The 57671-nt window shown below is 40.5% G+C and carries 53 protein-coding genes (2 of these 53 cut by a window edge); 24 read left to right on the forward strand and 29 right to left on the reverse strand.

The features are described from left to right. Positions 1-1616 carry the 5' portion of a marine proteobacterial sortase target protein gene (locus tag AAEY55_RS06975; RefSeq protein WP_089367806.1) on the reverse strand. The gene continues 379 nt to the left of window position 1, outside the view, so 1616 of the gene's 1995 nt are visible here — the first part of the coding sequence; its start codon is at positions 1614-1616; its stop codon lies beyond the left edge, outside the window. A gap of 26 nt (positions 1617-1642) precedes the next feature. Then, on the reverse strand, positions 1643-2377 hold the full coding sequence (gene pdsO / locus AAEY55_RS06980) for a sortase-associated OmpA-like protein PdsO (RefSeq protein WP_350544547.1): 735 nt from the start codon (positions 2375-2377) through the stop codon (positions 1643-1645). Positions 2378-2579: 202 nt separating this feature from the next. Here pdsO and pdsR point away from each other — a divergent pair, with 202 nt between their 5' ends. The 3 genes from pdsR (at position 2580) to AAEY55_RS06995 (ending at position 5719) form a co-directional block, all read left to right on the forward strand. Next, the gene (pdsR, locus tag AAEY55_RS06985) at positions 2580-3269 is read left to right on the forward strand and encodes a proteobacterial dedicated sortase system response regulator (protein WP_011327326.1); all 690 of its coding nucleotides are present in this window, start codon (positions 2580-2582) and stop codon (positions 3267-3269) included. Continuing rightward, a complete protein-coding gene (gene pdsS, locus AAEY55_RS06990) occupies positions 3269-5404 on the forward strand; it encodes a proteobacterial dedicated sortase system histidine kinase (RefSeq protein WP_350544543.1) in 2136 nt (711 codons plus the stop codon). Before pdsR ends, pdsS begins: the two co-directional genes overlap by 1 nt. 150 nt (positions 5405-5554) lie before the next feature. Beyond that, positions 5555-5719 carry a hypothetical protein gene (locus tag AAEY55_RS06995; RefSeq protein WP_011327324.1) on the forward strand — a complete coding sequence of 55 codons (165 nt, stop codon included), beginning with the start codon at positions 5555-5557 and terminating at the stop codon, positions 5717-5719. A gap of 18 nt (positions 5720-5737) precedes the next feature. On the opposite strand, the gene AAEY55_RS07000 is transcribed toward AAEY55_RS06995, so the two are convergent. After that, positions 5738-6988: a multifunctional CCA addition/repair protein gene (locus tag AAEY55_RS07000; protein ID WP_197107917.1), complete on the reverse strand. Its 1251-nt coding sequence runs from the start codon at positions 6986-6988 to the stop codon at positions 5738-5740. A gap of 142 nt (positions 6989-7130) precedes the next feature. Between AAEY55_RS07000 and AAEY55_RS07005 the strand changes: the two genes are divergently transcribed. After that, positions 7131-7358: a hypothetical protein gene (locus AAEY55_RS07005; protein WP_011327322.1), complete on the forward strand. Its 228-nt coding sequence runs from the start codon at positions 7131-7133 to the stop codon at positions 7356-7358. Between the two features lie 15 nt (positions 7359-7373). On the opposite strand, the gene AAEY55_RS07010 is transcribed toward AAEY55_RS07005, so the two are convergent. The 4 genes from AAEY55_RS07010 to AAEY55_RS07025 are packed head-to-tail and all read right to left on the reverse strand — an operon-like array spanning position 7374 to position 11252. Beyond that, complete coding sequence (locus AAEY55_RS07010) at positions 7374-7874, reverse strand: DUF1543 domain-containing protein (RefSeq protein WP_011327321.1); 501 nt, start codon at positions 7872-7874, stop codon at positions 7374-7376. A 24-nt stretch (positions 7875-7898) separates the two neighbouring features. Continuing rightward, positions 7899-9248 carry a sigma 54-interacting transcriptional regulator gene (locus AAEY55_RS07015; RefSeq protein ID WP_011327320.1) on the reverse strand — a complete coding sequence of 450 codons (1350 nt, stop codon included), beginning with the start codon at positions 9246-9248 and terminating at the stop codon, positions 7899-7901. A gap of 2 nt (positions 9249-9250) precedes the next feature. Continuing rightward, positions 9251-9793, reverse strand: a complete 543-nt coding sequence (locus AAEY55_RS07020; protein ID WP_011327319.1) for a hypothetical protein — start codon at positions 9791-9793, stop codon at positions 9251-9253. A 1-nt stretch (position 9794) separates the two neighbouring features. After that, positions 9795-11252: a HAMP domain-containing sensor histidine kinase gene (locus tag AAEY55_RS07025; RefSeq protein WP_089368933.1), complete on the reverse strand. Its 1458-nt coding sequence runs from the start codon at positions 11250-11252 to the stop codon at positions 9795-9797. 310 nt (positions 11253-11562) lie between these two features. Here AAEY55_RS07025 and AAEY55_RS07030 point away from each other — a divergent pair, with 310 nt between their 5' ends. The 6 genes from AAEY55_RS07030 (at position 11563) to AAEY55_RS07055 (ending at position 15266) form a co-directional block, all read left to right on the forward strand. Continuing rightward, entirely contained in the window at positions 11563-11796 is a 234-nt protein-coding gene (locus AAEY55_RS07030; protein ID WP_011327316.1) for an EF-hand domain-containing protein, read from the forward strand. 27 nt (positions 11797-11823) lie between these two features. Next, entirely contained in the window at positions 11824-12051 is a 228-nt protein-coding gene (locus tag AAEY55_RS07035) for a hypothetical protein (RefSeq protein WP_058372653.1), read from the forward strand. Positions 12052-12206: 155 nt separating this feature from the next. Further along, positions 12207-12443, forward strand: coding sequence for a hypothetical protein (locus AAEY55_RS07040; protein ID WP_011327314.1), 237 nt, complete (start codon positions 12207-12209; stop codon positions 12441-12443). Positions 12444-12450: 7 nt separating this feature from the next. Further along, positions 12451-12687 (forward strand): EF-hand domain-containing protein, encoded by a 237-nt coding sequence (locus AAEY55_RS07045; protein ID WP_011327313.1) that lies wholly within the window; start codon positions 12451-12453, stop codon positions 12685-12687. A 123-nt stretch (positions 12688-12810) separates the two neighbouring features. Continuing rightward, entirely contained in the window at positions 12811-14484 is a 1674-nt protein-coding gene (locus AAEY55_RS07050; RefSeq protein WP_089367802.1) for an amidohydrolase, read from the forward strand. A 113-nt stretch (positions 14485-14597) separates the two neighbouring features. Beyond that, a complete protein-coding gene (locus tag AAEY55_RS07055) occupies positions 14598-15266 on the forward strand; it encodes a FlgO family outer membrane protein (protein ID WP_011327311.1) in 669 nt (222 codons plus the stop codon). A 23-nt stretch (positions 15267-15289) separates the two neighbouring features. Here AAEY55_RS07055 and AAEY55_RS07060 read toward each other — a convergent pair whose 3' ends face one another. Continuing rightward, entirely contained in the window at positions 15290-15526 is a 237-nt protein-coding gene (locus AAEY55_RS07060; protein WP_089367801.1) for a YgjV family protein, read from the reverse strand. Positions 15527-15803: 277 nt separating this feature from the next. Between AAEY55_RS07060 and AAEY55_RS07065 the strand changes: the two genes are divergently transcribed. Continuing rightward, on the forward strand, positions 15804-16460 hold the full coding sequence (locus AAEY55_RS07065) for a Crp/Fnr family transcriptional regulator (protein WP_011327309.1): 657 nt from the start codon (positions 15804-15806) through the stop codon (positions 16458-16460). Positions 16461-16549: 89 nt separating this feature from the next. Here the strand turns inward: AAEY55_RS07065 and AAEY55_RS07070 are convergent, their stop codons facing one another. After that, complete coding sequence (locus AAEY55_RS07070; protein WP_011327308.1) at positions 16550-17116, reverse strand: phosphoribosyltransferase; 567 nt, start codon at positions 17114-17116, stop codon at positions 16550-16552. Between the two features lie 186 nt (positions 17117-17302). Next, positions 17303-18598, reverse strand: coding sequence for an aminopeptidase PepB (gene pepB / locus AAEY55_RS07075; RefSeq protein WP_011327307.1), 1296 nt, complete (start codon positions 18596-18598; stop codon positions 17303-17305). Between the two features lie 104 nt (positions 18599-18702). On the opposite strand from pepB, the gene sfsA reads away from it, so the two are divergent. From sfsA to AAEY55_RS07115, 8 genes are all read left to right on the forward strand, one after another. Then, positions 18703-19419 carry a DNA/RNA nuclease SfsA gene (gene sfsA / locus AAEY55_RS07080; RefSeq protein WP_089367800.1) on the forward strand — a complete coding sequence of 239 codons (717 nt, stop codon included), beginning with the start codon at positions 18703-18705 and terminating at the stop codon, positions 19417-19419. 315 nt (positions 19420-19734) lie between these two features. Then, positions 19735-20178, forward strand: a complete 444-nt coding sequence (gene dksA / locus AAEY55_RS07085) for an RNA polymerase-binding protein DksA (protein ID WP_011327305.1) — start codon at positions 19735-19737, stop codon at positions 20176-20178. Between the two features lie 20 nt (positions 20179-20198). Then, a complete protein-coding gene (gene gluQRS, locus AAEY55_RS07090; RefSeq protein WP_089367799.1) occupies positions 20199-21095 on the forward strand; it encodes a tRNA glutamyl-Q(34) synthetase GluQRS in 897 nt (298 codons plus the stop codon). A 193-nt stretch (positions 21096-21288) separates the two neighbouring features. Next, positions 21289-22710, forward strand: a complete 1422-nt coding sequence (pcnB, locus tag AAEY55_RS07095) for a polynucleotide adenylyltransferase PcnB (protein WP_080516806.1) — start codon at positions 21289-21291, stop codon at positions 22708-22710. Positions 22711-22715: 5 nt separating this feature from the next. After that, entirely contained in the window at positions 22716-23201 is a 486-nt protein-coding gene (folK, locus tag AAEY55_RS07100) for a 2-amino-4-hydroxy-6-hydroxymethyldihydropteridine diphosphokinase (RefSeq protein WP_011327302.1), read from the forward strand. A 30-nt stretch (positions 23202-23231) separates the two neighbouring features. After that, positions 23232-24026, forward strand: coding sequence for a 3-methyl-2-oxobutanoate hydroxymethyltransferase (gene panB, locus AAEY55_RS07105; protein WP_011327301.1), 795 nt, complete (start codon positions 23232-23234; stop codon positions 24024-24026). Further along, positions 24026-24874: a pantoate--beta-alanine ligase gene (gene panC / locus AAEY55_RS07110; RefSeq protein WP_011327300.1), complete on the forward strand. Its 849-nt coding sequence runs from the start codon at positions 24026-24028 to the stop codon at positions 24872-24874. Before panB ends, panC begins: the two co-directional genes overlap by 1 nt. A 30-nt stretch (positions 24875-24904) precedes the next feature. Continuing rightward, a complete protein-coding gene (locus tag AAEY55_RS07115) occupies positions 24905-25141 on the forward strand; it encodes a hypothetical protein (RefSeq protein WP_011327299.1) in 237 nt (78 codons plus the stop codon). A gap of 77 nt (positions 25142-25218) precedes the next feature. Here the strand turns inward: AAEY55_RS07115 and AAEY55_RS07120 are convergent, their stop codons facing one another. The 11 genes from AAEY55_RS07120 to AAEY55_RS07170 all read right to left on the reverse strand — a co-directional run bounded on the left by AAEY55_RS07120 (position 25219) and on the right by AAEY55_RS07170 (position 38710). Then, positions 25219-26187, reverse strand: coding sequence for a PstS family phosphate ABC transporter substrate-binding protein (locus AAEY55_RS07120; RefSeq protein ID WP_011327298.1), 969 nt, complete (start codon positions 26185-26187; stop codon positions 25219-25221). A gap of 90 nt (positions 26188-26277) precedes the next feature. Next, positions 26278-27609 (reverse strand): phosphate regulon sensor histidine kinase PhoR, encoded by a 1332-nt coding sequence (gene phoR, locus AAEY55_RS07125; RefSeq protein WP_089367798.1) that lies wholly within the window; start codon positions 27607-27609, stop codon positions 26278-26280. A gap of 54 nt (positions 27610-27663) precedes the next feature. Beyond that, positions 27664-28353, reverse strand: coding sequence for a phosphate regulon transcriptional regulator PhoB (gene phoB / locus AAEY55_RS07130; RefSeq protein WP_011327296.1), 690 nt, complete (start codon positions 28351-28353; stop codon positions 27664-27666). Positions 28354-28913: 560 nt separating this feature from the next. After that, on the reverse strand, positions 28914-29978 hold the full coding sequence (fba, locus tag AAEY55_RS07135; protein WP_011327295.1) for a class II fructose-bisphosphate aldolase: 1065 nt from the start codon (positions 29976-29978) through the stop codon (positions 28914-28916). Between the two features lie 208 nt (positions 29979-30186). After that, a complete protein-coding gene (locus AAEY55_RS07140) occupies positions 30187-31362 on the reverse strand; it encodes a phosphoglycerate kinase (RefSeq protein ID WP_011327294.1) in 1176 nt (391 codons plus the stop codon). A gap of 43 nt (positions 31363-31405) precedes the next feature. Further along, the gene (gene epd / locus AAEY55_RS07145) at positions 31406-32437 is read right to left on the reverse strand and encodes an erythrose-4-phosphate dehydrogenase (RefSeq protein ID WP_089367797.1); all 1032 of its coding nucleotides are present in this window, start codon (positions 32435-32437) and stop codon (positions 31406-31408) included. A gap of 285 nt (positions 32438-32722) precedes the next feature. Then, positions 32723-33820, reverse strand: a complete 1098-nt coding sequence (locus tag AAEY55_RS07150; protein WP_115121833.1) for a transporter substrate-binding domain-containing protein — start codon at positions 33818-33820, stop codon at positions 32723-32725. A gap of 266 nt (positions 33821-34086) precedes the next feature. Further along, on the reverse strand, positions 34087-34710 hold the full coding sequence (locus AAEY55_RS07155; RefSeq protein ID WP_089367796.1) for a 3'-5' exonuclease: 624 nt from the start codon (positions 34708-34710) through the stop codon (positions 34087-34089). Positions 34711-34757: 47 nt separating this feature from the next. After that, positions 34758-36596 carry a putative nucleotidyltransferase substrate binding domain-containing protein gene (locus tag AAEY55_RS07160; protein WP_089367795.1) on the reverse strand — a complete coding sequence of 613 codons (1839 nt, stop codon included), beginning with the start codon at positions 36594-36596 and terminating at the stop codon, positions 34758-34760. Positions 36597-36711: 115 nt separating this feature from the next. Beyond that, a complete protein-coding gene (locus tag AAEY55_RS07165; RefSeq protein ID WP_089367794.1) occupies positions 36712-38436 on the reverse strand; it encodes a sodium:solute symporter family protein in 1725 nt (574 codons plus the stop codon). Between the two features lie 10 nt (positions 38437-38446). Beyond that, positions 38447-38710: a DUF4212 domain-containing protein gene (locus AAEY55_RS07170; RefSeq protein WP_011327286.1), complete on the reverse strand. Its 264-nt coding sequence runs from the start codon at positions 38708-38710 to the stop codon at positions 38447-38449. 402 nt (positions 38711-39112) lie between these two features. Here AAEY55_RS07170 and AAEY55_RS07175 point away from each other — a divergent pair, with 402 nt between their 5' ends. After that, positions 39113-42553, forward strand: coding sequence for a PAS-domain containing protein (locus tag AAEY55_RS07175; protein ID WP_089367793.1), 3441 nt, complete (start codon positions 39113-39115; stop codon positions 42551-42553). Positions 42554-42616: 63 nt separating this feature from the next. Here AAEY55_RS07175 and AAEY55_RS07180 read toward each other — a convergent pair whose 3' ends face one another. Both AAEY55_RS07180 and AAEY55_RS07185 read right to left on the reverse strand, forming a co-directional pair. Next, the gene (locus AAEY55_RS07180; protein WP_089367792.1) at positions 42617-45262 is read right to left on the reverse strand and encodes a DUF2339 domain-containing protein; all 2646 of its coding nucleotides are present in this window, start codon (positions 45260-45262) and stop codon (positions 42617-42619) included. Positions 45263-45302: 40 nt separating this feature from the next. Then, entirely contained in the window at positions 45303-45887 is a 585-nt protein-coding gene (locus AAEY55_RS07185; RefSeq protein ID WP_011327283.1) for a YqaA family protein, read from the reverse strand. 193 nt (positions 45888-46080) lie between these two features. Here AAEY55_RS07185 and AAEY55_RS07190 point away from each other — a divergent pair, with 193 nt between their 5' ends. Further along, positions 46081-47331: a TMEM143 family protein gene (locus tag AAEY55_RS07190; protein ID WP_089367791.1), complete on the forward strand. Its 1251-nt coding sequence runs from the start codon at positions 46081-46083 to the stop codon at positions 47329-47331. An 83-nt stretch (positions 47332-47414) separates the two neighbouring features. Here the strand turns inward: AAEY55_RS07190 and AAEY55_RS07195 are convergent, their stop codons facing one another. The 4 genes from AAEY55_RS07195 to AAEY55_RS07210 form a co-directional block, all read right to left on the reverse strand. Then, complete coding sequence (locus AAEY55_RS07195) at positions 47415-50561, reverse strand: CusA/CzcA family heavy metal efflux RND transporter (RefSeq protein ID WP_350544500.1); 3147 nt, start codon at positions 50559-50561, stop codon at positions 47415-47417. Positions 50562-50569: 8 nt separating this feature from the next. Continuing rightward, positions 50570-51817, reverse strand: coding sequence for an efflux RND transporter periplasmic adaptor subunit (locus AAEY55_RS07200; protein ID WP_350544497.1), 1248 nt, complete (start codon positions 51815-51817; stop codon positions 50570-50572). After that, positions 51814-53079 carry a TolC family protein gene (locus tag AAEY55_RS07205; RefSeq protein ID WP_350544494.1) on the reverse strand — a complete coding sequence of 422 codons (1266 nt, stop codon included), beginning with the start codon at positions 53077-53079 and terminating at the stop codon, positions 51814-51816. Before AAEY55_RS07205 ends, AAEY55_RS07200 begins: the two co-directional genes overlap by 4 nt. Before the next feature lie 165 nt (positions 53080-53244). Further along, positions 53245-53565: a hypothetical protein gene (locus AAEY55_RS07210; protein ID WP_011327276.1), complete on the reverse strand. Its 321-nt coding sequence runs from the start codon at positions 53563-53565 to the stop codon at positions 53245-53247. Between the two features lie 97 nt (positions 53566-53662). Here AAEY55_RS07210 and AAEY55_RS07215 point away from each other — a divergent pair, with 97 nt between their 5' ends. Beyond that, entirely contained in the window at positions 53663-54049 is a 387-nt protein-coding gene (locus tag AAEY55_RS07215; protein ID WP_011327275.1) for a Cd(II)/Pb(II)-responsive transcriptional regulator, read from the forward strand. A gap of 59 nt (positions 54050-54108) precedes the next feature. Here AAEY55_RS07215 and AAEY55_RS07220 read toward each other — a convergent pair whose 3' ends face one another. Beyond that, the gene (locus tag AAEY55_RS07220; protein ID WP_350550636.1) at positions 54109-55254 is read right to left on the reverse strand and encodes an iron-containing alcohol dehydrogenase; all 1146 of its coding nucleotides are present in this window, start codon (positions 55252-55254) and stop codon (positions 54109-54111) included. A 184-nt stretch (positions 55255-55438) separates the two neighbouring features. Here AAEY55_RS07220 and AAEY55_RS07225 point away from each other — a divergent pair, with 184 nt between their 5' ends. Further along, positions 55439-56323, forward strand: a complete 885-nt coding sequence (locus tag AAEY55_RS07225; protein ID WP_350550657.1) for an AraC family transcriptional regulator — start codon at positions 55439-55441, stop codon at positions 56321-56323. 8 nt (positions 56324-56331) lie between these two features. Here AAEY55_RS07225 and AAEY55_RS07230 read toward each other — a convergent pair whose 3' ends face one another. Further along, on the reverse strand, positions 56332-57132 hold the full coding sequence (locus AAEY55_RS07230) for a hypothetical protein (RefSeq protein ID WP_350550639.1): 801 nt from the start codon (positions 57130-57132) through the stop codon (positions 56332-56334). A 374-nt stretch (positions 57133-57506) separates the two neighbouring features. On the opposite strand from AAEY55_RS07230, the gene AAEY55_RS07235 reads away from it, so the two are divergent. Further along, a protein-coding gene (locus tag AAEY55_RS07235) for a polysaccharide lyase family 7 protein (protein ID WP_407072703.1) crosses the window boundary here: on the forward strand, positions 57507-57671 show its 5' portion. The gene runs 876 nt beyond the window's last position; the window shows 165 of its 1041 coding nt (coding positions 1-165); it begins with the start codon at positions 57507-57509; its stop codon lies off the right edge, out of view.

Below are 57671 nucleotides of genomic sequence, written 5' to 3' on the forward strand. Positions count from 1 at the left end.
ACATTACTGGCATTATTGAGCTTTATAGCCACCATTATTGGCTCATTAAAATAGAGATCTGGCAGTGGCGAAGGCCAAAAGTCTAGGCTATTACCGTTTTCATCGCTTAGCGCTAAATTAGTAATTGCAGGATGTGCGAGCTTATCAAATAACTGCTGCATTTTAGGTTGCACCTCGCTAGTGCTGCCTATAAAAGTAAACGAGCCCTTGCCTACATCTGCCGCACGGCGCATAAAAAAGCTATTGGGGGCGCTGCCAATACCAACTGTAAATAAGCGGCTATCGCCTAATTTAGCTTGAATACTTTTAAACAGTGCATCTTCGTTGCTTACGCTACCATCGGTTAAAAATATTACTTGGCGTACAAAACCATCAAACTGCGAACCATCTAAAACGGCATCAAGTGCGCCTTGTATTTCTGTACCGCCGTCGGCTTGTAACCCATATATAAAGCGCTCTGCGCGGCGTAAATTAAAGCCACTTGCAACTAAAGGTTTATCGCTCATTAGGGTTACTACATTATCAAACCCTATAATGTTAAAACTGTCGTTACTGTCTAGCAGCGATAGCGCATAAAACAATGCGTTTTTAGCTTGCTCCATAGACTGCCCATGCATAGAGCCCGAAGTATCGACTACAAATACTGTTTCGCGGGCTAATCGCTGCGTTGCTATAAAGTTATCTGCAGGCGGCATTAGCATAGCGAGCCCGTAGCGCTCGCCATTTTCAAACTGCTCGGTAAAAAATGCAGCTTGGGCTTGCTCTTTTTGCAGAGGTTTAAACTCCAGTACAAAGTCGCGGTTTAGCGCATTTTGCTCATTTAACTCTATTGAGTATTGTCCAAATGCAGTGTTTTGAATATTTACATTATGAAATTTAGAATTTATATCTACCAGCTCTAAACCTACGTCTATATCTAAGTTTAAATTAAACTGACTACTTGGCTTATCGTCATTTTTTTGCGTGCTATAAACTGGGCTTAGCCAACCATGTGGTAGCGAGTTAGTTGGTTTTTGGCTTTCTTTATTTATGTCAATTTCACCTTGGGTTACATGATAACGCGGTGTGATTGTGCCCGGAAAGCGCACTGTAAAGGTGCCGCTGCTGTAATCAATTATTTCTTGATATTCCAGCTCAATAATAACCTGCTCCCCAGGGGCTATATTAGCTACGTTTGTAATAAACATATTAGCGCGTTGCTGGCGTACTAGTGCTGCTTGCTTGCCGGCCTGTTTGGCTTCTGCGTATTTTTTTTCGGCCGCCACTTTTTTATCAATTTGGCCCTTAATTACTCGCTCGCCAATACGCATGGTCATAGCATGTACTGCGCTTTCATCGGGCAGCGGAAACACATAACGCGCATTAACAGCAAACGGGTTTTGGTTTTGATAAGTTTGTTTAACTACAACATGATTTATAAGTCCGGTTAATGTCATATTTGCATCACTTTTTAATATTATTGCAGGGCCTGCTTGTGCGCCGCTGCTATCAAAAAGTTCTAACTTGGGAGAGTGTGCGTGGCTTTTAAAGCTCGTTAACATCACCAGTATACCCAGTGTAAAAAGGCTTACCCATTTAAGGGTAAGCACTTTGCTTGGTTTACTCAAAAAAAACATAAAATCACTCCATCGAAGGCTTTAATTTAATTACTTGCTGTTTGGCTATTTACAGGATTTATTAAACGAGTAGTAAGGGTTATCCGCCGATCAAACGTGTTGTCTTCTACTGTGTTAGTTTTAGCAAGTGTTTGCTGCTCACCAAATGCTTGCGTGCTTAAGCGCGTGTGGCTTACGCCCTGTTTTATTAAATAGCTTTGCACCGCATTTACACGTGCTTTTGAAAGTAAAAGGTTGGCTTGTTCATCACCGCGTTGATCGGCAAACCCACTTAAATCGAGCGCTAACTGTGGCTGGTTTTTTAAAAGCGTAACGAGTTGGTCTAACTGCAATGCAAAATGTGGCGCAATAACACGTGAGCCGGTTTTAAACTGTACTGTCATGGCAAGTAAATTATTAATTTGCGATTGTGTTAACTGCTCATTTTGATTAGCAAGCACTTCGATTTGTTGCTCTAACTGGCTGTTATGGCTAAGCAGGTGTTGGTAGTCGTTGGTTTTTTCTGTCATTACAATTATTGCACGCTGTTGCTGGGCAATTTTGTTATCAGCAACTTTTGCATCGCCTATTAAACCACCAGCAAATGCTCCCACAAAAGCACCAATAGGGCCGCCTACTACACCACCTATAATAGCGCCCGATCCTAAGCCTATTGCGGTTTCGGTGTGCGCTTCTTTTGTAGCCGTATTATTAGAGGTTGATGCTAATGCGGGACCGCAAAAAACGGCCGCTAGGGTTAGCGCTATTAATGTCTTCTTCATGATTGATCCTTAAACTTACTTTTTAATTTATGATGTTTTGTTTTGATGGGTGTATTAAAACAAGCTCAAGTGGCAACAAAGGGGAGCAAAAATGGCAAACCACTGAGCAATTGTGGCAAAAAAAAGGCAATTGCCTTTTTAAGCGTACTTAGCTTAAAAACTTCGTTATAGTGCGTTGGTAATAAAGAGGATAAACCCAGAAATGAAAAAAATAGCCATCATTGAAGATGAACCCGCCATTCGCGAAAACTACACTGAAATGCTCAGCGCACAAGGTTATCAGGTAACTGGGTATGCAAATCGTAGTAGCGCAGAAGCGGCGTTTAAAAATGCCCTGCCCGATTTAGCCATTGTTGATATTGGCTTAGGTAATGAAATAGATGGTGGGTTTTTGCTGTGCCAAACATTGCGATCACTGTCTAAAACGCTGCCTATTATTTTTTTAACCGCTCGTGATAGCGAAATAGACACTGTATGCGGCCTACGTATGGGCGCCGACGACTACCTCACAAAAGATATTAGTTTGGCTCATTTAGCGGCGCGTATTGGTGCGCTATTTCGTCGTATGGAAGCACTTAAACAACCTGCCGACGAAAATGCACTTATAACTCGTGGGCCGCTAACGCTCGACACACAGCGCATGCAGGTGTTTTGGCAACAACTATTAGTTGATTTAACAGTAACCGAATTTTGGATGTTGCACTCCCTCGCACAGCGCCCCGGACATGTTAAAAGCCGTAATGAATTAATGAGTGATGCTAAAATTTATGTAGACGACAGCACCATAACTTCACACGTAAAACGTATTCGTAAAAAATTTATAGCACTCGATAGTAACTTTGACTGCATAGATACAGTGTATGGCATGGGCTACAGGTGGGAGCAAATTTAATGTTGCGATTTGGCCTACGTAGTAAGTTTATTTTACTTTCTTGCTTTTTATTTTTATTGCCCTGGTTGGGCTACGAATATGTGTGGGAAATGGAAAAGTTTTTACGCCAAGGCCAAGAAAAAACCTTAGTAGGCACTACCCGTGCCCTCGCCACTGCCCTGCATGAACGCCCTGCATTATTTGATCAGCAAACTAGTTTTTTAGATCAAGTTGTAAAGGGCCGCGATCTATACGCGTACAACCTTAAAAATCCTATTCAACTCGATGGTAAGCTCACAGATTGGGAGAGCTATCAGGCATTATTTTGGCAATACGACAAACGCTACTTACAAAAAACCGACAACAAGCATCAAGCCAGCGATCTGTCGTTTGAGCACATGGTAGGAAAGTTTGATAATTACCTTTATGCACTGTTTAAAGTAACTGATAACCAACTCGTTTATCGGCCAAAAAACAGTTTAAGTATTACTAATAACGACCATTTAAAAATTGGCTTAAAAACACCTGATGGGCAGTTTAACCGCTATATTATTGCGCCACGGCAAGATGGCTGGGTAAACGCTTTTAATGCAGATAGCAAAGTACCCTTTACAAAAATTCAGGGCTATTTTAGCAGTACGGCGGCTGGCTACAATATTGAGCTACGCTTTCCTATTAGTATGCTTGGCAATAAGCTTGGCTTTGCCATTGTTGATGTAGATAACAAAGAGCCCTTTTTAGAACCTAAAATAATGTCGACCTCAAACTTAAATAACCCCAGCGATTTAGGTTCAGTACTTGTGCCCTCTCCCGAAATTAATCGTATTTTAAAAGGCATGGGCCACAGTGGCAGCCGTATTTGGGTGGTTGATAAGCATCATAGAGTATTAGCACAATCGGGCTCGATTCATCATGCCGATGGCGTATGGGCTGACGGCCTTGCCAATCAAGCTCCTGAAACTTGGTGGCAACAGTTTGAGCAAAACTACTTGCATCCCCTTTATTATAAAATTTTAACACGCCCCGAAAACGAATTTTTAGATACTCTGCACGACGTAGCAGCTATGCAAGGCAGTCATTTAGCCAAAGCACTAAAAGGCCAGCCTGCATCATCGTGGCGATTAACCCCCGACAGTAAAGCCGTTATTTTATCGGCTGCTTACCCTATTTGGATCCAAGATAAAGTAATTGGCGCGGTAATAGCCGAGGAAACTACCAATGGCGTACGTACACTGCGTAATAAATCGCTCGAAAAATTATTTAACGTTATTTTAGCCGTGATGCTTATTGGCACTGTAACCTTATTCTTTTTTGCCTCTCGAATATCGAGCCGTATTAGGCGTTTGCGCGATACTGCAGAGCAAGCTATAGATGCACAAGGGCGAGTTACTGGCAGTATTAATTACAGCGATGCTAATGACGAAATTGGCGATCTATCACGCAGTTTTGCTAATATAGTCAGCCGCCTTGGTGGCTATACCAACTATTTAGAAAATATGTCGTCGCGGTTATCGCACGAGCTGCGTACACCTGTTGCGGTAGTGCGCTCATCGCTCGAAAATCTGCAAATGCAACCACAAAGCGAGCTGAGTCAAAAGTACTTAGATCGCGCCAGTGAAGGCGTTGAACGCTTAGGTAAAATTATTACCACCATGAGCGAAGCCACTCGCTTAGAGCAAAGTATTCAAAGCAATGAGCCTGAGCCATTCGACTTACAAAAAGTAATAAGTGGCTGCATGCAGGGCTACCAGCTTACTTACCCTAAGCAGCTGTTTACACTTGATATATGCCAAACTGCGCTTCCTATGCAAGGCGCACCAGAGTTTATAGCGCAACTGCTCGATAAGTTAATTAATAATGCAATTGAATTTAGCCACGCAGAAAAGCCAATTAGTGTTAGCTTAAAGCAAAACGACAGTGCAGCAATTTTAACCGTAGGGAATTATGGTCCATTATTACCTGCAGGTTTAACTGAGCATATTTTTGATTCTATGGTGTCGGTGCGTAGCCAGCAAATGCAGCAACAGCCACATTTAGGATTAGGACTCTATATTGTAAGGTTGGTGTGCGACTACCATAATGCCAGTGTAACCGCTAAAAACAATCAACAGGGCGATGGCGTAGTGTTTACTGTAAGCCTGCCATTAGTTAAGTAAAAGTGGGTTGTAATTTACTTAACTAATACTCGCCACTGGGTTGGCTTTTTTTGGGTTACAATTTAGTAAGAGTTAAAATGTAACTGTTCACTTTTAATTCAGTGGCAAGACCCTAACCTAGCGCTAATCACCCTAAGCTAAGGTTTAATCATGCACCCACTATTAGAGCAAGAAGAGCTAGATTTTATATTTGAATTATATAGGCCAACAACAAGCACTAAACCTGTAAGCGAGCAGAGCCAAAACCGCAACTATAAAAAAGTAACGCAGCGCCAGTGCAATAAAGATAACAGCACATCAAGTTACTTAATTTAATTACTTTTAATGCCCTACTCACTGTGCCTGTTTTTCTCGTGTTAAAAACGCTTTTACACAGTTTATTTCCGCTTGTTTAACTTCCTCGCCTATTTCTGGGCCTTTTTTGCCGCTGTTAAGTGCAGCTTGTACCACTTGTTTTTTATCTAGCTTTAATAGTTCTGCATGAATAGCACGCAGCTTAGCTGCTTGCGGGTAAGGTTTATCTACGAGTGTTTCGCCGCGCCCTTGTGCATCGCATTGGCATGCTTGAGTAAAAGCAATAAAACGTTGTGGATGAACCAAGGCGTTTAAATTAGTCACAATTAACTTATGAACCGTTTCGGGCCTTAATTGCTCTAATGTATGACAAAGAGTGTGATTATCGCTAGTAAGTACGCCAATATCGCGAAAGCAATTAGGTATTTTTAAACGTTCACAAAACTGTTCAACTACAGCAACCCCATCTCGTTCATGGCCACGTAAATTACCGCGTTTTTTAAAACTGATCGCTTTACCAAAGTCGTGAGTTAATGCAGCAAAACGCGTTGCTAAATCAAAATTCAAATCGGCTGCACGCCTAAGTACTAACATGGTATGCACAAACACATCACCCTCGGGGTGATGTTGTTTAGGTTGCGGCACATTAACCATTTTCTCAAGCTCGGGAAAAATCCCTAAGCCTTGCAACGCTTGAAAATAAAGTTCGGGATGCTTTTCACCCAGGGCTTTTTCGGTCTCTAACCATACTCGCTCTGGCACTAAATGATTAAGCTCGCCTTGCTGCTTAAGCTGTTGCATTAGTGCATAAGTGCTTGGATGTATACGCCACTCGCTGCCAAAACGGGCTAAAAAGCGAGCTATACGCAACACCCGCACTGGGTCTTCTACAAATGCATCTGTTGTATGGCGCAGTATTTTATCTTTAAGGTCTTGTTGGCCGTTAAATGGGTCAATTATATTATCGTTAGCATCGAGCGCCATAGAGTTTATAGTTAAATCACGTCTGGCTAAGTCTTCCTCTAGAGTCACATCTGGGCTGGCATCAACCACAAAACCGGTATAGCCTTTGCCACTTTTACGCTCAGTGCGCCCAAGTGCATATTCTTCTTTGGTTTTTGGGTGTAAGTAAACCGGAAAGTCGCTACCTATCGGCACAAAGCCTAGCGCTTCCATTGCCTGTGGCGTTTCGCCAATAACAACATAATCGTTGTCATTTGATGCTCTTTTTAGCAGTAAATCACGCACTGCACCACCAACTAGGTAAACCTGCTCCAATGCTTTATCCACGTAACCTCCAAAAACAAATACCAAAACCGCAATTAATGGTACTAATTATACCCAAAACCATATTAAAAGTCTGAGTAGTTTGACCTACCGCTAACTTGCTCATTACAATAGCGCTTTATTTTTAGCTAAAGTCATAACAACAATGAAAAAGCACTCTGCAAAAAAAGAACTCATGCTACTGCCTATATTACTGGTGGTTATTTTAATGTGTGTGGTGGGGCACTTTTTTATGCAAGCGGATTATCAAGACAGTAACATGATTGAATACATGTTAGCAGCGCTGCCATTTGCAATGTTTGGCTTAGTGGTTGTAGCCTTTAAAATGGCGGCTAAAAGCGAAAAAGAAGAACAAAACGAGCAGGATTCTTAATCCTGCCTTATGTGTTTAAAGTACATGATAACCAAACCAATCAGGTTTTATTTTTTGTGCTTGCCCACTTGGGGTCAGTTTTATACTAAGCTGGCTGTCGAGTAAATCTATTGCAAAGCAATCGTCTACGTCGTGTAAATCATCTTTATGAATATGGCTAAAGCCAGCGAGTAAATCGTTTTTAGCGCGCTGTTTGGCCTCTTGACTACTGCTTGCTACATACAGTGCAAAGTCGTGTTGCTCAGCCATTAAATCGCTTCTGTAGGCGCCTAAGTTTACAAAGTAAAGCTGTTTAGTTTGCTCAACTGGCGTGTCGCTTACTGTAACTTTATAACCATCTATGTGGTTAATTGCCATGTAGCTATCCATATGCACGCTGTTTTTGTCGCCCACCCATTGGCTTTTTAATTTAGTATAGGTTTGCTCAATGTTTTGCCCAACTACAAAACGAATGTCGTGCATTTCTATGTGACAGCCCTGAATTCGCCCACCTAAATACACCATGAATAACTGCATGTTTAGTTCCTATAAATTGGTTATTTAAGCTAAATTATCAACATCTATATTGTGCTTTTTAATCAGTTTATAAAAATCTGAACGGTTACGTTTAGCTAGTTTTGCGCCTTCGGCGACATTTCCACCAGCCATTTTAAGGGTGTTTATTACGTAGTCGCGTTCAAATTCTTTTTTAGCGTCGTTTAGCGACAATGGCTCTACATTTTTTTCGTTGCTATTTAATGCACTTAGCACTAAATGCTCTGAAATAACTTCGCTTGGGGTAAGTGCTACAACTTGCTCTACCACGTTTTGAAGTTGGCGAATATTACCTGGCCAGTCGTAACGCACGAGTGCGTGCATGGCGTCGTTGGCAAAGTGTTTTTCGCTTTGCTTCATTCGCTTTGCAATACTGGCGCTAAAGTATTGTGCAAGTAGACTTATATCTTCGCGACGCTCGCACAAAGGAGGGAGTTTTAAATTAACCACGTTTAAGCGGTAGTATAAATCCTCCCTAAACTGCTGATTTATAATCGCTTCGGGGAGGTTTTTATGAGTTGCCGATACAATGCGAACATCTATGGCTATTTCTTCTTGAAAGCCGACTGGACGTATGGTTTTTTCTTGCAATACGCGCAGTAACTTAACTTGTAAATTAAGCGGCATATCACCTATTTCATCTAAAAATAAGGTGCCTCCCTCAGCTTGTTGAAACAGTCCTTGGTGATCTTTTATTGCCCCAGTAAACGAACCTTTTTTATGACCAAATAATTCTGACTCTAGCAGTTCACCCGGTACTGCGCCGCAGTTTATCGCTACAAATGGGCCTTTACTTACATGGCTATGCTGATGAATAGCTTGAGCTAATAACTCTTTACCCGTACCACTGGCTCCCGATATTAATACGTTAACTTGCGTTGGCCCTAGCAGTTTAACTTGCTCTAGCAAATGTAGCATAGCGCCGCTACGGGTAACTATATTGCTAGTGGGTATTATTTCATCGGCATTTACGCCGTGTATTTCTATCGCTTTTGCTAAGCTGTCGAATAACTCGTCTTTATCTATTGGTTTGGTAATAAATGCAAAAATGCCTTGTTTGGTAGCCTCTACCGCATCAGGAATAGAGCCATGCGCTGTCATCATAATAACGGGCAATGCCGGATAGCGGCTTTGCAATTGGCGGTGCAGTGCCATGCCATCCATTTCGTCCATGCGCAGGTCGGTTACTACGGCATCGAACACTTGGCTTTTTAATATTTGTAACGCAATTAGGCCGCTCTCGCAGGTGGTAACCTCGTAGCCTTTTGATTCGATACGAATAGCGAGCAATTTTAATAAGCTGGCATCGTCATCCACTAATAATACTTTTGCACCTTGCGGTTTTATTGCTGGCATAACTACTGCTCCTTAGTTTCTTCGCGTAATAACAGTTGCTGCTCTATGGTTGCTAATGACGAGAGCGTTTGTTGCATTTTATTATTAAGTGCTTGCTGCTCTTTTTTAGCATTTATTTGTAGTGTTACTTGTTGTTTTTGTAGCCATAAATACTGTTTTATATCGTCTGGCCAATAGTAAGCTTGGTCAAGTTTAAGTAACTTACTCATTACCGTATTAGGATCGCTACTAGTGTTTAAACACATAAATTGAAAAAAGTTTTTTAGTTCTTTTTCGCCAACAAAATCTTTGTTATCTGGGGTTAACTTAAAACCACCACATTTATTAGCATGCCAGGCTATTACTTGCTCCGCAGGGGGATACATAGGATCGCTTTTAGGCCGAGGCTTTGGGCTTGGCTGGCTGTTTTTATCGCTCGTTACTTTAGTTTGAGTTTGCGCCACAGGGCTATCAACCACTTGCTGTTGGGGGTTATTAGTTTTGCACCCCGATAAAATGATGGCACTGCCACACACACATAAAATAGCCATTAAACGCGAGGTCATGCTAGTTAACTCCTTGATTTGTTATTATGGGAAGCGTAATTAAAAATCGACAACCTTGGGGTTCATTTTGCTCTATTAATAATTGTCCGTTTAATTGCTCTACTGACTCTTTAACAATAGTTAAGCCTAAGCCACTGCCTTGTAGCGTAACATTTTTGCTATGCTTACCTTGATAAAATGCGCTAAAAACATGTGCTTTTTCGTGCTCTTTAATTCCGCATCCCTCGTCGCTTATCGCCATTTTTAGCTTACTGTGCTCAAAGGTTAACGCTATAGATACTGCCTGCCCGTGTTGTGAAAACTTTAAGCCATTAGAAATTAATTGCACTAAAATCATTTCAATTAACTCCCCAGGTAACGCAAGCGCCTTATTAGGTAAGTTGTTATGCCAAATAAGGATTTGCTCTCGGGCTGTTAGGCGGTGCTCAAAATGACTATTAATTTTATTAATTAAATGATTAAACTCAACCTCACTTACGCTGTCTTTACTAGTACGAATCGCGTTATAACTAAGTAGGCTGTCAATCATAGTACGAAGGCGCACCATAGACTGGCTAATAAGCTCAAGTACAGCGCGTTGCTCTTTAGTTATAGGGCCAACTATTTCATCGCTGAGCAAGTCGGTGCCCTCGACCATTGAGGCTAGAGGTGTTTTAAGTTCGTGGGTAACGTGGCGTAAAAAGGTGTCTTTTTGCTGCTCAAGTATATGTAACTGAGCTTGCACCCATTGTAATTTATTACCTAATTCAACTAGCTCTGCTGAGCCTTGCACGGCTATTTTTTGTTGCCAGTCACCTTGCCCTAATTTACCAATAATTTTAGTCAAGCTTTTTAAGCGGCCACTTATACGCCACAAAAAACCGCCTCCTACTAAGAGTGTTAGCGGAATTAGCGCCACCAGCCAGTTAATAAATGAAGTTTGTAACTGCGCTATTTCTTTTTGATTATTAGTAATTTGGGTTTCGCTTTTATCGCGTAACCATAAGGTAAGTTCGGCGAGTAAATCGCTAATAGGTAAAAACAAGGCTACCTGCTGTTGTTTTTGTTCAACAAGTTGAGTGTGTGCTAGTTGCAGAGTATTCGTTAAACGCTGCCATTGTGCGGTGTGACTTTTACTGGGCGCTATACGTGTAAGATCTTCAATACTTTGTAGCGATGCTTGCCACTTATCAACTATGAGCGTATCGAGTGACTCACTTTTTAGTACCCAATTTTGCCGAGTAGCGCGCTCTAAACTATTGAGTTCTTGTTTTAAAATATTAAACGATTTAGTTACTTGGTAGTTATTACTAACAATTTGCTGAGTTACAGCTAACTGCTTATTAAGCGCATTTAAAAATACAATAACCACTAACGATAAGGGTAATAACGACAGCAGCATACTCATTACAAACTGGCTAATTAAATTAGGGCGCCAATTAAGTATTGCTTTGTATTTTTCAGCCATCGCTGCTGGCATTGCATCCATCCTTTAGTAACTTTAAACAGCCTATTATTAAGCGTTTAAGTTATACACTAGCTGAATCAATTTATATATCTGTTATTCGTACTGTAAAGCCGCCTGTTGCCAAACAGCAACAACTCAACTCTTTGATTTGTATTGCTTCTTTATTTATAAGCCAAATTTCGTTGCAAAAAACACACAGGTACCTGTAAAACTTGCTTAACCTATAACACCAAAAACCATAAGCAACTGAATTTAAAAGATAAAAATAATTGGCATCGTTTTTGTAATAGTTAATCTAAGTTTATCTTATAAGGAAATGACCATGAGTAATCGCTTTTTAATTATTATGCCAATCGTTGCGCTAGGCTTTTTGAGCGCTAACGCGCTGGCAATGGATGTACAAGCTACTTTTAATGAACTTGATAAAGACAGTAACGGTACTCTCAGCGAAGCTGAAGCTGGTGAGGACGCTGTACTTCATGAAAACTTTTCACAAATAGATACTGATCAAAATGGTCAGTTGTCGCTAGATGAGTTTAAACAGTTTATTAAGTAACTAACCTAGTAACCAAAGGAGTTTTTTATGAAACAGCTTATAGCCGCATTTTCGTTACTGTTTTTAGTTATTAGTGCTACTGCCCTGGCTTCATCGTTTAATGCTCGTTTTGCTTTTTTAGATAAAAATATGGATGGAAAAATATCTATTACCGAAGCCAAAAAAGATAAAGAAGTAATGAAACAGTTTTCTGATTTAGATGTAAATAACGATGAAATGATCTCTAAAAAAGAGTTTGAGGCGTTTAAGCCTTAAGTTTAAATTCAAGTTTAATCTTGTAAAATTAACTAAAAGTATTTGCTATAACCCCTGAGGGAGTGTGTAAATGGATTTAATGTTGGGCGTTAAATTATGGCAAGTACTTTATTTTATTACGAATGACATTAAAATGAGCTTTGCGAAGGAGCACCATGAAGATACGCGCTTGTTTAGTTAGTTGCTTATTATTACTAAGCTTTAATTCATTAGCACTTGATGTAAAGCAACGTTTTGATCACCTTGATACAGATCAAAGCGGCTATTTAATTCACCATGAGCTTGAGGCTCAACCGCACTTACTAAACAACTTTAGCAAATGGGATAAAAACCAAGATAATAAAATTTCATTGGTTGAATTTAAAAATTATCTTACGAATAACCTCTACTGAGTAATTTATGAAAAATATAAGCTATATAGCGCTCGTTGCGCTTAGTATTTGTAGCACACCAAGCTTTGCCAGCAGCAATAACATTGCCAAGCAATTTGAAAAATTTGATCGTAACCAAAACGGCTTATTAAGCCGAGCAGAAACAGCCAGTGACCCTGCCCTATGGTCTCGTTTTGCAAGTTACGATAAAGACAAAGACGGCCACCTTTCTTTAAGCGAATTTACACTTTATGCAAGTCAGTAATTAATTTACCAATAAATTAACTGGCTTACTCTGCACAAATAACAATCCAACCACCTCAAGTGGTTGGTATTATAAAAGTGAGTTTGTTATGTTAAAGCCATTAACAATAAAAATAAGCTCACTATGCCACTCAAAAAAATAATCAAACCTTTGCTACTCGCTTGCCTTTGCGCAGGCTCAAGCCTTGCGGTTGCGCAAACTAAAGTTATTTACAACGCCAACGGCTACACACCTTTGTACAAAGGTGAAGTGCAGCAGTTTTCTACTTTAGTTATAAAAAACGGTAAAGTAGTTAAACTTGGCGGCGATACGCTGAAAAATAGCTTTCCAGATGCCAAGCTTATTGACGCTCATGGCAATACGCTATTACCGGGTTTAATTGACGCACACGGTCACATTATTGGTTTAGGCAATAACCTGTCACAATTAGATTTACGCGGTGCGCTTTCTATTGATGAAGTTACTAATAAACTCAAGGTATTTGCAAATAACAAACAAGGTTGGATTATTGGCCGTGGCTGGAATCAAGAGCTGTGGCAAAAAAAGCAGTTTCCTACCGCTGCCGATTTAGATAAAGTAGTGAGCGATCGCCCTATTGTACTATCGAGAATTGATGGCCACGCTATTTGGGTAAATAGCAAAGCCCTAGAGCTTGCGGGCATTACTGCAAACACCCAATCGCCAGAAGGCGGCGAAATTATTAAAGACGAATTTGGCAATCCTACTGGTATATTTGTAGATAAAGCAGAATCGTTAATTAAACAATTTATGCCAAAACCATCAAAACAAACTCTTAGTGACTCTTTAGATGCTGCCGGTAATCATTTATTAAGTTTAGGGATTACCTCAACCCATGATGCGGGTATAGATAAAACCACTTGGGAATTATACAAAGAACGCGGTGAACTAGGCAATTTACCACTGCGTATTGTGGCAATGCTCAGTGGCGCGAGTCCTGATTTAAAAACCATGTTAAAAGCAGGTCGATACCAAGATGCCAACGACTTTATGTCTATTCGCAGCGTTAAGGTTTATGCTGATGGCGCATTAGGTTCGCGTGGCGCGGCGCTAATTGAGGATTATGCCGATAGAAAAAACCACCATGGCTTAATGCTCGAAACCCAGCAAAAACTAGAAGAGTTATTTACGCTTAGTTTTAAAAGCGGTTTTAGTGCCAACACCCATGCAATTGGCGACAAAGCTAACCACGTTGTATTAGATGCTTATAAAAATGTATTTAAAGCAACCGGCGGAATTTTACTACGTAACCGTATGGAGCATGCACAAATAGTAACGCTTGATGATATTAAGCGCTTTAAAACATTAAAAATTATTCCTTCAATGCAACCAGTGCATGCCACCTCTGATATGCACATGGCAGAGCAACGCTTAAGCGAAAAGCAATTAGCGGGTGCTTATGCATGGCAAACCTTTTTAAAACAAGGGTCAGTGATTGCAGCAGGATCTGACTACCCAATAGAATTGGCAAATCCTTTTGATGGCTTGTATGCAACAATTACTCGTATGGATCACAACCAACAACCAACCCAGGGCTGGCGCGCTAGCGAAGTATTAAGCCGTGAAGACGCACTGCGTGCTTTTACCCTAGGCGGCGCTTATGCAGCGCATCAAGAGTTTAAAGTGGGTAGTTTAGAGCAAGGAAAGTGGGCCGACTTTATTTTAATAGATAAAGATTATTTTAAAGCCCCGGTTGATGAACTATATAAAATAAACGTATTACAAACATGGATTGCAGGCAAACTTCGTTACGAAAAAGAGGCTGTGACTGCGCAATAAACTGAATACAAACTGAAAATAACAAATTAATGATAAAATTTAATTAAAGTAATCAAAAAGTGTGTCGATAAAGTGGGGTATTTAAAAATTCTCTTATGTTTCAGGAAGAAAACATGTTATCTAAAAAAATATCTCTTACTTTATCGGCACTTTTTACCCTTTCACTTTCAGCTTGTTCTAGTCACCCTGTTTACAATGGTCACGCTCCTCATAATGACTATTCTCATAACAAAAGGCACGTTCAAAATGACTCGCCTCGCGTGAGTAACTGGCAGTTTCCAGAAAAAAATTACCGCCCAATAAATAGCAGTAAATTACTTAGTAATTACACCGAACAATTAGCCATGAAGCTAATTGAAAATATGAATTACATAAATAGTAATACCCCTATTGCCATTACTTCTTTTGTAAATTTAGATGATAACCTACAAACAACTAATATTTTTGGTAACCATTTAGCTGAGAGCTTTATTACTGAACTACAAGAGTTTGGATTATCTGTTGTAGATTACAAACACACAGGAACTGTACATGTAACCCCAAATGGCGACTTTTCATTTAGTCGTAATGGTCGAGAAATTAAAGGCTACCCGCATATTGAATACACTTTGACTGGCACACTTACTTATACCAATCGCGGTGTTATTGTAAACGCACGTATTATTGGCGCTAAGTCAAAGGTAGTGGTGTCTTCGGCTAAAGGATTTGTGCCTAGTTTTGTGGTTGAGTCGTTATATCCCACTCGCCGCGTTGACGGCATAGCGCTTGACGCAATCTTATAAAAACCAAAAAGGATTAGCTTAGGCTAATCCTTTTTAGGCTCTGGCTGTTTATTACGGTATAATTTAAAAATATGATACGCGTTTACAAACGCGAGTAAGCCGTTAGTAAAGGCAACGGGTACTGCACCAATAGCTAAGCCATAAATAGTAAAGGCGATACACCCAAATAAATTATACCAACGCAGCTTTACCACGTCGGTCATTGTTAACGATGCAACCAGTAAAGCAGATGCTATATAACCTAAATATTCCCAACTCAATTGTTCTCTCCTAGGCTTTAGGTTAGCATTGCATATTAAACTTTAGTACATTGAATCTGTACAGCAACGTAACAGCTAAATAAAAGTTAACCTATAAATGGCTTAAAACTCTGTTGGTTATCAGCAGCTATACTGCTCAAATAATTAGTCCAACAGTGCCAGCCCATTATATTAGCAGCACCTGATATGTTAATTAATTTAACATAATTTCTTAGAGCTTTGATGCTATCGCCATTAAGGTGCAATAAATAGGACAATTGTCCGAAGAGTATGATTGATGTTTCAATACCATTTTTCCAGTTATCTTGTTGAACAACTACTTACCTTTGCCGGTAGTAGTTATCAGCAATCAAAAAAAGAAATATTAATACAACAAGACCAGCCTTTAACTAAGTTGGTACTTGTGCGCAGCGGAACTGTGTCGTTTAGTTACGATGTAGGTAACGGACGACGCCTGCTGCTTGGTCAACTCGATTGCAATAACACCCTCATTGGTGAAATAGAAGCGCTCAATAATAACCCCTGCATTTATACAGTAACCTGCTTTAGCGATGTAACTTATAATTTAATTGAGTTAAAGCATTGGCGTGCGTTATTACTTGAAAAACCTGAGCTGAGTTTATACACAGCACAAACTATAGCGGCTAAATTTCAAGAAAATCAAAAAATAAACCTAGATAAATTATTATTGCCACTGAGCTATAACATAGCTAAAGACTGCCTACTAAGAGCCGAGAACAACAACCCTACACTGCTGCGTGCATATCCTACGGTAAATGCCGAAGCAGAACGTTTTGCAACCACTGAGCGCGCTTACAGGCGCGTTGTAACAGAACTCGTAGAAAAAAGCTTAGTACAAAGAAGTACCCAAGGTTTATTAGCAGTAGATATACCGCGCCTAAGCCAATATGTAGATAGCTTTGCGCAATTGTAATTTATTACATCAGGTTACATAGGTTGAAACGTTAAGTTTTATCCATAAAAAAAGGCCTTAATGGCCTTTTTTTTATTTATGCAGGTTGATTATTTTTCTAGCAAAATGTCATGTATTTTTGCTAGGTCTGATTTGCCAGCAATAATTTCATCCGGTGTTAAACCCGATAACTCATGCGGAAACACTAGCCATTCTTCAGACTCATGAATATAGTAATCTGGCTTCATGTCTACTTTAGAGTTTTTAGGCTTGTAGTAAGGGCATGCAATGCGAATATCGCGCGGTAAGTTTAAACGCATTAGCTCTGAAAGCTTTTCTTTTAATGCAAAAATACTGCGGCCAGAGTCAAACACATCATCAACAATGAGTAATGAGTCACCTGCATTAGCATTTTCTACAATGTAGTGTAAACCATGTACTTTTATCTCTTTAGATTGCTTTCCAATGCCATAATAAGACGATGTACGTACCGCAATGTGATCGGTTTCAATGCCTTTGTAATCGTAAAATTCTTGCACTGCAATACCTATGGGTGCACCACCTCGCCAAATACCAATAATGAAATCTGGACGAAAGCCATCATTATACACTTGCGCTGCTACGCGAAATGAATCTTCAAGTAATTGTTGAGCCGTGATATAGCACTTATCTGACATAGTTAGGATCCCAGTGGTGAGTACAACATTTGAGCGCAGCTTAGATTAAAGCTGTAAATGAAACGTTCAAACATCTAAGGCGAGGGATTTTACCGTAATTTAAATCAAAATGCTTGTTTGCAGCACAAAAAAATAGGCACCAAACGGTGCCTATTATAATTTTTTAATAAACTAACTCTGCAAATATTACGCTTTTTCTAACAAGGTGCGAGCAACAGTACGCATGCCTTGTGTGGTAGCGCCTGCAGCCCATTGGTTAGTGCTGCTCATATTAAATGCAGCTGCCAGATCAATATGCACCCAGCCTTTGCCATCATTTGCTACAAAGCGCGATAAGAAACCAGCCGCATTTGATGCACCACCATAACCACCGCCTTTTTGCGCACGGCTGTTAGCTGTATCGGCATAAGCCGATGGGCAGTTTTGCTGATGCCACTTTTCAAGTGGTAATGGCCACGCTGCTTCCATTTCTTGAGAAGCAAAGTCTTCAACTTCACGTACTAGCTCTTTATCAAGTGCAAACAAAGCATTGTACTCTTGGCCAACAGCAACTAGCGCAGCGCCGGTTAGTGTTGCAGCATCAATAATTAATGGCGCACCACTCTCACCTGCGGCCATTAAGCCATCAGCTAATACTAAACGCCCTTCAGCATCGGTGTTTACAATTTCAACTGTAGTGCCATTTTTATACGTTAAAATGTCACCCAATTTATAAGCATGGCCAGAAATTAAGTTTTCTGCACAGCATAAAAACAGCTTAATACGTTTTTCAATACCGCGATTAATAGCCAGTGCCAAACCAGCCGTTACTGTAGCAGCACCGCCCATATCGCACTTCATGCCTAGCATACCTTCGCTTGACTTAATTGAGTAACCGCCTGAGTCAAACGTAATCCCTTTACCTACAAGCGCAGCGCTTACTGGCGCATTTGCGTCGCCTGTTGGGTTGTAATCAAGCTCAAGTAAAACTGGCGGGCGAACACTACCACGGCCAACAGCATGAATACCGATCCACTGTTGCTCTAATAATGCATCGCCTTTAATAATTTGGTAGCTCACATGCTCAGGCGCTAACGATTGAATAAATTCAGCGGCTTTTTCAGCAAGGCTTTCTGGGTAAATGTCATCGGCAGTACCGTTAACCATTTCGCGAGCCCAAATAGCTGAGGTTTTTAAGTTACCTAGCTCTTTAATATCTGACTGTGCGTTGTCAACAAAGGTAACGCCATTTAACGATTTAGGCGTTACAAACCCTTGATAAAACGCCCACTGGCTTTCGGTACACCAAGTATCGCCAGTTAGTTCAACAGCTTTTACGCCTTGAGTAGCAATAGTACGCGCTGCTTTTTGAACATTTTTTAATGTTTCTTGCTCAGATAAATGAACGGTTGCCCCGTGTTCATTAAAAGATAACGACGCGTTTTCGCCCCAATGGCTTGGTGCTGACTGCTCGCTTAGTTGAACAACAAATTTTTCACTCATGTTAGAATATCCTTGCACTTAAATGTGCCACCGAGTTTACTATAGAGCGCTTGAGTTCCCAACAGCTTGAGATAAATAACATAAATTACGCTACGGAAGTTATTATGAAGTACCAACCTGCCCTGCAATCAGCCACCTTATTAAAACGCTATAAACGTTTTTTAGCTGATTTACAGCTCAGTGATGGCTCAGAGTTTACCGCCCATTGTGCCAATACAGGTAAAATGACTGGCTGCGCTGAACCCGGTTTTAATGCTTTTTACTCCACCAGTACTAATAGCAAACGCAAATACCCGCAATCGTTAGAGCTCACCCAAAATAGCTTATCGCAACTTATTTGCGTTAATACCGCAGTGGCAAATAAAGTTGTTGCTGAAGCTATAAATGCCAATCTTATTAGTGAGCTTAGCAATTATGAGCAATTACAAAGCGAAGTTAAATATGGCAACGAAAACAGCCGTATCGACTTTTTACTAACCAGCGATGAGCGTCCTAATTGCTACGTTGAAGTTAAATCGGTAACGCTATTAAGCCAAGATAACCCCCGCAGTGGCCAAGGCTACTTTCCTGATGCACCAACTCTGCGCGGGCAAAAACATATTCGCGAATTAATAGAGATGGTAGAGCAAGGTCATCGTGCAGTATTGCTTTTTGCTGTACTGCACCAGGGAATAAACCAGGTAAGCGCTGCTGCTCATATAGACAATAAATATGCACAGTTACTAAATGAGGCAATTAACCAAGGCGTTGAGGTATTAGCATATAAAGCAGATATTTCTACCAACGAAATCATCTTAAAAGAGAAGCTCCCTTTTATATAATCATCATTTAATACAAAGTGTTGTAATTAGGTTTTGGTAAATACAAATATAAAGCAGCGGTAATGGGCTAAATATATAAAGTAAACTTTAAGTAACACCTTGTTTTTTAAATTTTAGCCCACATATATAGGCAAGTTTAGAAACCGATAGTGCGATTAAAAAAAGTACAAATATTACTTATCATACTTTTAAATCAATAAACGTGGTTACAGCTAATTCGATTAATTAAAAATAAATTTGCCTAGGGTATGAGATTCTGTTATTTATACCGCCGGCTAATGCTGAGGCATTAAATTAAGGATTTAGGAGAGAGTTATGCCAAACCAAAATAGATTAGGATTATTGGCTCAAGCCGGTTTAGAACCATACCAAGAAAAACCAGGTGAAGAGTATATGAATGAAGCACAACGTGTTCATTTTAAAACAATTTTAGAAACTTGGCGTAACGATTTACGCAACGAAGTTGATCGTACTAAATCGTATATGCAAGATGAAGCTGCTAACTTTCCTGATCCAGTTGACCGTGCTGCGCAAGAAGAAGAGTTCTCTTTAGAACTGCGTACTCGTGACCGCGAACGTAAACTGATCAAAAAAATTGAAAAAACAATCAACTTAATTAAAGAAGATGATTTTGGTTTTTGTGAGTCTTGTGGTATCGAAATTGGTATTCGCCGCTTAGAAGCGCGCCCGACTGCTGATTTATGCGTAGACTGTAAAACACTTGCAGAAATTAAAGAAAAGCAATCTGGACGTGGCTAATTAACTTATATTAATTAGTTATGTTTACTACAGCCGTTATTACGCCAACGCGTAAATACTGCGGTCGCTTTGCACCGTCTCCTTCTGGGCCATTACATTTTGGCTCATTAGTAGCGGCTGTAGGTAGCTATCTTGATGCTAAAGCTAACCAAGGAAAATGGTTAGTTCGCATCGAAGATATAGACACCACTCGCGTTGTAAAAGGCGCCGACACCGACATTCTAAATACCTTACAAGCCTATTCTCTGCACTGGGATGAAAACGTCGTTTATCAAACACAACGTTTAGATTTATACCAAGATGTTGTTAACTCTTTACACAATAAAAACCTTATTTATGCCTGTAGTTGCTCGCGCAAACAAATTAAAGCTATTGGCGGAATTTACCAAGGTCATTGTAAAAACCTGCACCAAGATATAACCCACAGTGCCCTGCGCCTTAGCCAAAGCTTTGCCACCAACCAATTTAACGATTTAATTCAAGGCGACATAAACGTTAATAACGCCTTTGCTGCTGAAGATTACATAATAAAGCGCAGCGATGGTTTATTTGCCTACCAGCTTGTGGTGGTAATTGACGATATAGACCAAGGGATCACGCGCATTGTTAGAGGGGCTGACCTAATTGAGCCTACCGTTCGCCAGATCAGTTTGTTTAAACAACTTAATAGCCCAGTCCCCCAATTTGCTCATTTACCCTTAGCGGTTGCAAAGCCAGGCTTTAAGCTCTCAAAGCAAAATTATGCGCCAGCAATTTGTAAGCAAAACCCTAAACCGGTACTTATCGATGTGTTCGCGTTTTTAGGCCTAGCGGTACATAACCAGCTTATGGACTTAAATATTGAGCAACTACTTGCATGGGGGGTAAATAACTTTAGCTTAAATCAAGTGCCAAACCTTGCTGAAATTCAAATTTAGCAGCCCACAACTCCCCGCGCGCAATAATTTAGACCTTTAAGTAAATAAAAATCGCTAAAAATGGCTTAATTTCAGTGCAGCAACTTAATTTTTAAACCTTGCTGGTATATGATAGCCGCCTAAATATATGCTATTTACATTAATCAGCCAGTAATAGGTTATAACACCTACATTTGCTGTAATTTTGATTGCAATGGCAAGTCAATCAACACCTTCTAGGAGACAGACTATTATTTCCAAGCTTTTTCAATTTTGTCGACAAATAATCGGCCCTAATGCCAGTGCCGAAAACACGGCAATAAGCAGCGAACCGCTAGTGATCTCACGAGGTGAACATGGTATTTCTCGTAAACAATTTAGCCCAAATGCAATCAAAGTTTTATACCGTTTAAAAGACGGTGGTTTTGACGCCTACCTAGTTGGTGGTTGTATTCGCGATGTATTGTTAGGTCAACAGCCAAAAGATTTTGACGTGGTAACAAATGCCACGCCAGAACAAGTTAAAAAGTTATTTAGAAACTGTCGTTTAATTGGCCGCCGCTTTCGTTTAGCTCACATTGTATTTGGTCGTGAAATAATAGAAGTAGCTACCATGCGCGGGCACCACGAAGCGCCAGAGGACAAAAACCAAATAAGCCAATCGAGTGAGCAAGGACAATTGCTACGCGACAACGTATTTGGCAGTATTGAGGAAGACGCAGAACGCCGTGACTTTTCAATCAATGCACTTTATTACTCAATTAACGATTTTTGTATTTACGATTACGCCAATGGTTTAGCCGCAATAAAAGCTAAACAAATTGAGCTAATTGGCGATCCAGAAACGCGTTACCGTGAAGATCCGGTGCGCATGCTACGTGCGGTACGCTTTGCCACTAAGCTAGATATGAAAATTGCACCAAACAGCGAAAAGCCGATGACTGCTTTAGCAAGTTTGCTAGATAACATACCACCAGCGCGTTTGTTTGAAGAAATACTCAAACTGTTTTTAAACGGCAAAGCACAAGCTAACTACTTAATGCTGCGCAAATACGGCCTATTTAACTCACTGTTTCCAGAGCTAAACCGTATTTTAGATAATAATCCTGGCGGGCTTGAAGCCACTTTTATTGAAAACATGTTTAAAAATACAGACGATCGTATTAACGCAGATAAAAAAGTAACCCCTGCGTATGTATTTGCTGCGCTACTTTGGTTTCCGCTATTAGAGCGCACCAAAACAGTACAAAATGAAGAGCAGCTCTCTGAATACGATGCATTTTCGCAAGCAATTAATAGTGTACTTAGCGATAACGCCCAGCACATAGCTGTTCCTAAACGCTTTACTTTAGGCGCACGCGACATTTGGCATATACAGCATCGTTTAGATAAACGTGCCGGCCAACGTGCATACAGATTAACGCAGCAACCTCGCTTTAAAGCCGCATACGACTTTTTATTAATGCGTGTAGAGGCAGGCGAAACACAACATAGCGAGCTTGCTCAGTGGTGGACACAATATTTGAGCCTAGATATTAATGGCCAAAAAGAAATGGTAAGAACCTTGGGTCAGCCTGCGGGGCCAAAACCACGCAGACGCGCTCGCCGCCGCACACCTAAAAAGCCAACAGAGTAACTTCTATGCACTGTGTTTATTTAGGTTTGGGTGCCAATTTAAACTCACCAAAAAAGCAGCTTGATAACGCTATTGCCGCGCTTAAAAAGCTGCCAGATTGTGAATTTATAAGTGTTTCGCATTACTATGCGAGTAAGCCCATGGGCCCACAAGACCAACCTGACTATATTAACGCCGTTGCCTGCATAAACACTACGCTTAGCCCTGAAAAGCTGCTTGATTTAACCCAAGCAATTGAGCTTGAGCATGGCCGTGTTAGAAAAGCCGAGCGTTGGGGGCCACGTACTTTAGATATAGATATGTTATTGTTTGACGCACAAACAATTAATACCGAGCGCCTTATAGTGCCTCATTATGGTTTAACTGAACGTGAGTTTGTTGTGTATCCACTGCTAGAACTTGCGCCAAAACTTATTTTACCCAGCGGCATTGCACTACACACTATTGCAAATACATTACCGCTTAACAATTTACAACAATTACCACAGTAATTAACTAAGGCTTATGCCGGTGAGAAAATTATGTCTAAAATAACAGTTTCAACTTTAAATAAAATGAAAGCAGAAAAAAATAAAATTACTGCTTTAACAGCTTATGATGCCAGTTTTGCTAAGTTATTTCATGATAACGGCGTTGAAGTTATTTTAGTTGGCGACTCTTTGGGTATGGTATTACAAGGCGGCGACGATACACTTGGCGTAACTAATCAAGATATTGCCTATCACACTCGTTGCGTACGTGCGGGTAGCCGTGAGCTGTTTGTAATTGCTGATATGCCGTTTATGACTTATTCGAGCCCCAATGACACCTGTAAAAATGCCGCTGAGCTAATGCGTGCTGGTGCAAACATGGTTAAGTTAGAAGGGGGTGAATGGCTTTTTGAGAGCATTGAAGCCCTAACTCAACAAGGTATTCCTGTGTGTGGTCATTTAGGCCTAACGCCGCAGTCGGTACATGTGTTTGGTGGTTTTAAAGTACAAGGGCGTGCAGAAGAGCAAGCACTAAAAATAATTGCCGATGCTAAAGCCCTTGAAGCGGCTGGCGCACAATTATTAGTACTGGAATGTATTCCAAGCGCACTGGCAAAACGCGTTACCGACGCATTAACTATTCCTACTATTGGCATTGGCGCGGGTAATACTACCGATGGTCAAATATTAGTAATGCACGACTTAGTAGGTATTTCTGCTGGGTTTATTCCTAAATTTTCGAAAAACTTTTTACTCGAAACAGGCAATATGCCTGAAGCCGTTAAAAAGTATTGTACCGATGTAAAAAGCGGTGCCTTTCCAAGTGCCGAACACGAGTTTAAATAATGCAGTCAATTACTGAAATTAAATCATTACGTAGCCAAATTAAAGCATGGCGCCAAGCCGGATTAAGCATTGCCCTAGTACCCACTATGGGCAACTTGCACTTAGGCCACTTTTCGTTAGTCGAAAAAGCAAAAATGATGGCCGATAAAGTCGTAGTAAGCATTTTTGTTAACCCTATGCAATTTGGCGCTAATGAAGACTTAGACAATTACCCTCGTACCCTTGATGAGGACAAGCGTGGCTTAGCCGACCTTGAAACTGATATTGTATTTACGCCAAGTGTAGAGACTATTTATCCTAATGGTTTAGCTGCACAAAGCTTTGTAGATGTACCTGATATTTCATTAGGTTATTGTGGTGGTTCACGCCCAGGGCACTTTAGAGGTGTGGCAACAGTTGTTACTAAACTCTTTAATTTAGTGCAGCCAGATTACGCTTGTTTTGGCGAAAAAGACTTTCAGCAGCTACAAGTAATTAAAACTATGGCTCGCGACTTATCGATTCCGGTTGAAGTTATTGGTGTATCAACTATGCGTGAAGTCTCTGGGCTTGCTATGAGTTCGCGTAATGGTTACTTATCGAATGAGCAAAAAGACAGTGCCACCGCACTTTTTAAAGTGCTTAATAACTGCGCTGAGCAACTTAAAAGTGGTAATACTGACTTTGCTACGCTGGAAGAAACAGCCAAACAAAGTTTACAGCAAGCTGGATTAAAACCAGACTATTTTTCGATAGCTCAACGAGATACGTTAAAAGCTGCTACACTCGATGATAACAAATTTGTTATTTTAGCCGCGGCCTATTTAGGCAGTGTTAGATTAATCGATAACCTTCAGGTTGAAGTTTAATATAACCGCGACTTTCATTTAAGGATAAGCATGCATACTTTAATAAAAATGAGCGCAGTAGCCCTTACATTTATGCTATTAGCAGGTTGTCAGAATAACGCTGGAAATCCAGAGTTAAATCAATGTGCACAACAAAACTATCAATGCGAAAGTAGTTGTGAGCAACAATCAACTGGCGAAGGTTTAAAGCAGCAAGTATGCTCAGCTAAGTGTGTTGAGAGCTATAATCAGTGTAAAGCACAAGCCGAAAACTTAGGTAACATATAAGTATTAGGCTTGTACCTGAACAGTAAATATAAAAAACCGCTCAATGAGCGGTTTTTTATTGCGTATAATTTAGTGACTTAATTTAAGCCTAACTTTTTAAGCTCAACTTCAGCCAATTTGGCTGAAAGCGGTACATAACCGTCTTTTTCTACAATTTTCTGCCCATCTTTCGACAATACCATTTTTAAAAATTCAGCTTCAATTGGTGCTAATGGTTTATTCGGGTGCTTGTTCACGTAAAGGTATAAAAAGCGCGACAGCGGATACTTACCTTGTGCTACATTTTCAAGCGTTGCATCAACAAAGTGGCTGCCTTTTTTGGCCAGTGGAACTGTGCGTACACCAGAGGTTTTATAGCCAATTCCTGAGTAGCCAATCGCGTTCAATGAAGATGAAATAGACTGCACTACAGATGCTGAACCCGGTTGCTCATTTACGTTATTACGAAAGTCGCCTTTACACAGTGCTTTCTTTTTAAAGTAACCATAAGTGCCTGATACCGAGTTACGCCCATACAATTGAATATCTTTGGCAGCCCATTCTCCAGTTAAACCTACGTCACTCCAGCGGTTAACTTGCTGCGTTGCACCGCACTTACGAGTAGATGAAAAAATAGCATCTATTTCATCAATACGTAGCCCTTCTATAGGGTTGTCTTTGTGTACAAATACCGCAAGTGCATCGATGGCAACCCGTACTTCTGTGGGTTTATAACCATGGCGTTTTTCGAATGCTTCAACTTCTTTTGATTTCATTTTACGGCTCATTGGCCCTAAATTTGCTGTGCCTTCGGTTAATGCCGGTGGCGCAGTTGATGAGCCAGCTGCTTGTATTTGAATATTTATATTTGGATAAATACGTTTATATTCTTCAGCCCAAAATGTCATCATGTTCGCTAATGTGTCTGAACCTACCGATGAAAAATTCCCTGAAACACCACTAATTTTTTGATACTCAGGTAGTGCGTTATCCAAAGCGACTGCTTGTGCAGATACAAACGTTGTAACAGCCACACCCATTGCGGCAACTAAGTTTTTAAATTTCATGTGGGGTTCTCCAATTTGTTCGTCCCATTTTTTAACTGTGTTCACTGTAAATTGTGTAGATGACAGTGATATTACCCTTAAATGACACTTTTATGACTTGCCACTTGTTTGTACTGTGCTGCTCATAGGTACTATTTTATTACTTGAAAAATCAAAAGAAAAACACGAACCTTGACCCAAAACACTACTAATATTTAACTGGCTATTGTGGCGAGTTAATACGTGTTTGGTAATTGCGAGCCCAAGGCCTGAACCACCTGTAGTGCGACTGCGCGCTTTATCTACCCGGTAAAAGCGCTCCGTTAAACGATTTATATGCTCAGGCGCAATACCATCACCATTATCGGTTACGCTAAAGCAAGCTCGATCGTTTTGACGCTGCCAACATATTGTTATTTTTCCGCCTGGTTTAGTGTAATGAATGGCGTTAAAAACTAAATTAGAGAATGCACTGCGCAGTTCATCTGCTGATCCGCTAATATCTAAGGAAGTATCAATATTAAAAATAAGCTGATGCTTTTTTTGCTGATTAATTGAGTTAGCTTCTGTTTGAATATAGTTAAGTAGTAAGGGTACATTAACCGCTTTATCGTTATTTTGCTTACGCGCACCTTCTATACGTGATAGTGATAGCAGCTGAGTAACTAAACTGTCCATGCGTTTGCATTGCTCAAGCATAGTATTTTGGGCTTTATTCCACATTGCGGGCGGTGGCATCATGTCGCTATCCATCATCTCAAGATAGCCTGTAACCACCGTGAGCGGGGTTCGCAGTTCATGCGACACATTGGCAACAAAGTCTTTGCGCATTTGTTCTAGTTGCTTTAAGCGGGTTACATCGCGTACTACTACCATTAACTGTGTGCTGGCATAGGGCATAACTCTAAACTCAAGTATTTGCTCTATGTTATGACCACTTTCAAGCTCCAGTGGCTCGGTAAATTGGCCGCGGTGCATATACTTAGCAAATTTAGGTTCACGAATTAAGTTATCCAGACGCTGCCCTTGATCTGTAGGCCACTGCAAGCCTAATACTTTTAATGCCAGTTGATTACACCAATAAATGGTTAAATCATTTTGCAGCACTATCACCGCATCAGGAATGGCTTCAGCACCATCACGAAAGCGATGAATTAATGCCGATAGTTCATTACGCTTTTTACGATTACGATGCTGCAGCTGATAAATACCTTCGAATACCTGCTCCCATGCGCCCTCTCCTTCGGGCGGGTTAAAGCTTTGTTGATTAAGCAACCAATCACTTAAACGATAAAGTTGGTAGTAGTGCCAAATAAGTAGCGAAAATGAGCCTAAAAATAACAACAAAAATGGGGCACCTACTAACAGCCCTATTAGCAGTAAAGGTATAAAATAGATAAACAGCCGTTTAACTAAGGTGCGTTTATTAATAACTCTATACATACACTGTTACCTTAAAGTCGCTATCCATTGGTACTTAGTTAAGCTGCAAGTACATTATAATTTACTTGAAAAGCGATAACCTGCTCCGCGTACCGTTTGCACTAAGCGGTCATGCCCTAAGGGTGAAATAGCTTTACGTAAGCGGCGAATATGTACATCAACCGTACGGTCTTCAACGTATACGTTAGTACCCCAAACTTGATCAAGTAATTGCTCACGGCTATATACGCGCTCGGTGTGGGTCATAAAAAAGTGTAGTAATCTAAATTCGGTAGGCCCCATATCAAGCTCACTGCCACCTGAGGTAACGCGGTGCGAAATAGGATCAAGGCGCAGGCCATGTACGTCAATTGCTTCTTCTAATGAGGTGGGCGACACACGACGTATAACCGCTTTAATGCGGGCCATGAGTTCTTTGGGCGAAAATGGCTTAGTAACATAGTCATCGGCACCTACTTCTAGGCCGCGTACTTTGTCTTCTTCTTCGCCACGAGCGGTGAGCATAATAATGGGAATAGCGCGCGTGTATTCATTTTGTTTAAACTTTTTAGCAATTTGAATTCCACTACCCCCAGGTAACATCCAATCGAGTAATACCATATCTGGGTATGGCTCTACCATTGCCGCAATAGCAGAGTCGTAATCTTCTGCTTCAATTGCCTGAAATCCATTTTGTTCTAAAACAAAAACCAACATTTCTCTGATCGGTGCTTCATCATCAACGACTAATACTTTACGTGACATTCCATTTATCTCTTAGCTATCGAATTTGTTTTCATTATTATGACTAAGTATGACACTTTTATGAAAACCTAGCGCGTAAGTTAATATAACAGTAAAAAAACACAAAATAGTGACAAAATAAATATTTACACGCAATTATAGCGATAAAGCAAAGCGTATAGCAGGATCATTATTTTACTAACATTGTGTGTTAAAGCAGCCAACTTTGCTCAGTTAAATAGCATACGCTAACCTAGTAATACAATTATGATCTGCATTGTGATGATCTTAAATTAAAAGATCAGAGTTTTATTAAGCAGATCCGTTTTGGGATCACTATTATACCCAGTGAAATAGCTAAGCTGATGATTGTTTGTACTATTCTTTTATTTAATAATGAATTTAAGCGCCAACTAGGGCTAAAATACCGGTTTACTTAGTAAAGTAATGATCTCAAACTGATCACGTTAGTAATTCAGTGATCCTAATTACCTGCTGTTAGTAAGATATTGATCCCTAAACGGCATAAAAAAAGCCAGTGACAATGCAACTGGCTTTAGTAAAAAGTCTAAAATGATCAATTATTTAATGCGTGGGTCTAACTCGCCGCTTAAATACTTAAGATGCATTTCATCTAATGAAATTGGTTTAATTTTGCTAGCTTGGCCTGCTGTACCAAACGACTCATAACGCGAAATACAAATATCGGTCATGGCTTGAGTTGCTGCCGCTAAAAATTTACGCGGATCGAAGTTTGCCGGATTAAGCGCCAAATGGCGACGCACCGCACCGGTAGATGCTAAACGTAAGTCTGTATCAATATTAACTTTACGTACGCCAAACTTAATCCCTTCAATAATTTGCTCTACTGGCACACCGTAAGTTTCTGGAATTTCGCCACCGTACTGATTAATTATTTCTAACCATTCTTGTGGAACCGATGATGAGCCATGCATTACTAAGTGAGTATTTGGAATACGTGCATGAATTGCTTTAATACGATCAATCGCTAAAATATCATCCGTTGGTGGACGAGTAAATTTATACGCACCGTGCGATGTACCACAAGCAATTGCCAGCGCATCAACATGGGTTTTATTTACAAAGTCAGCCGCTTCTTCTGGATTAGTTAGCATTTGCTCAGTGGTTAATTTACCCTCTGCGCCAATACCATCTTCTTCGCCTGCTTCACCTGTTTCAAGCGAACCTAAAACACCCAGTTCGCCTTCAACAGAAACACCACACGCATGTGCCATTTCTACAGTTTTACGGGTTACTTCTACGTTATATTCGTAGCTTGAAGGTGTTTTACCATCGCTCAATAATGAGCCGTCCATCATTACTGATGAAAACCCAAGTTGAATTGAACGCTGACATACACCCGGTGATGTACCGTGATCTTGATGCATAACCACTGGAATATGTGGCCACTCTTCAACCGCTGCTAAAATCATATGACGAATAAATGGGGCACCAGCATAAGCACGTGCGCCTGCAGAACCTTGCACAATTACAGGGCTATTGGTTTTGTCAGCCGCTTCCATTATTGCGCGCATTTGCTCTTGGTTGTTAACGTTAAAAGCAGGTACGCCATAACCATGCTCAGCGGCATGATCCAGAAGTTGTCGCATACTGATTAAAGCCATTGGGTTTTCTCCAATTTTTTGATAGCAGTTCTCTGCCATCTAGTTTGAACGGATGTGTTAGTTTGGCGCAATCACTGCGCCACGAATTAGTACTGATAAACAGTAACTAACGCGTAAAAATCAATTATTAAATTAGGGTGAGAGGTATTTAATAATTAATTATTGCGGATGAAGTAACCTCCATCCGCTTACGCCTAAATAAAATAAATTACTTAGCGCGCGATTCTAGCATTTCAACTGCTGGTAGCTTTTTGCCTTCTAAAAACTCTAAAAACGCACCACCACCAGTAGAAATATACGATATTTTATCGCTAATGCCGTACTTATCAATTGCCGCTAAGGTGTCGCCACCGCCTGCAATCGAAAACGCATTTGAATTAGCAATAGCTTGGGCAATAGCACGAGTACCGTTACCAAATTGGTCAAACTCAAACACGCCAACAGGGCCATTCCATACTACAGTACCTGCATTAGCAATTATTTTTGCCAGCTTGTTTGCTGTATCTGGGCCAATATCAAAAATCATATCGTCGCTGGTAACTTCACTTACATCTTTAAGTGTTGCTACTGCTGAGTCTGAAAACTCATTACCTACAACAACATCAGTCGGTACTGGAATTTCACCATTGTTAGCAACAGCCGCTGCGCATAAGCGATTCGCTTCATCCATTAAATCAGCTTCGTAAAGCGATTTACCAACAGGATAACCCGCCGCCGCAATAAAGGTATTAGCAATACCGCCACCGGTTACTAGCTGATCAACAATTTTTGATAGTGAATCAAGCACTGTTAATTTAGTAGACACTTTTGAACCACCCACAATCGCCACTAATGGGCGAGCTGGGTTATCAAGTGCTTTGCCAAGAGCTTCAAGCTCTGCCGATAATAATGGCCCTGCACACGCAACATCTGCAAATAATCCTACACCATGGGTAGAGGCTTGTGCGCGATGCGCCGTACCAAATGCATCCATTACGTAAACATCACATAATGCTGCAAGTTGTTTAGATAGCGCCTCGTCGTTATTTTTTTCGCCTTTGTTAAAGCGTACGTTCTCAAATACCACCACTTCGTTATCAGCAAGTTCAACACCGTTTAGGTAGTCTTTTTCTAAACGTACTGTTTGCTCTAGGGCATCGTTTAAGTAATTAACGACAGGAGCAAGAGAAAACTCTTCGTCATATTCCCCTTCCGTAGGGCGGCCAAGGTGTGACATAACCATTACTTTTGCGCCTTTTTCAAGGGCTAACTTAATTGTTGGTAGCGCCGCACGAATACGCGCATCTGACGTCACTTTACCTGCTTTAACGGGTACATTTAAATCTTCACGAATTAATACACGCTTGCCGTTTAAATCTAAATCTGCCATTTTTATGACCGACATGAACATCTCCTTAGTTAACGATACTAAACCCAATAAAAGGCGGTTATTTTATATTAGTTATTTTTTCTAACGCGACCATTGCACGCGCAGTGTCGAGCATTCGATTAGCAAAACCCCACTCGTTATCGCACCAAACTAGTAACTTTATCAGTCGTTTATGACTAACTCGTGTTTGGGTACCATCTATAATACAAGAATGTGGATCATGATTAAAATCAATCGATACTAGTGGCTCTGCGGTGTAACTTAAAATGCCTTCAAGGCGATCTTTAGCTTGTGCTTTAAGCGCGTTATTTACTGCATTTAAATCTACATCGGTATTAACCGTTACACTTAAATCCATAGCCGTTACGTTAATAGTAGGCACGCGTACAGCAATGGCTTCAAAGCGGCCTTTAAATTTAGGTAAAATACGGTCTATACCGCGGGCTAGTTTTGTATCAACTGGAATAATAGATTGGCTGGCTGCGCGTGTACGGCGTAAATCGTGGTGGTAGGCATCAATTACCGGCTGATCGTTCATCGAGGCATGTATTGTGGTAATAGCACCCGATTCAATACCAAATGCATCATCTAACACTTTAATAACCGGCACTACACAGTTAGTAGTACACGAACCATTAGAGACGATAGTGTGCTCTGGTTTTAGCTCATCGTCGTTAATACCATAAACAATAGTGGCATCAACATCGTTATCAGCTGGATGCGAAAACAACACTTTTTTAGCGCCTGCGGTTAAATGTAGCTGTGCATGTTCGCGCGAGTGATAAACCCCAGTACATTCAAGTACTACGTCTACACCTAAGGTTTTCCAAGGTAATTCCGCCGGATTTGGCTCACAGAAAAGAGCAATAGCATCGCCTGCTACGCTAATGGTGTCCTCACCAAGCTTTACAGGAAAAGAGAAACGACCATGAGAGGTGTCGTATTTTAATAAGTGAGCAATAGCTTCAGGGTCAGCAAGTTCGTTAATCGCAACAATTTTTATCTCGTTGCTCAAACCTGATTCGTATAACGCGCGGACAATATTTCGACCAATACGACCAAAACCATTAATTGCAAGTTTGATTGCCATGAAATATAAAATCCACTCTTTTGCGTGCAGATAAAGGCAATATGCCTTTTAGATGGCGGTATTGTAATCGACCTTGAGCTTTATTATAAGAGGGAGCGATTAGAAACTTTAAATAAATGATAAGTTAAAAATTAAATATTAACTTATAAGCTGCTAGAGGCTCGGCTATATAAGGTAATAACCTTAGCTATAGCCGAAGCAGTTAAATTTTATGTAGTGTTACTCTAATTAATAGCTACACCCTAGCAGCTAAAACTTAATTATTACCATAGCCATTTATTAAAGTTATTTATCACCTAAATACTCTGCCATTATTTGTTCAATTTTTTGATCTTCTGCAAGCCTTAATAAAACTAAGTTAACGTCGTTAACTAGTTTACTGTCGGCTCTAAATGCGAAGCCGTAACCTTGCTTATAATACTCCGCACTTGGAATATGAATATTCTCTGCTTTATGTTTATTTTTATAAAACAACAATTGTGGACGGTCAAAAACAACGCCATCAACACTTTTATCTTTTAGTCTTTCCATGGCTTGGCTTAGGTTATTTACCAATACTTTTTGGCCTTGATGTTCTTCAATAAAGCCTATAGCTGGCGAGCCTGCTGATGCTGCAATTTTTTTACCTGGAAATTGTTCAACTTGTGTAATAGTAGAACTGCTAAAGCTTGATACGGTAAGAGTACTGGCAATACCTGCAATCATTGATGTAGCAAAAATTAATGAAATAATCATCCAACAACCAGCTACAACTCGGCCTTTTAAGCTCACCGGTGCCATGTCGCCATAACCTGTTGTACTCATAGTCACTATGGCTAGCCACATACCGTTAGCTATCCCTCTTTTTGGATCTGCAGGAAACTGCTCTGGAGAATGTTTGCGCTCAGCAAGCCAAAAGAGCAGCCCAACAATGGCTAGTAAAGATAAAAATATGGCAACAGCAATTAGTAATTGCATGCTAAAAAAGGGTTTTATTTTACCCCAAATACTGGCATTTTCATCGCGCGAGGCAATAGTAAGACTCGATTGGTAATAAGGCTGAGAAAACAGAAACTTTTCCACTCGCTCCGAGGTAATACTAATCGGCCCAGCAAGTAAATCAACTTCGCCTTGCTGCAAAGCGGTAAGTGCCTCATCAACCGTAGTAAAATATTTATATTGGTATTCCCAATTTTTTTTATCGGCTATATTTTCCCAAATTGTAAGTGAAATCCCCTCTAGTGAATTATTTTGGGGATTGTGTATAACAAAGGGAGCATCCCCCGCTACACCAACGGTCAAACCTGTCTCTGGCAAAGCACTTTGAGCATGCACCGATAAGGTTAAAATTGCCATAAGGCTTAAAGCGCCTACACGTAATGAATTTAATATTTTTGTTAGCATAAAAACTCAATTGTTTGGGGTGATGTGAATAGCTTATAAGCTCACAAACATACTAATAGAATATGTATAAGGTTACGAAAGTGTAAAATAGTTTCAAGCTAAGGTCAAAAATAGCTTGATTTAGCGCTTAATTTTCAGATGGTAGCCTTAGCTTTCAGATAAAAATAAAAGCCAAGTACGGTGTTTAAAATGCATAAACACTATTTATTAAAGAGGTTAAGAGTGCATAAAGTAGTGATTTAAATCGTAGCAAATAAAGCTAGCAACTAAGCAAGCTCCCTCACTTTTAATCCTCTGCCGCTACTTATTTGATGGCACTGCGCCAAAAATAACTCTGCTGTGGCTTGTGCGTCGGTAAGTGCGTGATGACAATGATAACTAGGCAGTTCGTAGCGATTACGACATTCGTTTAACGTTAAATCATCTTGCTTTATTTCGACGCCTTGATGTTGCAGGCGCTTTTTTTCTATTTGTAAGGTGCAGAGTATTAGTTTTGGCCGCGTAGTAATATTGGCATTTTTAAGCGCTGGTTTTAAAAAACCCCAGTCGAGCATGGCATTATGAAACACTAAAATACAGTCATTAAAGTGCTCACTAAGGTGCTCTAAAATACTATGTAAACTTTGCCCTGCAGCTACATTATCATTATTAATGCCGTGATAAACTGGGCTTTGTGCCAAGTTTTTAACCTCTTTATTAATTAAATGCTGCGACTGACTCATTTTTATACATTGATTTTCTATAACCACCCAAGCTAGCGACACTATTTCGTGCTGCTTAGCGTCAAGCCCTGTTAGCTCTAAGTCAATCACTAGGTAGCGCTGCTTTAAAGCAGCATGTGCCAGTAGCTGTCGCCTTTTAAAATAACGGGTAATTAAGCGCTTAACCATAATGTTTATTACTCGCTTTGTGCGCCGCTTTTTTATAAGCAGCCATGCTATAAGCTACCACGGGCAAATTTAAACACAGCGGCTTGCTGCGCTTGTTTTACCAGATAAAATGCTTCTTTTAGTTGGTGGCGCTCTAAAGAGTTTAATTGGTCGGGGTTAATACAATTACTGGGCAGCCCTTCTTGATTTATTTGCGTGCTTAATCGCAGCTGGGTTAAAAAACGCCAGCAATCTTTTAGGTTATAAATATCTTCTTTGCTGAGTAAAGTGTGTTTTAACAATGCGTCTAAACGCTCTTGGGTATTGGCACGGCGAATCCCCGCTCTTAATGCATATAAACGCACTATGTCGTTAATTATTACTACGCCACGTTTTTTTAAGTCGATATATTTATAGTTTTTTTCTGTTTTTTCGGTTTTAAAATTATTAAACAAGCCTATAGGCACGCTGTTTGAGTCAATGTCGTTGGCCATGGCGGCGTAAAATAATTCGTTGCGTGACATGTGCGTAAGTTGCTCATAAAACTTACTATAAAGTGTGTGTGAGCCTTCGATAAAGCGTAAATCAAAAAATATTTTACAGTTGAGCATGGCTTGAGGGGTTGGGCTGCTTATCCATTTAAAAAAGCGCTCGCGCCAGTCACTAATACTCATTCGGCACAACTCGCTACTGGCCATTATATTGCCAGGGCAACGTCTAATGCCGCACTCTACTAAGTTTTCGCAAACATATTCCCCCATGCCTTTAAAGTAGGCTAACTCATCGTCATTTAAACCATCGGGTAATAATAAGCCATTATCTTGATCTGAATGTAGAGTTTGTTCTTCACGGGCTTGGGAGCCAAAACAAATAAAACTAAAACTACTTGGTGCTACTCCATGTTCTTGTTGATACAAATAAATTAGCCGCGAGGTGAGTGCATCGGTTAGGCCACTGAGTAATTTGCCAATTAGCGATATGTCGTCAATATTGTACGAAAAGCCGCGTAGCAACTCTGGGATCTCTTTGGCGTAGCGTTTTAAATCGACAATAGCGCGCGCTTTATAAATACGACCTATAAGTTGTACCGGGTCGCTTTTTTGCTGGCGTAATAAATCGGTACTGGTGATCATTCCCAAAGGTTTGTGGTTTTCGTCAAGTACTGGAATATGATGAATATTATGTTTAAGCATTAGGTGCAGCGCTGAAAAAACCCGGTTATTTTCAAAAATAAACTTGGGTTTTGCTGTCATTATGCTGCTTACGCTTTGCTGTGGATCAACTTCATCTGCCAGTACCCGATTACGTAAGTCGCGGTCGGTTACTACCCCAACTAAGTGCGCATCTTGGGTGATCATAATAGATGACACACCATACTCTTGCATTTGTTTTGCCGCGTGGCGAATACTCGAATCTGGCGTTAAAGTAATGGCTTTTCGGGTCATTAATTCCGATATTTTTCTCTCCGACCAGCTTTCAGTTTTACTTTTATAATGTGATGAGAGTAAGCGGTTTGCATGAGCGCGAACAAAATATTGCTCAAACGGTTTATATTCACGGCGCAAATAATCAAACGGCTCCTGAGGCAGCATATACACTATGCCCTCTTTTTGTACTTCCAACCTGTTTTGCATCGCCTCACCGGTTAATAACGATGGAAAACCAAAATAATCACCTTGTGCTAAACGCGTAACTATATCGCCTTTACTATCCACTAAATCGTATAAGCCTGAGCGAATTAAAAATAACTTAGGATGCTCACTTTGCAGCCATTGTGCTTGGTTTTCACGGTTGAGGTAAGCAATATCAAGGTGCTTTACAAAATAACTGCAAGCACTCGCCTCAAGCATGCTAAACGGGGCCTGCATAGTTACAAATTGGGTTATATCTTGCTGCTCTGCACTCATAGTTACGCTCGTTAAGTGATTTATATAAGGTTTAATGTAATCATTTATTAAACAAATAAAAAGCCCGACTTAAGTCGGGCTTTTGGTACTTTTATTGCCTGTTAAGCAAATAGATTTAGTGATCGTGAGCTTCACTAGATCCTTTAGGATTACGAATACCTTCAACCAACTGCTGAATTTCCAGTGGTGTCGGTTTAGTAAATTTAAGTACTATTGCAGCAACTGCAAAGTTAATTATCATACCTACTAAGCCAATACCTTCAGGCGAAATACCTAAAAACCAATGCTCGGCACTATTAAGCTCTGGGCTAACAAACTTAAAGTAAATAATATAACCGGCGGTAAAACTAATACCCGTTACCATGCCAGCAATTGCGCCTTCTCTGTTCATTGCTTTAGAGAATATACCCATAATAATAGCTGGGAAGAAACTCGCTGCCGCTAAGCCGAAGGCAAATGCGACCACCGATGCCACAAACCCTGGCGGGTTAATCCCAAAGTAGGCGGATATAACAATAGCGACCATGGCAGCTAACCTCGCTGCGAGTAACTCTTGCTTATCGCTAATATTGGGCTTAAGGGTTCGCTTGAGTAAATCGTGCGATACGGAGGTAGAAATAACTAACAGTAAACCTGCGGTTGTTGATAATGCTGCTGCAATACCACCGGCAGCAACTAGGGCAATAACCCATGCTGGTAAGTTAGCAATTTCAGGATTAGCAAGTACCATAATATCGCGGTCAACATCTACTTCATTAGCACTGTTTGGATCGTCAATGCTGCCTGAAGTGTAAAACATTTTGCCATCACCATTTTTATCATTAAAGGTAATTAAGCCGGTACGTTCCCAGTTTTTGATCCACGTTGGTGCTTGTGCATACTCTGTACCGCTACCATCTTTACCGTTAATAGTATCAACCATGTTTACGCGAGCAAATGCAGCAACTGCTGGTGCTGTAGTATAAACAATAGCAATAAACACTAAGGTCCATGCCGCTGATATACGCGTATCTTTAACGCGAGGTACAGTGAAAAAGCGAACAATTACATGTGGTAAACCTGCAGTACCCACCATTAATGCACCGGTAATAGCAAATACATCAATCATACTCTTAGAGCCTTCGGTATACTGAGAAAAGCCCAATTGCGAACTTATGCCATCTAGCTTATCAAGCACATAAGCACCTTCTCCGCCAATCAGTGTGGCACCAAAACCAGTTTGTGGCAGGAAGTGACCTGTCATCATCATAGAGATAAAAATGGCCGGTACTAAGTAAGCAAATACCAGCACACAATACTGTGCAACCTGCGTATAAGTAATACCTTTCATACCACCTAAAACAGCATAAAAGAATACAATAACCATACCTATGTATACACCGGTTTCAATTTCTACTTCTAAAAAGCGAGAAAAAACCACGCCTACACCACGCATTTGCCCTGCAATGTAGGTAAAACAAATGAATATGGCACAAAAAATAGCAACTAAACGTGCGGTACGTGAGTAGTAACGGTCGCCAATAAAGTCTGGCACAGTAAACTTGCCGAATTTACGTAAGTAAGGCGCTAAACACATGGCAAGTAATACATAACCACCTGTCCACCCCATTAAGTAAACGCCGCCGTCGTAACCCGCAAACGAAATAATACCCGCCATTGAAATAAACGACGCCGCGCTCATCCAATCGGCAGCGGTTGCCATACCATTAGCTAAAGGAGGTACGCCGCCGCCCGCTACATAAAACTCTTTAGTTGAACCCGCTCGGGCCCAAATTGCAATGCCGATATAAAGCGCGAAGCTTAAACCAACAATTAAAAACGTGAGTGTTTGAACATCCATTGCTTAGCTCCTATTCGTCTACGCCATATTTTTTATCTAACGTATTCATTTTGACTACGTACACAAAAATCAAAGCCACAAAGGTATAAATTGAACCTTGCTGGGAGAACCAGAAGCCAAGTTTAAACCCAAAAAAACGTACTTCATTAAGTACATCAACCAGTAATATGCCAAAACCAAATGACACGACAAACCACACTGCTAATAATTTAAATAACAGTGAAATATTTTCCGCCCAATAAGCTTTTGCTTGTTCTTCATCTTTAAAAGCCATTTTTATTTTCCCCTTTAAGCATCACTAAAAAGTAATGAGTGGTTTATTTTTCATCTACCAATTTAGCAACGCAATGCAAATATTGAATTGCGACCATAGTCGTAACAGCCTGTTAACCTTTTGGCGAAAAACCAGTGTTTAGCTGATATTAAAATTAAAAAGCATTATTTTTCAGCTATTTAAAACTTTATTCAGATCCCACCAGTTAACATTTTGATAAAATTTAGATTGCATGCGACATTAGTCTTATACTGTATTGCTATAATTTAATGTTTATAAATAGCAATTAAAAACAACAGCTTAAACTTATAAATAAATATCGCACCCACACTTAATTCAAGCTCTGGTATTGTGTATAGTCCATGCTAGTTGAGTGCATATTCAAAAAGGTTTAATAAATACATGACTGCCGTACTAATTTTTGTTGCTTTGAGCTATATAGGAGTGCTGTTTTGGCTCGCAAGTTGGGGCGATAAAACCACGCCTTTGGCTAAGCGTATTAGTCATCATCCTTTTGTGTATGCATTTTCACTGGGCATTTATTGTACATCTTGGACCTACTACGGCTCGGTAGGAACTGCAGCCACAAGCAGTTGGAGTTTTTTGCCAATATTACTAGGCCCCGCATTATTATTTTTTTTCGGCCAAGGCTTTTTACGTAAATTAGTTTTAGTGAGTAAAAAGCAAAATATTACCACCATTGCCGACTTTATTTCTGCCCGTTATGGCAAGCGCCAAACCACCGCTATTATGGTGACTTTAATCGCGCTATTAGCGACTATTCCGTATATTGCGCTGCAATTAAAAGCGCTCAGTTCGAGCTTTTTACTGCTACAAACAAGTAATAAAATATCTGGAGATATAGTCGCCCTGTCGGCAACCTTAATTATGGCGTTATTTGCGATATTTTTTGGCACTCGAAAAGTTGATGTCACTGAATATCGTTCAGGGCTAATGCTTGCTGTAGCGTTTGAATCTCTCATAAAATTAATTGCACTCATGGCGGTGGCTGGGCTGGCTGTGTATTCTTTATTTAACTTACCTGAGTCTTATGCTAATCAAGTAGACGAGCCTTTGTGGACACACTGGGCCGACTTTGACTTTTTTAGTTTTAACTTTATTGGCCAGTCATTAATGGCTGCGGCGGCTATTATTTGCCTACCGCGTCAGTTTCATGTGACCGTGGTCGACAATCAAGACAAGCGTCATTTATTTACCGCGCGCTGGGCGTTTCCACTGTACTTATTACTTACCGCAGCAATGATTTTTCCAATAGCAACTGCCGCTATTCACCCAGAAATAGGCCGTAGCTTTTCACCCGACAGCTTTGTTTTAGCCCTGCCAATGCTGCACTATAATGCCTTTTTAACCACCTTCGTTTTTATTGGTGGCTTGTCGGCTGCCACTGCTATGATAGTGGTAGCAACACTCACTTTAAGTACTATGATTTCAAACGATGTAGTACTGCCCCTAATACTGCGTCGCAAATTTAAACGCAACTTAATAACCACCAGCTATAGATCGAGAATACTATTAGTACGACGCTTTGCTATTGCCGGTATTTTAACCTTGGCTTATTTTTATCAGCATTGGTTTGGTCACGGAAGTGCATTAGCGAGCATGGGCTTGGTGGCATTTTCGTTAGTAACCCAATTATTACCCGCTATTGTAGGTGGTTTATATTGGCGAAAAGGCCATGCTTATGGCGTTTATGCGGGCTTACTTGCAGGCTTTATATGCTGGGTGCTGTTTTTAATGCTGCCTATTTTAGATGCTGGCAACACGCTAAATAACGAGCTACAACAAACCCTTATGACCCGCGGCACGCTGATTGCGTTATTTGCTAACATAGGTTGTTATATTAGCTTTTCGTTAGGGGCTGAGGAGCGATTAATTGATAAAATTCAGGCTGCTGCATTTGTTAACCCAAAAGATCAGACTATTTTATCAAAGCGTTTAAATAAAGATGTTAAAGCCACGGTATACGACTTTAAAATACTGCTACAGACCTTTTTAGGTATTCAGCGCAGCCAGCAAGTATTAGCCAATTATGCCCTAGCCCATCATTTAAGTGACAACAACGCGCACCCCAAACCTGAGTTTATTGCTTATTGCGAACGTGCGTTAACCGGTGTACTTGGTGCATCGTCGGCTCAGGCATTAGTGCACACTGTATCGTCTGGTAAGCGCATGGCATTTGAAGAAGTGGTTAACTTTTTTGATGAAACCACCCAAGCACTGCAATTTAACCAAAACTTATTGTTTACCTCGCTTGAAAACTTAAGCCATGGTCTTTCTGTGGTCGACAAAGATTTAAAACTTGTTGCTTGGAATAAACGCTATAGCGAAATGTTTAATTACCCTGAAGGCTTTTTAGAAGTGAGCCAACCGGTAGAAGACATAATACGTTATAACGCAGAGCGTGGTGAATGTGGTCCAGGCGAAATAGAACGCCATGTAGATAAGCGGGTTCGTCATTTAAAAAATGGCACCTCGCATCATTTTATTCGCCACCGCCGCAACGGCCAAGTGTACGAAATGATAGGTAACCCTTTGCCTGATGGCGGCTTTGTTACCAGCTTTTCAGACATAACAACACATATTAATACTCAAAATGCGCTGGAAGAAATTAATATCGATTTAGAAAACCGCATTGAGGCGCGTACTCAAGAAGTACAAACCATTAATAAAGACCTTCAAGCGCAAATAGATAGCCGAGTCCAAACTGAGCAGGCGCTAACTTTAGCCAAACGTGAGGCCGAAAAAGCCAACGACAGTAAAACCCGCTTTTTAGCACTGGCGAGCCACGATATTTTACAGCCATTAAATGCCGCGCGCTTATACCTTGCCGCCATTGACGAAAAGCAGCTCAATAGCACTAATCAAAATAATCTTGATAAACTAGGAGACAGCCTAGACTCTACCGTGCATTTAATGTCGGCTCTGCTCGAAATAGCCAAGTTAGAACAAGGCGCAATGGCGCCTACACCACGCCACTTTTGTATTGACGATATTTTGCAACCGCTTAAAAGCGAGTCGAGTATTTTACTCAGTGTAAAAGGGTTATCGTTCAAAGTGCTTTCTAACCAACAAATAGTGCACAGCGATATTACTTATTTACGACGCATTATCCAAAACCTGCTCTCTAATGCAATTAAGTACACACAAAGCGGTAAAGTTTTAATTGCCTGTAGAAACCGTAAACATAGCCTGCGCATAGAAGTATGGGATACAGGACAAGGGATCAGTGAAGCAGAGCAAGCTAAAATTTTTAATGACTTCTACCGGGTTGAGGCTGGCGACAATAAAGGCATAGGCTTAGGTCTAGGAGTAGTAAAAAGAATGGCTGACTTACTCAGCTTACCGCTTGATGTATGCTCAGTGCCTAATAAAGGCAGCCGCTTTAGTATTGAAGTACCTTATGGTGATGCAAAATTTGTACAGCATAAAAATATTGCTAATAGTGTAATGGAAAACCGCGCCGCCATTAATATTGTTGCCGTTGACGACGATCCTGCCAATCTAGCTGCCATGGCAAGCTTACTCAACAAATGGCAAGCCAATTACACCTTATTTGATAACGTTGAACAGGTGCTTGCGCACGCTAATGAGCACAGCGCACCCGATGTGATTTTAATGGATTACCAGTTAGGTAATGATTGCGACGGCATAACACTTATAAAAACCCTGAGAGATATTTGGCAACACCAAGTCCCTGCTATCTTAATAACAGCGGTGCGCGATGAAGAGCTTAAACAGGAAACTAAAGCGGCTAATATTCATTATCTAAGTAAGCCTATTAAACCGGGCAAACTAAAAGCGCTGCTAAATCACAGTACTTAAAAATTATACCCAGCCTGTTAGTAATAGCGGGCTGGGTTTTCCTTTACTTTATTTTATAAAGGCTTAAGCAAGGTTAGCGCGGCTTCTCAGCTTTTGAAACAACCAGCTAAGCCCGACTAAAGATAACCCTAATCCAATAAACGATATCGCTTTTAGTAAACCTGTTAAGTTTGCCATATCGATTAAAAATACTTTTAAAATAACCGCGGCCAATAAGCCTAAACCTACTTTTTGTATTAGTAGCTGATTTTTAAGATGGCCCACAATAACCGTACTTGCTCCCAGTACTAGCCAAATAATAGAATAGCTGTAAAGCTCAGCGTTACCTACCCCCTTAGATAAGTAAATATACGCCCCTTGCCAATATTGACGAATTAAACTGTTAATTGCCAAGAAGGTAAATATTCCCGCAATTGCGAGAACTATTGCAATTACCTTAGTATTTATAGCTTTGCTATTTATAGTTTTAAGTAACCTTGCTAACCACAAAGTTAACCCTGCAGGTACTAACCATAATAACAATAACCAGTTAAATATTGGCGTTGTACCAATATCTATTGCACTCAATAACGGATTGTCGTCAACTAAGGTTTTTAGTGCAAACACACCAGCTAAGCCCGCCAATGCAAAGCCGCCAATGCGATACAGTTTTGCTAAACTCCCTACTATTCGCGCGCGATATAAATACACACAACCTAACCCAAGCCAGTTACAAACCAGTAATACTTGCTCGTAAAAACTCAATGAATCAAATTGTGGATAATGCCCTACTAGCTGATAACTGGTTTCGGTGGTAATAAATAATGCCAAGCAATGCAGCGCTGCACCTTCTAGCCATAACTGCATTTTTGATGTGTTAAAACATCTTGCTGCAACATAAAATAGCACCGTACACAGCGGGTACACCACTATACTCCAGTGCAAACCAAAAATAGTAAGAGCCTCGTAACTTGGTGTCCACGGTGAGAAAGTTAGTCGCAATAATAATGCTGCCACCAGTGCTTTAATAGGCCAATGTGGCATAGGTATGCTGTGGCGTTTGATCAGCAAGCTAATCAATAACACTTGAATAGCCAGCGCTATGGTTAAGCCACTGTCGTTTAATAGCATAGTAATCGCGAGCGTAATATTAGCATTTGCTGCTATCCAGTAGGTAAAACGCTGATACAAACTAGCACTGTGCTGCGCACTTTTTATTAAAACAGCACTACCAACAAGTAATATAACTGCCCAAAGCGGATACGCTGTACTTAACGCTGAATTAGGAATAAGTGCGTATAACGTGGCTATCATTAAAAAGAAACTAAATGCGCCGGTAATATGAAATGCCAAGCGCTTAGGAAACTTACGACCAAAATAAAGGCCATAAGCAGTCAAAGTAAAACCTAGTATTAAACCTAGTCCATATTCTTGTTTAAATATAAACAAGGCATCATCAAAATCAAAAGTTTGCTGGGTACTGACTAAAACGACCAGGGCTATGACTAAACACACAGCTTGCCATAAATCCCAGCGGCTATTTTTTAATACTAAAAACAGCATTAGCACTAAAGTTATTAAGCTAAATATCTGAAACTGCGCGTCGAACCTATGCAATAGCATCATCAAAATAAACGGTGCGGTAAACACTAACATTAACGGGTGATCGGGCAGTACATTAATTAAACGCTTTAAGCTGTGCGGGCGAAACTCAATTAGTGTAAACCTTCCCCCTAAACGAGGGATAGCTACGAGGCCAATAATACTGGCGACTGCATAAACACCCAGTAACCAAATGGTGCTGCTTTCGAGTAAAACAAAACCCGCTAAGTACCAAAAAACATGCCCAGCCCAGAGTAAATACCACAGCCAAATACGCTGCACTTGGTGCGCCACTATGGCGGCAAATAAACTAACAAAGCCAACATACATAAATAAAGAAAATAAATTAACGCTATTACTACTAACCCAAATAGGCACGCTGTAGGCACCAATAATGCCCAAAACAGCAAGTAAAGGACCAAACTTAATTGCCATAACGCTTGCACTTAAAGCTATAATCGCCAATAGCACAAATGCAACAGTGGAGCTAAGCATGGCGTAGTTACTGTAAGCAAGTAAGGCTAACGCAAAGCAGGTAATAAAGCCGCCACTAGCAAGGGCTGCCGGAATATAATTATTAAACCCTTCAAATACAATGCGTTTATAATGTAAATACCCTGCAGCTGCTATTAAACCAAGGCCAAATAGTGCACCTAAACTCAACCGCATAACGGGCGAAAGTAACCCAGCTTCTAAGCTGTATTTTGCTAAAAAAATACCGCCAAACGCAAGCGCTATCGCGCCTATCCAGGTCATCCAGTTTTCTTCAAATCCTGCACGTAATTTATTAAATAATGTATGTAAAACGCTAGGTTTTTTAGGGAAGGTATTTGTTTTAGCTGTTTTAGTAACTGCAGCTTCATTGCCGCTTATAGCCGCAGTTTTTACCTGCGTTGAAACAGTTGCTGGTGTGCTTACTCGTGGTTGTGGTTGCGCTTGTGGTGGCGCTTGCTTACTAGCAAGCGGTGTTAATTGCTCTTGTTGCTGGAGTAAACTATTAACTTTAGCTGTTAACTGCACAACTTGTTGCCTTAAACTTTTAAGCTGTGTAAGTGCAATAAACCCGCAAATAGCGCCTGCTATTATCGCTAATATAAATAGCCCTACTAACCCAATCAACTCATCCATGGCATGCTCTTATTATTTTATTTAATATAAATTAGCGGTATTAAATTACCGTCGTTAACCACCATATACCGATTACAAAAACAGTTAAAGTAATCATGGCTTTAGTTTTATGTTTACTAATAAGTTGCTCGGCTTTATTACCGGCGTAATACACAACTACCGCTAAAGCAAAATATCGTATAGCACGCGAAATTGCGCTGGCTAATAAAAATAACCCGAGGGAATATTTAGTCGCCCCCGCTGCCAGCATGGCTATTTGAAATGGAATAGGCACTATGCCTAGCGTTATTACAAACCAGAAGCCTTGATTGTGCATTTGTTGTTTAACATTTTCAAACTGCTCGGGGCTTGAGAAACTATTAATAACCCAATCGCCAACTGCATCAAATAAGTAATAACCCAGCGCATAACCAAATAACGCCCCCACAATACATCCCAAAGTGGCCATTAAAGCAATAAGCCATAATTTTTCACGACGCGCTTGCATTAAGGGTACTAAAACAGCTTCAAGCGGAATAGGTACTATGGTCGACTCTAAAAACGACGCCACGGTAATGCCACTGAGCATATGTTTAGATTCAATAAAATTACGTGTTTTTTGTTTAAGCTTTTTTTGAATCGCCATAATAACTCCCTTTCATTGTGAATAAAACGCGATTTCAGATGCTTTATCATTACATACTTAAGTTAATCTAGACTGAAAATATAAACCGTTAGTTATAAAACACTTTAATTATTAACAAATTGGTAATAGCTACGGCGATCTTTTATTATTGAGTTATATCATTGAATTTACTTATCACAGTAGTTATTAATTTATGCAAAGTGCGCGTTTTATTCCCTTTAGAAAGCAAGATATTGTTGATATGTGTAGCGAAGAGCTCAATAACAGCACACAACAAACATCGTTTAAACAGTTTTGTGATTTACTAGCTAGCCTTATTCATTACGATTACCACGCAACACTTGAGGCACTTAAAAACAATTATGCACCATTTGATCCCAACAGTGACACGCGATCGTTAGCCCCCGTATCGGCTGATCAAAAAGCACAGTGCCAAAGTGAGTTTGCTAAAGACTTTGCCAAGGTACTTAACGCCGCTAATTTTGAAGTAATCACCAATGAAGACTTACAAGAGGCATTAAACGAAGAATCACTATTTAAAGTGCGCCTTGAAGTTGAATTTGACGACTTTGAAGAAGTGGTATTTTATCGCCGTGGCGAGTCGCAGCTCACTGAAACGATTACCAGCTTTTGGGGCTTGCGTAAAAAGCCGCTGCATTTTACTAATTACGATCGTGTTGCGGTGTTTATTCGCTTTAAAGATAGCGCTTATTTTGAAGCTAAAAACAAAACGCCACTGGGATTTGAGCCAAGCTCAACCATAGTAAAGTTGTTTCAAAATGTGCCTAAGGCCGATCTCGAAATGCTATTTCCTAATAGCGAAGTACGCATGCGCCCTATCGATAAGGTCATTATTGGATCGTCTGCTTTAGTTGGCGGTGCGGTGGTACTTATTACTAAATTGGGCGCATCAATCGTATTATTGCTTGCTCTGTTTGCTTTTTGGGGTGGTTTTAGAAGTGAAGCTGTAGAAATGACCCAACAACACTTTATTACCTTTGCTATCGGTATGGGCGTGTTTGGCAGCTTTATTTTTAAAGAATGGAGTAAGTTTAAAAACCGCAAAATAAAATTTATGAAAGCCCTAAGCGATAACCTCTACTTTAAAAACCTCGATAACAACGCGGGCGTATTTCACACGCTTATTGATGCCGCCGAAGAAGAAGACATAAAAGAAGCCTTGCTGGCGTATACCTTTTTACTAAAATCTGAAAGCGGATTAAGCGCACAAATGCTTGATGAGCAAATAGAGCATTGGTTTAAAAGCAAATACCAGTGCGTTCTTGATTTTGAAATTAGCGACGCGCTTGAAAAGCTGGTACGTATGCGTTTGGTAACGTGTAGTAACGAAATAGAAGGTAATGAAGTGTATAGCGCGCTGAGTTTAGAACACGCAAAAACCATTTTGGATGAGCGCTGGGATAATCTTTTTCAATATAATTAATGTAGTATTTTTACTAAATAATACTCAAAAAGAGCAGCTGTAAATACAGCTGCTCTTTTGATCAAGCTTTAAATAGCGAGTACTTAAGCTAACTCAGCTTTTGCTTTTTTAGTAAATTTAGAATGCACTAACTTATAAAGCGCAGGCAATATTAATAGTGTTAGTAGAGTTGATGAAATAATTCCGCCAACCACTACCGTTGCTAAAGGTTTTTGCACTTCAGAACCCGTCCCCGAATTAAGCGCCATAGGTATAAAGCCTAAACTTGCCACCAGCGCCGTCATCAGTACTGGGCGCAGGCGCTGTAATGCGCCGCTGTGAATTGCATCAAACAAACTTAAACCATCGCTTCGTAACTGCTTAATGAACGACAGCATAACCACGCCGTTTAATACCGCTACACCACTTAGGGCAATAAAGCCGACACCTGCTGAAATTGAAAGCGGCATATCGCGCAGCAATAACGCAAGTACACCACCCGTTAATGCCAGTGGCACACCACTAAATATAATTAATGAATCACGAAGCGATCCAAAGGCGCTATAAAGTAAGCCAAATATAAGCAGTAAAGTGACCGGCACAACTAATGATAACCGCTTACTTGCCGATTGTAGCTGCTCAAACGTGCCGCCATATTCAAGCCAATAGCCACTTGGTAAGTTAAGTGATTCATTCATGCTCGCTTGCGCATCACTTACAAAGCTTGCTAAATCGCGCCCCTCTACATTGGCAGTTACCACTACGTTGCGCTTACCACTTTCGCGGTTTATTTGATTAGGCCCTTTTTCAATGCTGATTGTCGCTACTTCGCCAAGCGGTACAAATGCAAGTTCTGGGTTGCTATCTTTAGGTAAAGCAACTGGCAAACGGGCAAGTGCTGATACATCGCTCGACCAACGCCTATCAAGGCGCACTAATAACGAAAAGCGTTTATCGCCCTCAAAAATTAGCCCGGTTTGCACACCACCAACAGCGGCGGCAAGTGTTTGTTGAATGTCGTTTACACTTAAGCCTAATAACGCCATGTGGTCGCGCATTGGTGTTACCGAAAGCGTTGGCAACCCTTCCATTTGCTCCAAACGTACATCGGTAGCGCCTGCAATATTACGCATTAAGCCTGTGGCTTTTTCGCCAAACTCTTTAAGTACGCTTAAGTCGTCACCGTAAATACGCAGTGCTACATCGGCGCGCACACCAGCAATTAACTCGTTAAAGCGCATTTCTATTGGTTGTGTGAATTCGTAATTATTACCGGGTACATCGTTAACACGAGTACGAATTTGCTGAACCAACTCTTCTTTAGTGAGTGCTGGATTTGGCCATTGTTTTTGAGGTTTTAACATTAAAAAAGTATCGGCTACGTTTGGCGGCATAGGATCGCTTGCCACGTCAGCAGTACCAATTTTTGAAAAAACGTTAGCGACTTCGGGTTGCTTTAAAATGGCTTGTTCAAGCTCTTTTTGCATTTGTACCGATTGCTCAATACCGGTGCCAGTAATGCGCAGCGCATGCATAGCAATATCGCCCTCATCAAGCTGCGGTAAAAATTCTGCCCCCATATTTTTAACTTTAAAACCAAGCACTAATACTAATGCAGTGGCAATACCCACCATAAGCCACGGTAATTTAAGCGATATACCAAGTAATGGCTTATACACTTTTTTAACGCCGCGCATGACTGCGTTTTCGGTTTCATTAACCTTACCGCGAACAAATACCGCAATAGCAGCAGGTACAAAGGTAACGCCAAATATAAGCGCGCCTATTAATGCAGCAACTACAGTAAACGCCATTGGCTGAAACATTTTGCCTTCAACGCCGCTTAGTGCAAATAAAGGTAAGTAAACCAGCATAATAATAACAATACCAAATACAGCCGGTGTAAATACTTCTTTGGTGGCGGCGGTCACTACATTTAGACGCTCATTTAAGGTAAGTAGCCTGCCATGTTTATGCTGAGCTACACCGAGTTGGCGCAGGCAGTTTTCAACAACAATTACAGCGCCATCAACAATTAAACCAAAGTCGATTGCGCCTAGGCTCATTAGATTACCCGATACGCGATTACCCACCATACCTGTAACGGCAAACAACATACTCAACGGAATAACCATTGCCGTAATAAGCGCGCCCGTTACATTGCCCAGCAGTAATAGCAAAACTACTATCACTAAAACGGCACCTTCAAATAAGTTGGTTTGCACGGTTGCTATGGTTTTATCAACAAGCGTAGTACGGTCGTAAACCGCTTCAACAATAACGCCAGCGGGTAAGCTTTTTTGCACATCAACTAACTTATCAGCCATAGCTTTTGCCACCACGCGGCTGTTTTCGCCAATGAGCATCATGGCGGTGCCGAGCACGGTTTCTTCGCCGTTATAAGTCGCCGCACCGGTTCTAAGCTCTTTACCTAAAAGCACGTTAGCCACATCTTTAATGCGTACAGGTGCGTCGTCGCGCTTAGCAACAACGGTATTGGCTATGTCTTCTAGCGTTTTAAGCTGCCCTGGCGAGCGTACTAAATATTGCCCATCAAAGCGCTCAATATAGCCTGCGCCTCGGTTACTGTTATTAACCTCAAGTGCACTAATCACATCGCTAATAGTAAGCTTATAGGCAATGAGTTTTTCGGGCACTGGCGCTACTTGGTATTGACGCTCAAAACCACCTTGGCTGTTTATTTCGGTTACGCCTTTTACTTTTAAAAGCTGCGGACGAATAACCCAATCTTGCAAAGTACGTAAGTCTTCGGCGTTGTAGGCGGTGCCATCTTCTTTTAACGCATTAGGCGCGGCGTGCACACTATAAGTAAATATTTCGCCTAAACCACTGGCAATAGGGCCCAAGTTTGGCTCTACGTTATTAGGTAAGTCGGAGCGAATACTTTGAATACGCTCACCTATTTGCTGGCGCGCCCAATAAATATCGGTGCCTTCATCAAAAATAACCGTTACTTGCGAAAGCCCATAACGCGAAAGCGAACGGGTATAATCAAGCTTAGGTATGCCCGCCATGGCGGTTTCTACCAAATAAGTAATGCGTTGCTCTACCTCTAATGGCGTAAACCCCTGCGCTTTGGTATTAATTTGCACTTGTACGTTAGTTATATCGGGTACTGCGTCTACCGCTAAATTTTGAATGTTGTATACACCAAATCCAGCAAATAAAAATGTAAGCGCAAGCACCAGCATGCGGCGTTTAACCGCAAAAGAAACTATCCAATTAATCATGGTGCCTCCTAGTGAGCGTGGCTTGCGCCGCTTTTTAAAATATCGGCTTTAATTACATAACTATTGTCTGTTACGTATTCGCTACCCGCGTTTAAGCCTGTTAGTACTTCTACCCATTCGCTATTTTTTGCACCTAAGGTAACGGGGCGCACTTCAAATACATTATTTTTACGAACAAACACACTTGTTTGACCGTTAAACTCTTGAATTGCGTGTGGCTTTACCCGCACGCTGGCATTTATTTTAGCCACACTTACATCGCTATTTATATGCATGCCTGGGCGCCAATGCCCGTCTGGGTTATTAAGCTCTATACGTGCACGGGCTATGTGCCCGCCAGTCATCATTGGGGCTATAAAAAACACTTTGCCTTGCGTATTTAAATGATGATGCAAGTCGTACACTTTAGCGCTTTGCCCTATGGCTAGCTTTTCAATGTTTTCGGGAAAAGCCGACAGCTCAACCCATACTTTATCAAGGTTAACTACTTGCATAAGTGCGCTGGTGCTTGCAAGCTCACCACGCTTTAAATATTGCTCAGTTACAACGCCACTAATAGGGCTTTTAATGGTGTAGTTTTGCAGTGTTTCGCGGTTAGTGATACTTACAAGCGCCTCGCCTTTTTTAACGCTTTGGCCAATGCTTACAAAAATATCGCTGATCAATCCTGTATACGGCGCCATTACTTCTACTGTGCCGTGCTGGGTTGGCGCAATAACACCAAAAAGCGTGTCGGTAATATCTACCTCACCACTTTGCGCTATCTCAGTTTTAATACCTGCGCGCTCAATAGCTCGCTCTGTTAACGTGGTACGGCCTTCGTGTTGCTCGTACTCATAGCTAATACTCTCACCGTTATAATTAGCAGTAACGGCAAGTATAAATGAATGCGGTTCGTTAATTGATTGCATGCTCACAAGATAGTCGCCCTCAGCTGTAAACTGTATATTTTGCGGGGCTTCAACTAAGCGCTTTAAACTCATTGTTATGTTTAAGTCGTTTATATTAATCGGCTGATTTTGCTTATAGCCGTATACGCGCAGCTCAACATTACCTGCAAATTCTTGCAATTTAAGCTCAAGGGTTAATTTAGGATCAGTTAATAAAAAGCCGCCGTGTGGACCTTGCTTTTGCTCGTGTTGCTCTGTTTCTTTATGACCTGACTCGCCATGCTCAGCAGAGGCAAATACATCTGTGCTTACAAAGCTGCTGGCAAACGAAAGTGATACTAGTAATGCGATTATATTTTTATTCATGATTGATGAGTCTCAATTAAAGATTGGCCTGTTAAACGCTCAAGAGTAAGTAGCACTTGGTACAGCTCTGCGTGAGTTGTAATAAGTGTGCGTTTAGAATCAAAAAGTGCTTGTTGAGCATCAAGTAATTGCAACACCGAAATTTGTCCGCGTTGATAACTTTTTAAGCTTTGCTCAATCAATGTTTGTGCCTGAGGAATAATTTGATCAGATAATAGCTTTGCCTGATTAGCTCGACCTTGATAATAAGCGTACAAAGTACGTACTTGCTGGCGTAACTGGATGCGCAATTGCCCTTGCTGCTCATTTAAAAGCATGAGCTGACTATTTGCAGCTGCAATATTTCCGCTATTTGAATTACTTAATTGCAGTGGCATAGAAAACGAAAACACTAATGAGCTGGAGTCGCTTTGTTGGTTATAGCGCACGCCTCCCCCTATATTAATATCGGTTTGTCCATTGGCTTTTTGCAGCGCTAAGTTAGCCGTTTGCTGTATATATTGCTGCTGAAGTAAGGCAAATTCAGGTGCTAAATTTACCGCATCTAAAAGCGCTTGCTGTGACTTAAGCGGCGTGATGACGTTAATATTTCCCGCTAAAAAAGCACTACTTTGCTCATCAATCCAAAGCTCATTAAGTAATAAACGCGCGCGCTCAAACTCACTTGTTAGCTTTACTTGCTCAAGCTCTACTTGGCTAAGTGCATAACGCATACGACTTACATCGGCTTGCGATACAGCCCCGGCATTTGCTCTTTGCTCAATTGTTTTGAGCGCCTGTGTTACAACGCTTTTTCGCTCAACATTTAATGCTAATAAGGTTTGAAATTTAAGTGCGCTATAGTAACGCTCTGCGGTGGTAGCTAATAACGCTAAACGAGTATTTTGATACTGTATAGCCTGCGCTTTAATATTTGCAGTAGCAAAACCTACTCTACTTTGGCGTTTATCGCCCAGCTCAATAAGTTGGCTAAGCCCGAGCGTTATTTCAGCGCCTTTTACGCCACGCGCATCATTGGTGCCTAACACGTTTTCAACCGCAACACTAAGCACAGGGTTTGGCGAAAGTGTGGCTTGTGATTTAAGCGCGCTCAATATTTTTTGATGATAGGGGTAGCGTTTTAATATCGGATTTTGTTGCTCGGTATTACTCAGCGCTTGCTTAAGCGTGAGTATATTTTCACTGGCACTAACATTAGCCAGCGCATTAAATACCGGCAGCACGCAAAGTAGTGCCACCAGCATAATTGGTTTTTTATTCATATAGCTTGTCCGTTTTTTAACAAACAGGGTTAACTTACAAAATAATTTAAAATTAAAAATCGTAATGTAAATTTGTAAGCAACCTAAATATGCATATAACACAGCCTATATAGCGTCTAAACGCAGGCAGTAAAATGCACCATATTTTATTAAGGTAAATTAAAACTAGCTAAGTGAAATAGGAGGGCGCGACATAGGTGGATAAATTAATCCACAATAGCGTACAGGTAACGCGGGGTTACTCTGCTCAGGGCTGATTGAATGATTTACTGTACTGTAATAGCCACTATGACAATGTTGGTGGGCATGAATTTCGGCAGAGGCTTGAGCCTCATTTTGGCTACCATCGGCAGTTATATTACTTTGTAACTGCGCGCTGGTTATGTGATCCACGTCTTCTTGTAAATGATACGCAGCACCATCACAGCTAATAAAGCTGTGTACAAGTACTAAAAGTATCACTATTAAAAAACGCTTTGAATGCATTGTCTGCCTACAAACTCTAAAAAGAAGTCCCTTTTAAATACTTGAATATAAAAGGAGTCAGCAGCATAATAAACCTTCTAGTTACTGGAAGGTCAATATGCAAATCAAGCAACTTGCTCACTTAGTTAATATTAATGCAAAAACAATTCGCTATTACGAACAAATAAACCTTATTCCTGCTCCAAAAAGAGAGAGCAACGGCTATAGAACCTACACCCAAGCAGATACAGAGCGTCTTATTTTTATTCGACGCTGTCGCGATTTACAAATTCCAATAGACGATATTAAAACTCTACTTGTTGCGCAATCATACGGCGATAAATCGTGTGTTGAGGTTGACGATATTATCGAAAACCAATTAATTAAAGTACGAGCGGCACAAAAAGAACTTAAAAAGCTCGAGGTATCGTTAGCCAGCTTATTAACTAACTGCACCGCAAATACTATAAACGACTGCCAAATAATAAAAGAATTAAATAGTTAATACATATAAAAAAACCGCTAACCTGTAAGGCTAGCGGTTTTTATTAATAACACTTTAAATTAAGCGACTGCTTGTTCTAAAATTTCACGACTTTCTTTTAGCGTGATTGCTTGGTTTTCACCAAGGGCAAGCATGCCATGCGCTTCAAGTTTGCCAATAATATTGTCAATAGCTGCTGCTTTATCTTCACCATGTTCAGTAAGCTGCGTAGCTACATCAAGACTATGGTAAAACGCTTCAATTGCTTGAATTGTTAGCTCTGCTAAGTCGTCAGATTGCTCAAGACCAAATACGTTTTTGCCCATTTGCTCTAGTTTTGCTTTTTTAACTGCAAATTGATTGCGTAGTAAAGAAGGCTGAACTATTGCAAGCGAACGTGCATGGTCAACACCGTATGCAGCGGTAAGCTCGTGACCAATCATGTGGGTTGCCCAATCTTGCGATACGCCAGAACCAATCAAACCGTTTAATGCTTGATTCGCTGACCACATAAGATTTGCACGCCATGCGTCATCTTGGTTTTCAAAGTTATCGCCAAGTACTTTAAGTGCTTTAAGTAATGCTTCTGCGTAACCATCTTGTACTAATGCTCCTTCTGGGAACGTTAAGTACTGCTCACAGGTGTGCACCCATGCGTCTACTAAACCATTTACAAGTTGACGCTGTGGTAATGTTTTCATTACATCAGGGTCCATAATCGCAAATTTAGGTTGTACTGCTGGAGACATAAACGGGAGTTTTTCTTTTGTAGCTGCTTTGCTTACTACTGAGCCCTGGTTAGACTCTGAGCCTGTAGCTGGTAATGTAAGTACTGCACCAATTGGTAATGCGCTAGTTACTTTATGCTTACCAGTAGGAATATCCCAACCTTCGCCATCGTATACTGCTGAAGCTGCAATGTATTTAACGCCGTCAATTACTGAGCCGCCGCCAACACCTAGTACAAAGTCGATGTCTTGTTCTTTACAGATTTTTACTGCTTGATCTAGTACTTCAATTGTTGGGTTAGCGCCAACGCCCGAAAACTCTACCCAATCAAAACCTTCAAGTGCTGCTGCAACTTGGTCATATACGTCGTTCTTTTTAATTGATCCGCCACCGTACACAACTAGTACTTTTTGATCTTTTGCGATCAAATCAGTTAGTGAGGCTATTTGTTGTTGGCCAAATTGAATTAGTGTTGGATTTACGTAGCTAAATTTCATTATTTTATCCTAGGGTGACGATTAAATATGGTTCAACTTACTTAGTTGCTCACTAAGTAAAGCTTCAATGAGTGCATATTACTGGCAAAACAAACATAAAAAAAGCCCAATAACGCGCAAAAGCTTGCCTAAAACTATCAACATTGTTATTTTACGTAAAAATCAGCCATGTAAAGATGCTTTTATGCCCACCATTGCCAATATGCTGCAGCAGTACGCAGAGCACAATCAGTTACTCAATTTTGAAGGCACGATGGAAACCATTATTACTGGAGTCTATTTTCATCGCGCCAGTAAAAGCTCGCCGCGACAGCCGCTTATTTATAACTCTGGGATTATTGTGGTCGGGCAAGGGCATAAAGTAATTCATTTTACAGATCATAAAATACAATATGGTGCGGGGGATTATTTAGTATTGGGCGTTCCTGTACCGCTAGAGTGCGAAGCCTTTACTGATGGCGACTTACCAGTGCTTGGGATTGCTGTTGATATTAACCCTGCGTTATTGCACAAACTCGTTAACCAAATGACTGAGCATAAACAATTTGCTCTGCCACCAACATGCGGGCAAATGAGTGGCGTGCAATCAGCTAAACTCGATAACGCGATGGAGCTGGTAACTAAGCGTTTATTAACCGTGTTAAATAACCCACTTGAAGCACAAGTATTTGGCGAAGATATAGTAAAAGAATTAGTATACCGTGTACTTTGCGGCCCCCAAGGACATACCTTATTTGGCCTTGCTATGCACGACGGCCACTATGCACGTATAGCGCGCACACTGTCTATTATGCATAGTAATTATGCCAACCCCATCACAGTAGAAGGGTTAGCAGAGGACGTAAATATGAGCATTTCGTCGTTTCATCGCGCCTTTAAACAAGTGACTTTTGAGTCGCCGTTACAATATTTAAAAAAGCTGCGTTTAGCTAAAGCTAAAGCACTTATAACCGCCAATGGCAGCAAAGCCAACGAAGCAGCATTAAAAGTAGGCTATACCAGCCCATCGCAATTTAGCCGTGAATTTAAACGCCACTTTAATAAAACACCAAAAGAAATGTTACTGTAAACAAACCGCTAAAGCTGCGTTTTAGCAGTATTAAAAGCAACAGGATTAACATACTTACGGTTTATAAAATGGCTAAAAATAAGCGTAAACAACACCGAGCTAATAGCTGCCACTGTATAAACTTGCCAAATTAAAATATCGTATTTTAATAGCAATGCAATGGCGGCAAAAAATATACACCCACCTAATGAGCCAATAATACCACCGTTTAGTATTTTAAACGCTGAGTCTTTTTTATCACTGATATACGCTATGCTGCCCATTACCGCTAAAATAACCGGAAAAGTAGAAAGCAACCCACTCCATGCCGAGCCAATATGCTCAGAAATAAAGGTAACCAACATAATAAAACTAGTTACTAACACTATTTTTATTGGCAGCTCCCATTTTGAATTTAAAGGCTTTGCATCTATCGCTACTTTTAATTTTGTAGTAGCAAAAGTTAAAGCCAATAAAGTACTAATAGAGAACAAGCACGCTACAAAAATATTAACCGGTAAAAATAATGTCAGTATGCTAAATAAACACCACACACTCAGCGCTATTAACAACGACTTTGCTAAGCCACACTTATACGAAACCGCCATATACACAAAGCAAAATAAACCAATACCACTCATGCCATATAAAGCGCCCACCGCTGAGTTAGCTGCAAATAGCTTTCCTTGCTCTATAGCAATAAAATATGAAATAGGCCCAGAGGTGATTGGCAGGCCAGGAATAATACCGCTTATAAAACTACCAAACTTTTTTTGCGCGTAAGAAATAAAGAGCAGTAATAGCGGAGCAACCATCAATTTAACTAACATGACTAATAATAAAAGATGAGTAATGGCGCAAATTCTACTCACTTAGTTAATACAGTCAATCAATATTGAGTTGAATTTAAATCATCTCATCAAGGCGTATTTATCTTTTTATGACTAATTTATAGCTACTTTTTAATAACTTAAAATTATTTACTCAATTGAGAATGAATTGGCATTACAATTAAGCAGCTAAAAAACAAAGATTTCAATAATTGGTAATATAATAATTGCACTTTGGTATGTTAAGTTGATTTTAAATACGTTACAGTCATGTGCAACAATGTAAATATTTAACTTTATACTGAGGTACTAATGAATAAAAATAACATTACACATCTTATTAAGCCCGGGCTTTAATTGCCCTCACTACCTCTTTGGTTATTGGTTGTGTTAGCCAACAACCAAAAAGCACTGAGCAACAAGCTAACCCATTAGTACCCGCCTCTAAATTTGATTTATCTCAGTGGAAAATTAATGTACCGGTTGATTTAGATAACGACGGTAAAATTGATGAAATAGATGTTAAAGAAATTCAGACT

This window comes from Pseudoalteromonas sp. 120-MNA-CIBAN-0494 (genome assembly GCF_040308885.1).
Taxonomy (GTDB): Bacteria; Pseudomonadota; Gammaproteobacteria; order Enterobacterales; family Alteromonadaceae; genus Pseudoalteromonas; species Pseudoalteromonas nigrifaciens.

Coding starts and splice junctions, on each gene's coding strand:
- pdsO (WP_350544547.1), bottom strand. CDS start 2,377: ATGAAGAAGACATTAATAGCGCTAACCCTAGCGGCCGTTTTTTGCGGT.
- pdsR (WP_011327326.1), top strand. CDS start 2,580: ATGAAAAAAATAGCCATCATTGAAGATGAACCCGCCATTCGCGAAAAC.
- pdsS (WP_350544543.1), top strand. CDS start 3,269: ATGTTGCGATTTGGCCTACGTAGTAAGTTTATTTTACTTTCTTGCTTT.
- AAEY55_RS06995 (WP_011327324.1), top strand. CDS start 5,555: ATGCACCCACTATTAGAGCAAGAAGAGCTAGATTTTATATTTGAATTA.
- AAEY55_RS07005 (WP_011327322.1), top strand. CDS start 7,131: ATGAAAAAGCACTCTGCAAAAAAAGAACTCATGCTACTGCCTATATTA.
- AAEY55_RS07010 (WP_011327321.1), bottom strand. CDS start 7,874: ATGCAGTTATTCATGGTGTATTTAGGTGGGCGAATTCAGGGCTGTCAC.
- AAEY55_RS07015 (WP_011327320.1), bottom strand. CDS start 9,248: ATGCCAGCAATAAAACCGCAAGGTGCAAAAGTATTATTAGTGGATGAC.
- AAEY55_RS07020 (WP_011327319.1), bottom strand. CDS start 9,793: ATGACCTCGCGTTTAATGGCTATTTTATGTGTGTGTGGCAGTGCCATC.
- AAEY55_RS07025 (WP_089368933.1), bottom strand. CDS start 11,252: ATGCCAGCAGCGATGGCTGAAAAATACAAAGCAATACTTAATTGGCGC.
- AAEY55_RS07030 (WP_011327316.1), top strand. CDS start 11,563: ATGAGTAATCGCTTTTTAATTATTATGCCAATCGTTGCGCTAGGCTTT.
- AAEY55_RS07035 (WP_058372653.1), top strand. CDS start 11,824: ATGAAACAGCTTATAGCCGCATTTTCGTTACTGTTTTTAGTTATTAGT.
- AAEY55_RS07040 (WP_011327314.1), top strand. CDS start 12,207: ATGAAGATACGCGCTTGTTTAGTTAGTTGCTTATTATTACTAAGCTTT.
- AAEY55_RS07045 (WP_011327313.1), top strand. CDS start 12,451: ATGAAAAATATAAGCTATATAGCGCTCGTTGCGCTTAGTATTTGTAGC.
- AAEY55_RS07050 (WP_089367802.1), top strand. CDS start 12,811: ATGCCACTCAAAAAAATAATCAAACCTTTGCTACTCGCTTGCCTTTGC.
- AAEY55_RS07055 (WP_011327311.1), top strand. CDS start 14,598: ATGTTATCTAAAAAAATATCTCTTACTTTATCGGCACTTTTTACCCTT.
- AAEY55_RS07065 (WP_011327309.1), top strand. CDS start 15,804: ATGTTTCAATACCATTTTTCCAGTTATCTTGTTGAACAACTACTTACC.
- AAEY55_RS07070 (WP_011327308.1), bottom strand. CDS start 17,116: ATGTCAGATAAGTGCTATATCACGGCTCAACAATTACTTGAAGATTCA.
- pepB (WP_011327307.1), bottom strand. CDS start 18,598: ATGAGTGAAAAATTTGTTGTTCAACTAAGCGAGCAGTCAGCACCAAGC.
- sfsA (WP_089367800.1), top strand. CDS start 18,703: ATGAAGTACCAACCTGCCCTGCAATCAGCCACCTTATTAAAACGCTAT.
- dksA (WP_011327305.1), top strand. CDS start 19,735: ATGCCAAACCAAAATAGATTAGGATTATTGGCTCAAGCCGGTTTAGAA.
- gluQRS (WP_089367799.1), top strand. CDS start 20,199: ATGTTTACTACAGCCGTTATTACGCCAACGCGTAAATACTGCGGTCGC.
- pcnB (WP_080516806.1), top strand. CDS start 21,289: ATGGCAAGTCAATCAACACCTTCTAGGAGACAGACTATTATTTCCAAG.
- folK (WP_011327302.1), top strand. CDS start 22,716: ATGCACTGTGTTTATTTAGGTTTGGGTGCCAATTTAAACTCACCAAAA.
- panB (WP_011327301.1), top strand. CDS start 23,232: ATGTCTAAAATAACAGTTTCAACTTTAAATAAAATGAAAGCAGAAAAA.
- panC (WP_011327300.1), top strand. CDS start 24,026: ATGCAGTCAATTACTGAAATTAAATCATTACGTAGCCAAATTAAAGCA.
- AAEY55_RS07115 (WP_011327299.1), top strand. CDS start 24,905: ATGCATACTTTAATAAAAATGAGCGCAGTAGCCCTTACATTTATGCTA.
- AAEY55_RS07120 (WP_011327298.1), bottom strand. CDS start 26,187: ATGAAATTTAAAAACTTAGTTGCCGCAATGGGTGTGGCTGTTACAACG.
- phoR (WP_089367798.1), bottom strand. CDS start 27,609: ATGTATAGAGTTATTAATAAACGCACCTTAGTTAAACGGCTGTTTATC.
- phoB (WP_011327296.1), bottom strand. CDS start 28,353: ATGTCACGTAAAGTATTAGTCGTTGATGATGAAGCACCGATCAGAGAA.
- fba (WP_011327295.1), bottom strand. CDS start 29,978: ATGGCTTTAATCAGTATGCGACAACTTCTGGATCATGCCGCTGAGCAT.
- AAEY55_RS07140 (WP_011327294.1), bottom strand. CDS start 31,362: ATGTCGGTCATAAAAATGGCAGATTTAGATTTAAACGGCAAGCGTGTA.
- epd (WP_089367797.1), bottom strand. CDS start 32,437: ATGGCAATCAAACTTGCAATTAATGGTTTTGGTCGTATTGGTCGAAAT.
- AAEY55_RS07150 (WP_115121833.1), bottom strand. CDS start 33,820: ATGCTAACAAAAATATTAAATTCATTACGTGTAGGCGCTTTAAGCCTT.
- AAEY55_RS07155 (WP_089367796.1), bottom strand. CDS start 34,710: ATGGTTAAGCGCTTAATTACCCGTTATTTTAAAAGGCGACAGCTACTG.
- AAEY55_RS07160 (WP_089367795.1), bottom strand. CDS start 36,596: ATGAGTGCAGAGCAGCAAGATATAACCCAATTTGTAACTATGCAGGCC.
- AAEY55_RS07165 (WP_089367794.1), bottom strand. CDS start 38,436: ATGGATGTTCAAACACTCACGTTTTTAATTGTTGGTTTAAGCTTCGCG.
- AAEY55_RS07170 (WP_011327286.1), bottom strand. CDS start 38,710: ATGGCTTTTAAAGATGAAGAACAAGCAAAAGCTTATTGGGCGGAAAAT.
- AAEY55_RS07175 (WP_089367793.1), top strand. CDS start 39,113: ATGACTGCCGTACTAATTTTTGTTGCTTTGAGCTATATAGGAGTGCTG.
- AAEY55_RS07180 (WP_089367792.1), bottom strand. CDS start 45,262: ATGGATGAGTTGATTGGGTTAGTAGGGCTATTTATATTAGCGATAATA.
- AAEY55_RS07185 (WP_011327283.1), bottom strand. CDS start 45,887: ATGGCGATTCAAAAAAAGCTTAAACAAAAAACACGTAATTTTATTGAA.
- AAEY55_RS07190 (WP_089367791.1), top strand. CDS start 46,081: ATGCAAAGTGCGCGTTTTATTCCCTTTAGAAAGCAAGATATTGTTGAT.
- AAEY55_RS07195 (WP_350544500.1), bottom strand. CDS start 50,561: ATGATTAATTGGATAGTTTCTTTTGCGGTTAAACGCCGCATGCTGGTG.
- AAEY55_RS07200 (WP_350544497.1), bottom strand. CDS start 51,817: ATGAATAAAAATATAATCGCATTACTAGTATCACTTTCGTTTGCCAGC.
- AAEY55_RS07205 (WP_350544494.1), bottom strand. CDS start 53,079: ATGAATAAAAAACCAATTATGCTGGTGGCACTACTTTGCGTGCTGCCG.
- AAEY55_RS07210 (WP_011327276.1), bottom strand. CDS start 53,565: ATGCATTCAAAGCGTTTTTTAATAGTGATACTTTTAGTACTTGTACAC.
- AAEY55_RS07215 (WP_011327275.1), top strand. CDS start 53,663: ATGCAAATCAAGCAACTTGCTCACTTAGTTAATATTAATGCAAAAACA.
- AAEY55_RS07220 (WP_350550636.1), bottom strand. CDS start 55,254: ATGAAATTTAGCTACGTAAATCCAACACTAATTCAATTTGGCCAACAA.
- AAEY55_RS07225 (WP_350550657.1), top strand. CDS start 55,439: ATGCCCACCATTGCCAATATGCTGCAGCAGTACGCAGAGCACAATCAG.
- AAEY55_RS07230 (WP_350550639.1), bottom strand. CDS start 57,132: ATGTTAGTTAAATTGATGGTTGCTCCGCTATTACTGCTCTTTATTTCT.